The sequence below is a fragment of the Spirulina sp. LEGE 11439 genome (assembly GCF_059821285.1).
Window position 1 is genome coordinate 74,966 of sequence record NZ_JCAMRX010000011.1, and the last position, 57,671, is coordinate 132,636.

Consider the following 57,671-nt stretch of genomic DNA (forward strand, 5'->3'; position numbering starts at 1 on the left):
CGAGGAGTTTTTGCCACAGTTCAAGAGCTTGTAAATAGAGAGGTTCTGCTTTTTCATATCTCCCTTGAAAACCGTAAAGTAATGCCAAATTATTGAGAGAAGTGGCGACAGAGGGATGTTCTTCTCCGAGGAGTTTTTGCCACAGTTCAAGAGCTTGTAAATAGAGAGGTTCTGCTTTTTCGTATCTCCCTTGAGATGCGTAGAGTCCAGCCAAATTATTGAGAGAAGTCGCAACATTGGGATGTTCTTCTCCGAGGAGTTTTTGCCTCAGTTCAAGAGTTTGTAAAAAGAGGAGTTCGGCTTTTTCATATCTCCCTTGAGAACCGTAGAGTAATGCCAAATTATTGAGAGAAGTGGCGACATCGGGATGTTCTTCTCCGAGGAGTTTTTTCGTCAGTTCAAGAGCTTGTAAAGAGAGAGGTTCGGCTTTTTCATATTTCCCTTGGGAACGGTAGAGTAATGCCAAATTATTGAGAGAAGTCGCAACATTGGGATGTTCTTCTCCGAGGAGTTTTTTCGTCAGTTCAAGAGCTTGTAAAGAGAGAGGTTCGGCTTTTTCATATTTCCCTTGAAAACCGTAGAGTGCAGCCAAATTATTGAGAGAAGTGGCGACAGAGGGATGTTCTTCTCCCAAACGATCGCGACTCACCAACAAACATTGCTGCAAATAAGGTTCAGCTTGAGAATAGAGTCCTTGTCCCTCGTAATAGAGTGCAATTCCTGAAAACGGCCAAATTAAATCCTCATCCTCGATCGCATTGCACAGATGTTGCGTAACTGCGTCCAAATGAGGAATAAATATCGCAAATCCTTCAACTTGTTCTAGTGTCGGTGTTTGAGGCATCTGTTTAGCGATGTTTACCATCATTCGGCAGTATTTCTGTTTCTCAGCTTCAGCCGCTTCAGATTCCTCTAACTTATCCCCCATGAATCTTTGTAGGAGAGGATGTAATTGAAACAAACCGACATCTAATCGTTCTAAAAGATTGCCTTTCACTAAAATGCGATCGCGCACATCTTCCAACTCTTCCCCATCCCCCTCAAAACAGGCTTGTACCAACCCCCAAAGAATAGGAGCAACCGCGAACAAACTCAACAAACAAGCCACTTCCCGCGCCTTTTCCGGCAAATCTTGCCAACTCAACTCAAAAGCAGCCTTAACCCCCCGTTGCGCCGTCGCTTCCGTGGTATATTCTTTCAGTGCCGTTTGTTCCAAGCGCTTTTTCTCTAAACGCCCTCTCATTTCTACCAGAGATAAGTCTTTCCGTTCATCTAAATACTGTCCCACCAACTCCAACCCCAACGGCAGATAACCCAACCACTCACACAACCCCTTAGCCGCGTCTAACTCTGCCTCGATGCGACTTTTGCCGATTAAAGATTGCAGCATTTCCACAGCCGCATCTTGGCTGAGAACTTCTAACGGTAGCCTCTCGAAAGCCTGATGCAGCTTTTGCGATCGCGTCGTAATAATCACCTTAAACCGCGAATTCTGAGGAGGCAAAAACGGCTTAACCCGCTTATACTCAACCACATCATCCAAAATCGCCAAAATATCCCCCGCGATCGGCCAGTGATTCCAGCAGTAACGCACCCGTTCCTCTAAAGGCATATCCTCCGGCGGTTTCAGCCCCAAATGCACCCGCGCAAAAGTCAGAACCCCCAAACCCACATCGACATCGCGAGACGGTAACCAACAGACCCCACCGGGATAGAATTCTGCATAGCGATCGCCATATTGCCAAGCGAGTTCGGTTTTGCCAATGCCTCCCATTCCCGTCACCGCAGTAATAGCAATGCGTTGTCTTTCCTGCAAGCGATCGTGCAACCTGACGAGATCCTCATCCCGTCCCACAAATAGAGTTACCCCACTGAGAGGAAGATTGTGCGGATGTTGTTTAACCGGCTCCGATGCCGGCGGCTGCGGTCAAAAGTTGAGATTATAATCCCCCTTAATGTTGTATACCGTGTCTCTTTGGGCAAAATTCGCCACCTTCTCGATATCGATGCGAGAAGCGATCGCATTACTTTTTAAGGATTCCGCAATCTCTTGCAAAACTTCCGTTAATTGAGGAATAGTTTTGGTATCAGCCTCAGCAATTAACGCCTCCATTGCCGCTTTAACCCCCGGATCGCGGCTGGCGGCGGCTTCCACCTCTAAAATCGCCTCACCGTAATCTAAAGGCTGTTCTGGGGCTTTTTCGATCGCCGTTACCGTGTCAGGAGACTGCTTTTTCAGAGCCGCGATAAATGCTTGCGATCGCGTCCAAACCGCATCAGTCACATTTTCCGTGGTTTTTTCCAGTGTTTTCGTCGCCACAATACCCAGTGCGATCGCGGCAATTGTTAAAGGATCCATCTTTCTCACTCGAAGGTGATTTTCTTTCTCAGTTTAACCCCTATTTTTCGGAAGCGATCGCGGTGCTATTTTCTCAAAAGTCAGAAAGATTAAGGGCAACAGCCAAAAATAATTGAATTTTGTCGATCGCGATCGCTAAACTATTAGAATAGAGCAAACACTTATTCTCAGGAGTCAGATTGTGTTGCGAGATTTTATGAACCAGTTTTTTAGAGTTTCCGATGATACCGCGATCGATTCTCTGATTGAAAAGTGTAGTTATGCGGCGGCAGCTTTAACCATTATTCCCATTCCGGGCAGTGAAATTGTAGCGGTGATGCCCCTTCACGTCGGCATGGTGATTGGGATCGCCCAAGCCAAAGGGGTTGATATTACCCGAGAATCAGCCGTCAATCTAGTGTTACAAATTTCAGCAACAGTCGGACTTTCTCTAGTCGGAAGTCGTCTCGCCACCACTGCCGCTAAAATTATTCTCCCCGGTTTTGGCGGCATTATTTCCGCACCTTTTATGTTTGCCTCTACCCTTGCCCTCGGAAATGTTGCGAAGGTCTATTTCGAGAAAGAAGGAAATATCGATAAAGGCACCATGAAAGATATCTACAAAAACATGGTTAAAAGAGGGAAACAAAAGTTCAATCCCGATCGCATGAAAGATGATGAAATTCAAGATATGGCCAAAGCTGCCGCCCAAGAAGAAGAGGAAAAAGAGCCAGAAGGAACACCCGCAGAACGTTTGGGCAAACTTAAAGAACTTCTCGATCTCGGACTCATTTCTCAGGAAGAATTTGACGAAACCAAACGCAAAATCCTCTCTGAAATTTAAGAATAAATTCGCTGCGATCGCCGATTTAATTTAGAGATTTAATGACTTCAACTCCCGAACTCGCGATCGCAATCCCCAGCAAGAGCGATCGCGTAAAATAAAAACTATAGCGTTGTTCAAATTGCCAATGGAAGCCCTAACAATCCCAAAATTAGATGATTGGATGACCTCACGCTTGCAGAAACGTGCAGCAGATCGCGGTCACTCCGTCGAAGAAGAAGTTCTCGAAATTCTGCGTACTGCCTTAGCAGAACCTGAAACAACGGTAAATTTTGCCGACAAGATTGCACAAAGATTTGCACCTTTTGGAGGAGTTGAGTTACCCGAGTTTCCCCGAGAGCCAATTCGCGAACCCCCCAATTTTGAGTAATGATTATTCTTGATACAAATGTTTTATCAGAACTCATGAAACCTACGAGTTCTGAAAGCTTCCGCAATTGGTTTGCCCGACAAACCGAAGCGAATCTTTTTACAACAGCAATTAATCAGGCAGAAATTTTGTACGGTATTGCTGCACTTCCAGAAGGAAAAAGGCGAGAAGGTCTCCGACAAACTGCCCGAGAGATGTTTGCCGAAGATTATGCAGGGCGAATCCTCCCTTTTGATTCGGATGCAGCGATCGCCTTTGCTTCAATTGCAGCCCAAAGGAAACGTCTCGGAAGACCAATATCCGAAGCGGATGCTCGTATTGCCGCAATTTGCTATGCTCGAAAAGCAGCGATCGCAACTCGTAATGTTGTTGACTTTGAAAATTGCGAAATTCCAATTATTAATCCTTGGAAAGAACCGCGATCGCAAGAATTTCAGTAGAGACAAGAAATATCTTGTCTCTAAAAGTTGCAGGTGTTTACCAAAGTCCGGGGATAGGCTGATTAGAAAGGCGACGCACGGCAATAACGGCAGGTTTGGGCGGATCGTTCGCTGTTTTACCCGGCCAATTCGACCCGATCGGCACATCACGAGTTTGCACAAATTCCTCGCCATCTGTCGTTTTCATCGCATACTTGCGCGTTTCCGACTTCATTCCCTGACGAATACCATTACGTTCTCCGGGGTGCTGGACTGCGAGAAATAACGTTTCCTCATCTTCCGTAAAAAACGGCCCCGTACACTCGCATTCGCTGGGTCCGATACCAAAAGGATAAGCCTCTCCCGCACCAGATCCAGATGTGGGTAAAAACCAGATGGAATTATTACCAAAAATCCCCAATAACTCTTTCTGAGAAATAGGTTGACCCTGTTTGAGATTATCTTTCGTGCGACTGGGAACGGGTTTATTGTGAGTGCTGGTGGACATATCCGTCACGACCCAAAGATTGCCCGTATTATCGATTTCGATGTTATCCGGGTTGGAAAAACCCATACCTCCCGCAGCCGGTTCCCCACCCATCGCAAAAGACTGCCAACGGAAGGTCATTGCACCGGGATCTAAAGCATCTTCCTTCAAACTGACGATCCAGCCGAATTCATAAGGAATTTCGCCGCGAGGTCCCTTAAAGATACTCGTATCGGGTCCTCCATCTCCCCCCGGAGTGCCAGAGGTGAAGGCAATATACAGAGTGCCATCTTGTGCCACGATGGTATCTTCCGGACGGGCTGTGGTGGTGATTCCTGCGGCATTGCCGGCATAGTGGGCATCGATGAGGATAGCCCCCTGTTTCTCTGCTTCCGTGCCTTCATAGAGGTCGCCAAGGGTGCGGAATTGAGATTTCATGGCGGCTGCTTCTGCATCGCTAGTCACTTTAACGACACCTCCCGCAGTGCGATCGGGGTTGGGGAATTTCACCATCCCTCCCCCAACAGTACTGGGCATAATGGGATCGATCGCAGTACCCGGAGATAAGGGAACCCAACGTCCGGTGCCATCGGGGTTGAATTTTGCCCCATATAGCATTCCATTTTCGAGGAGGCGAGAATTGGCTTTATCGGTAACATTGCGGACAGTACCATTAGAAACGAACTTGTAGAGGTGTCCTCCACGGCGATCGCATCCCGAATAAACTGCTAATTTTTTCCCCGGACGCACTAAAAAGCCGACAGCTTCGTGACGGTAGCGACCCAGCCAAGTATGTTTAGTGCCGTAGTCGTTGGGGTTAGCGGGATCCAATTCTACCATCCACCCATATTTATTACCTGCTAAACCAAAAGGATTGCCTTGGCCTTCAATCCCGGCGATACCAAAGGGTTTCGCAGACGGAGGCAGGGAAGAACCATCCGCCATCACAGGTTCGGGAACGAGATCTTGATAGTTTTCTTCGGCACTAAATACAGTTCCCCAAGGTGTTGTTCCGCCAGCACAGTTGCCAAAAGTACCGATAATTTTATCACCTAAACCATCGTCATAGCCTTTTTTATTGGACTTATTGAAAATCGCCACCGAGGGGCCAGTGGATTTGAGATAGCGTCCGTCTTCTAGACCGGAAATTCCCGTAACGCGGCGATCGCGATTAGAGTAAGTTCTTTCCCATTTTCCATTGGCATTACGACGCAGGGAAATAACCCCCATACCAATATCGATCATTGCTTCTTTGGCGATCGCTTGAATCTGACCTTTTAAGGCATTATTCGACAGTCCAAAGGCATTAATTTCTCCTTCACTTCCAAGGGCATTAGCAACGGTAGTAAAGGGCAGAGATTTGCCGATAACTTGGGGATAGGTTGCCATCCAAGTCTTACCGCTAATATACTCAAAATTAATGGTTAAATAGCCTTCATTGGGGGCGGTTTCTACAAAAGAGAGATAATCGTTGTTATACCCGAAGCGAGAATCCCCGACGCGATCGCCCCAAGCGGCAATTACGTCGTAAGTAAAGCCTTCCGGTAAAACTACATCATCTTGTACTTGATAAGTGCTGTAAGACTCGATTTGCTTGGTTTGAGTCAGAGCGTTAATTTCTAAAGGAATGGGAAGTTTAACGGGTGCAAAACTTAAGCCATTTTGTAATAGGGAAGACCCCGATCGAGAAAATGGCATTGCAGAACCTTGACGCGGAGAGGCAACAGAACCGAGGGCAACACTCCCGGCACTTGCTCCCATAAATAACAAAAAGTGACGACGTTTAATGCCCATTGTATCTCTAGTTTGAAGAGTGTTTTTTCTCTTGTTTTTAAGAATTTGAGGCTGTCTGAGTTCAGCGCACAACACCCAAGGCTAGATCGGTTTGTTTAAAATTTCGTAAAACTTGAGTAATATCAAGGTTAACAATTGCTTTTCAATGAGTTATGAGCAATACATCAGATTCCGTCATTCTCTTCAGGGACATCGGAAAGTAATTGGTTAATTAATTGGGCGACATCAAAATCAAGTTGCGTGAGTCCTCCTGCATCGTGAGTTGTCAGAGTAAGAGTAACTTTATTATAAGAAATAATAATATCGGGATGGTGTCCGGCATCATCTGCGGGTTCAACTAAACTTTGCACAAAAGCGATCGCCTCGCGAAAATCCCCAAAAACAAATTCTCGGCGTAGCGATCCATCCTCTCGCATCCATTCCGGTACAGTGCTTAATTGCGAGATAATCTCGGTTTCTTTGAGTCGAACAGGTAAGGAGAATGCAGGAAAGCAGGTTCCTACACTTAAAATTAATAAGATTCCTAAAATAAATTGCTTCATGATTTTTTTGTTGAGGAAAAATGTTAATGTAACAACGAAAATAATCGGGATTTCATTGATGAAAGACTATCCAAAGTATAATATTGGTTTTCTGGCTTTTGAAGGATTTCAACTCCTCGATCTCATGGGACCGTTGGAGGTATTTGGAGATGTTAAATTATTGGTAGAGCCTCAAGAGTCCAAACCTACGCTTTATATTATCGGAAAAGATAATGGTTGTAAAGTCAAAGATGCCTTTACGGGATGTGCAATTGAGACGAATGCAAGTTACCAAGATAACGATCTCGATCTGGATATTTTAATTGTTCCGGGAGGAAAATTTTCTCCGGTCATTAATGCCAATTTGCAATATCCAGACGGTGCAGAACCTCAAGCTGAATCTTGGTGCATTCCTTTTATTCAAAAACAAGCAGCTAAAGTTAAATATCTTATGAGTGTGTGTACGGGAGCATTTTTACTAGCCGCAGCCGGTATTCTAAAAGGTCATCAAGTGACAACGCATTGGGCTTCTTTGCCTTTACTTAATTTATTTCCCGATGTACTTGTTTCAGGAGGATATTCTCGTTATGAAATCGGGGCGCAAAGACAAGAAAAAGATAATGGTATTCTGATTACAGCAGGAGGAGTAACATCAGGAATTGATGCCTCTCTTGCCTTGGCTGCGATCGCTTATGATGAAGAAATTGCCCGTCAAACACAATTATTTTTACAATACAATCCTAGCCCTCCTTTTCAATCGGGAGTTCCCGATACAGCAAATCCGCAAACCGTTGCATCGGTTTTAAAGAAGTTTGAAGGGACTCTAGCTACTCGCTATGACATTCTCAAACAAGCGATCGAACAATTCTCTTAGATTGATAAAATAAGCAGTAAAAATACGCGATCGCATTTTAGCAATATTTTCCATAAGGCGATCGCTATCTTGAAGATAATTTTTAAGCCAGTGTGAACTCTCCTTTTTCGTCGGGTTCAAATGTAAGAACCTGTATCACTGCATCGAGATTTAATTCCCCGTAAATATGAGGAAAACAGCCATGTAAAGGGACTTTTTCTTCTCTGATTTCAGCATTGACGAGAGAAGATGATATCTCTAGCAAAACTAACCCTTTCTCTCCTCGAAAAAAACGATTAGCTGTTGCAACAACTTGTTCGCGATAGGAACAATGGATAAATCCTTCCGTCTCCAAAGATTCGCAATGATAAACTCCCATTTTTTGAGCCTGTAACCATTCTTCTCGGCTTGTAATGTGTAGAATAGGATTCATGTCGCCCTCTCTATTTTTGGTTTTCCTTTCACTTATAACCCGCTTATGTGTCGCTTGCTTGGCTATCTCGGTGTCCCGCTTCAACTCGATCGCATTCTCTATAAGCCTGAACATTCTTTAATTGTACAAAGTTACCAACCTAAAGAAATGCACGTCGCTTTACTGAATGCTGACGGTTTTGGCGTGGGTTGGTATCATCCTCAACGAGAAGAAACCCCTTATACTTATAAAAATATCCTGCCGATTTGGAATGATATTAATCTACCTCAACTCAGTCGCTATGTCGAATCTAATAGCATTTTAAGCTACGTTCGCAGTGCGACCCCCGGACTACCAGTAGATATCGGCAATTGTCAGCCTTTTGTCCGCGATCGCTTGACATTCGTACACAATGGTTATATCGAACATTTTCGCCACAAATTACGCCGCAGGATTCGCAATTTACTCAGCCATGAAACAGAAGTTTGGATTAAAGGCAATACCGATTCAGAATATCTTTGTGCTTTAATTTTAACAGCGTTACAAGCCGATCCCAACCTAACCATAGAAAGTGCAATGGCAAAAGTTATCAACGAGGTTGGCAAGTTGAGCAAAGCTGAAAATCTTAAATTTATTACTGCGATGATAATGGGGACAGGGAATCGTCTTATTGCTTGTCGTTATTCGACCTTTGAAGACGTGCCGACTCTTTATTGGTTGCGAGACGATCCGCGTTATCCCAATGCCGTTATACTTGCCTCAGAACCTCTATTTGAGGGAGACTGGAAACCTTGTCCGGAACATCATATTCTAACTGTTGAGAAAGACCTTGAAGTTAACATCTCTCCTTTCTAAACGCGAAGCCATTCGCCAAGATTTAATTGCCTGTCGCGATCGCACTTTGGAATTATTTACCGACTGCGATCGCGAGGAGTTTTGCCAACAAGTACATCCTGATTTTAGCCCGGTTGGATGGCATTTGGGTCATATTGCCTTGACGGAAGCACTGTGGATTTTAGAACATTGCCAAGGAGAATCGCCTCTGCTCCCTGAATATCGCCAACTTTTAACGGCTGATGGTTTACCGAAAGAAAAACGGCAGAAACTCCCTGAATTTGCCGTTATTCAAAACTATCTAGAAACGGTACGAACTGGCGTTTTTAACTATTTAGAAACTGCACCGATCGCGCAGCAGAAACGATTATGGTATTGGCTGATTCAACATGAAAGCCAACATAACGAAACAATTGTCTTTCTCCTGCAATTATTGCGCTGGCAAAAGCAGTCAAAAACAAAATCTTTGCAATTGCGCGATCGCGTTTCTTCTTTTAATGATTTTACCCCTTCTATGGCGACCATTCCTGCCGGAGAATTTATCATGGGGAATAATAATATTGAAGCGCAAGATAATGAACGTCCGGCTCATTTAATATATCTCGATACTTATCAGATCGATCGCTTTCCCGTCACCTGCCAGCAGTATCAAGAATTTATGACAGCAGGAGGCTATCAAAAATCAGGATTTTGGTCCGAAATAGGTTGGCAATGGTTGCAAAATAATCCTGTTATACAACCTCTATATTGGTGCGATCCTGACGACTGGGAAGAACATCCCGTTTGCGGTATTAGTTATTATGAAGCCGAAGCTTATGCTAAATTTATCGGTAAGCGTTTACCTACAGAAGCCGAATGGGAAAAAGCAGCCAGTTGGAATGCTCAAACACAAGAAAAATCACAATATCCTTGGGGTAATAATACTTCTAAATCTCAATATTGCAACTATAATACATTAGTTGGTCATACCACGCCTATTCATGCTTATCCTGAAGGAAAAAGCCCTTGGGGATGTTGGGATATGATGGGTAATGTCTGGGAATGGACGAGTTCTTATTTTTCTGGTTATAATGGGTTTGAGTCTTATCCCTATCGAGGTTATTCCCAAGTCTATTTTGATAACGAACATCGTGTATTAAAAGGAGGAAGTTGGGCAACTCGTCCTTGGGGTTTAAGAGCAAGTTTTCGTAATTGGTATCATCCTTGGGTGCGGCAAATTTTAGTCGGTTTTCGCTGTGCGGTTTAACAGTTATCAGTTATCAGTTATCGGTGATAGAATAGATATCTCCTATTGTTAACTGTTGGCTATTAGGAAAATGAAAAATTTAGTTTTTGTTGGTGTTTTATTAACTGCTTTATTTCCAGTAGAAAATAGTTCAATCTCAAAAGGGAGCAATTTTGTTGGCATTCGCGATCGTATGACTCCTATTCTCTCTCAAGCCATTGAAGACGAGTTTAACTCATTACTGGAAGCAGGATTCAAATTAATGGAACGAGAATCCTTGGGAGGATGGTTAAAATTAGGGCTTTCAGAACAAGAAATTTTAGCTCAATTGGGTGAACCTTCCCAGAAAGGAGAAGATGTATTTTGGGGTGCGATCGGGACCTATGTTCAGAAATGGGAATATCGCGATCGCGGTATTACTTTACAAATGGAATCGGAAAAACTCGGACAACCCAAAAAAGTTCTATCTCTAACTATTTCTGCACCTTGCTTCTTAAAAACTAACACAGGAATAGGCATCGGAAGTAGTCAAGAAGAGGTCATTCAAGCCTATCATCATTATCAAGATAATAGTTATGGTGGCGATGATTCTTTTATTGCTGGGACTGTATATGGCGGTCTAATTTTTTCCTTTGCCAATGAGAAAGTATCTCAGATTTTTATCGGTGCTGCGGCAGAATGATATCAATTATCGCCGATTCAAAAATGAAGTAACGCCAAATCCCAAAGCATGGTGAGGTGAAGATAATTCTCTTGCCAGTTTTAAAACTGCTGTTCTCCCGATTTCTGTTTCAAAAACCGAGGAAAAAACAGGCTCGATCGCAGATTCTTGACAAATTTTTCTGAGACGCTGAGGTGAACCTGCGATCGCTGCTTTGATAACATAGATTCCTCGCCATCCTAGCCGATAACATTGTTCTAATTGTGTTAAATTTGCAATGGATTCATCTAAAGCGAGATTAGTCGCATAGTCTCTTTCTAATTGTATCATTTCAGATAAGTTTTGTGGTGGTAACGGCTGCTCGATAAATTCAATCTTTCTGGCTCGATCTGCCACTTTTAACCAATATTTTGCGCTGTTCAAAGTTAATCCACCATTCGCATCTAAACGGAGTTTAATATCATTAGGTAAGACGCGAGTTAATTCCTGAAATATCTTTAATTCTTCTTCTAGGGAAAACACGCATATTTTCCACTTAAATGTTCTTCCTCCTCGATTATAAGAATCTTGCCATTGTTTTAATGCCAAGTTCCCCGCAGGAAGAAGATAAGAGAATGAAGGAGAATAATGTTCTAGAGTTTTTGTATTTTCGATCTCTTCCAAAGCAGATTCAAATGCAAACTGACAAGCTGGAAAGCGATCGGGAATAGTAAAAATATCCTCTCGTCTAATTTGAGTTCCCAATTGTTGCAAAAATTGTAAGGCTGCTGCTAATGTTTCCGATCCAAACCACGGGAGAGGGGCGATTTCTCCTCTCCCTATATTTCCTTGTTCGTCTACTAAATCTATGATAATCCCTTCTCGTATCTTCCAAGTTCCATGATGAGTTCTTACAGGCTGTTTAAAGGGATATCGATAAACATCAAACCCAAATTTGTAAATCATATTGTCAGAAGGGAGATTTTCACCACAGAGACACAGAGAACTCAGAGAAAGTTAGATGAGATTAGGGAGAATAAAACCGAGAGAGAATAATAGACCGCTCCAAAAATGAAATTTTACAGCAATAAATTTACAGATCTTGACTCGATCGGGAATATCGTGATTTTGCCAAACAAAGCGAACCAAATGATATGCAGAAGGTAGGCTGAAAAAGATTGCTAAAGTCCAGATGGGAAAATAGCCCAACATGATAAATAAAGGGGTTAAAATAAAAATGCTTCCCGTTGCTCCAGCCAACACTTTTGCACCTAATTTAGTTCCTAAGCGAACGATCGGCGATCGCTTTCCCGCAGCGAGATCGTCTTCAACTTGATGAAAATGAGAACAAAAGAGGATGATCGAAGTAGTAATCCCAATCAAAATTGAAGCAGCAAAGACCTCAGAAGAAAAACTTTGAATTTGAGAGTAATAAGCTGCCGCGATCGCGAGAGGTCCAAAGGTAAAAAAGCAGATAAATTCGCCTAATCCTTGATAGCCGAAGCGAAAAGGCGGTCCTTGATAGCTATATCCCAAGGCACAAGACAAGAAAATCAATTCTAAAACCAACCAATCTTGCTGTTGCCAAGAAATAGAAATAATACCCAAAATCCCCAAAAGTAAAAATAAATTACTCAACCAGAAAACCAGAAACTTATTGCCTGTTAAATTGACAACTGAATGGAGTTTATTGCGATCGATGCCTGTTTCCGAATCAAAGAAATCGTTGCTGAGGTTCAACCATGCTATGATGGCGATTGCAGCGCCTAAAAAGGTGAGAAAAATAATCCAATCGAGGCGATCGCTTTGGTTGTACGCAACTGCCGTCCCGACAGTAATGGGAATAACCGCTACCGTATACATCGGCCATTTGATGGCAGCGTACCAAAGTTTGCGGCGATCGGTTTGAATTAAAGGTGTTGCAGTCATATCAGTAAACAGTGAACAGTAAACAGTGAACAGTAAACAGTGAACAGCAAACAGCCGTTAACTTTGCATTACATAAGAGAATAATGTTTAGAAATAGCATTTAGATTGATGCAATGGAAAAACGAACGCAGAAAATGTAATGTTTCTTAACTATTTTTAAGAATGGAAAATTATGCGTTCTTATGATTTTAACTATTACAGCCTCGGAGATCGTCACAATTCTCCTATCCTCTTTTTGCATGGATTTATGGGCAACAAAGAGGATTTTTATGATATAATCTCTCAAGTTTCTCGCGATTTTTATTGTTTGGCGATCGATTTACCCGGACATGGTAAAACGAAAATAAACGGGACAGATGAGTGTTATCGGATGGAAAATACAGGGAAAGCGATCTCAGATTTTCTCGATAACCTGAATATTTCTCAATGCAATTTAATCGGTTATTCAATGGGAGGAAGATTAGCTCTCTATCTCACCTTAAATTTTTCCCATAAATTCCCAAAAATCATTCTAGAATCAACATCTCCCGGACTCAAGACAGCACTCGAACGAGAAGAACGAAAACAGAAAGATGAGAAATTAGCAAGAGAATTAGAAACAATATCCTTAGCAAAATTCCTCAAAATTTGGTATAAAAATCCGCTTTTTTCTTCCTTACAAAATCAACCTAAATTTGAGATAATGATGCAGAGAAGATTGCAAAACAACCCTATATTATTAGCAAAATCTCTGCGGTATTTAGGGACAGGACAACAACCTTCTTTGTGGGACGAGATCGAAAACTTATACAATCCTCTATTACTCCTTGTTGGAGAATTAGATACAAAATTCAGAGCGATCGCAACCCAAATGCAAGAAAATTCTCCAAAAATACAATTGCAAGTCATTAAAAATTGCGGACATAATATCCATTTAGAAAACCCCGAACAATTTATTAAAAAAGTTACAGAGTGGTTTCAATAAATCAAAAATAGATTATAGGGTTAAAAACACAATACAATTTAATACTGTTCACTGATAACTGATAACTGATAACTGTTCACTGAAATGCCCCTTGATTTTCGTAACATTAATACCCTCTGTAGTTCTATTCTTGTCGAAACCCTTTCTCGCCTCGGTTTGACGACAGCAATTCTCTGTCCGGGATCTCGTTCGACTCCTCTCACGATCGCTTTTGCCCAACACGATCGCATTGAAGCCATTCCCATTTTAGACGAACGTTCCGCCAGCTTTTTTGCCCTCGGAATTGCCAAAAAATCCCGCTTGCCTGTCATCCTCGTCTGTACCTCCGGCACCGCCGCGGCCAACTTTTACCCTGCCATTATTGAAGCGAGTTTGAGTAGAGTCTCTTTACTGGTTTTAACCGCCGATCGCCCCCCAGAATTGCAGCATTGTCGTGCCTCACAAACCATCGACCAACTAAAACTCTACGGGCATTATCCCAACTGGCAGGCACAATTTCCTCCGCCAGAAAATCGCTTAGAAACCCTGCACTACTGGCGACAAAATACGATGCAAGCATGGACGCGATCGCGCTTCCCTCACCCCGGAGTCGTGCATTTAAACTTTCCGTTTCGCAAACCCCTTGCCCCTATCGAACAACCAGAAACCAGAGCCTTAGAAGCACAAATTCATGAAGAAAATTTTTTCAATCATATTTCTTCATCACCCCCTTTTGCAATGAGCAATGAACAATTATCACTGAACAATGAAGGACAAACCCAAAAAGGAATTATTATTGCGGGAATCGATTGTCCGCAAAAGCCAAATGCTTACTGTCAAGCGATCGCCAAACTTTCCCAAACCCTACAATTTCCCGTTTTCGCGGAAGGACTTTCCCCCGTCCGCAACTATGCCGATCTCAACCCCAATCTCATTTCCACCTACGATCTGCTTCTTCGCAACCCCCAACTCGCCCGAGAATTAGCCCCAGAATTGGTCATTCAGATTGGCGAAATGCCCACCAGTAAAACCTTGCGATCGTGGTTGCAGGAAGTGCAGCCCCAAAGATGGATCGTCGATCCCAGAGAAGAAAATCTCGACCCTCTCCACGGCAAAACCAAGCATTTAAAAACCGAGATCGAACAATTAATGTTTCCCGATCCTTCCTCGCGATCGCCCTCCCCTTATTTGGCACAATGGCAAGACAGCGAAATGCGAATGAGAGAAGCGATCGATCGCGATCTTGCCCAAACCAAAGAACTTTTTGAAGGCAAAGCCCCTTGGTTGCTGTCTCAAATTCTGCCCTCCGGCACCCCTTTATTTATCGCCAACAGTATGCCCGTTCGAGACGTAGAAACCTTTTGGCGACCCAATCATCATCGCATTCAACCCTACTTCAATCGAGGAGCCAATGGCATTGACGGCACCCTTTCCACCGCCCTTGGTATCGCCCATCGCAACCGTAGCAGCGTCCTTTTAACCGGAGACCTCGCCCTTCTCCACGACATCAACGGTTTTTTACAATACAACAAATTTTGGGGGCATCTCACTATCATTTTGATTAATAATAATGGCGGCGGCATTTTTGAAAACCTACCCATTGCCCAATTCAATCCCCCCTTTGAAGAATTTTTTGCCACCCCCCAAGCGATCGACTTTGCTGAACTCTGCACCGCTTACCGCATCGAATATCACTGCATCACCGCTTGGAAACACTTAGAAACCCTCTTAAACCCCCTGCCCGAGGAGGGAATCCGAGCGATCGCCATTCCCACCCATCGAGGCGCAGATGCCCAATGGCGCAAAGAAAAATTCCAACAATGGGCAAACCAAATCACCGACGATTGATAACTGGTGTAGGGACGTTGCCGGCAACGTCCCTACTGATAACTGATAACTGATAACTGATAACTGTTCAGATGTCCCCTCCCGTCCTACACTTGTTTTGGAGAAATCATCACTGGCAGTTAGAGGTTTTCGTGAAAAGAGTATTAGGGATCATTCTTGGTGGAGGTGCCGGCACCCGTCTTTACCCATTAACAAAATTACGGGCAAAGCCTGCAGTTCCCTTAGCGGGTAAATATCGTTTAATCGATATTCCCGTTAGCAATTGTATCAATTCAGAAATTAATAAAATTTACGTTCTTACCCAATTTAATTCAGCTTCTCTTAACCGTCACTTAACCCGCGCTTATAATTTTGGCGGTTTGAGTGATGGGTTTGTAGAAGTTCTCGCCGCCCAACAAACCCGCGATCGCCCAGACTGGTTTCAAGGAACTGCCGACGCGGTTCGCCAATATTTATGGCTGTTGGCGGAATGGGATGTGGATGAATTTATCATTCTCTCGGGAGACCATCTCTATCGCATGGACTATGGTTTATTCATCGATCGCCACCGGGAAACCAACGCTGATATTACCCTGTCGGTGATTCCGATCGACGAACGACGCGCCTCGAGTTTTGGGTTGATGAAGATCGATAATAAGGGCCGGGTTGTTGATTTTAGCGAAAAACCTAAAGGTGATGCCCTCACAAAAATGCAGGTCGATACGACGGCTTTAGGGCTAACATCCGCAGAGGCAAAAAACAAACCTTATATTGCCTCAATGGGGATTTACGTTTTTAAGAAAGATGCTTTAATCGAACTCCTGAAAAAAAATTCAGAACAAACGGATTTTGGTAAGGAAATCATTCCGAGTGCGGCCAAGGATTATAATATTCAGGCTTATCTTTTTGATGATTACTGGGAAGATATCGGGACGATTGAAGCCTTCTTTGATGCTAATTTGGCGCTGACCATGCAGCCCAAACCCGCTTTCAGTTTTTATGATGAGAAAGCACCGATTTACACCCGCGCCCGCTATCTTCCACCGACCAAATTGTTAAATTGTACGGTGAGCGAATCAATTATCGGCGAAGGCTGTATTATCAAAAATTGCGAAATTGGTCATTCGGTTTTAGGGATTCGCACTCGCATTGAATCCGATTGTAAAATTGAAGATACCTTGGTGATGGGGGCAGATTATTACGAACCTTTTGCCGAACGTCAATCAGGCATTCAAAATGGTAAAGTTCCTATTGGTATTGGCGAAGGTTCGACCATTCGCCGGGCAATTGTGGACAAAAACGCTCGCATTGGCAAGAAAGTTTTAATTCTCAATAAAGATCGGGTTGAAGAAGCGAATCGCGAGGATGAAGGCTTCTATATTCGTAGTGGGGTTGTAGTGGTGTTGAAAAACGCCGTGATTGCCGATAATACGGTGATTTAATCCTTTTTAAGCGGAGAAATTAAATTGCGATCGCACGAGATAATATTCTCGATTTCTGCGATCGCTTTTTTGCTCAGAGTCATTGTCAATTGATATCAAATACTATCGGTAACACTGCTAAAATTAAAGGCTTTAACCCGCACCCCCGGAACGACAATTGACCCGCAACGCCGCACAGTTGTTAAGCTATCAATATCGCGCAACATAGCGGGCAAACATTGGTTAAAACGCAAATTTTTGATCGGATGAGAAATCTTGCCATTTTCAATCCAAAATGTGCCATCCCTCGTCATTCCCGTAACTTCCAAAGTGCGAGGATTAACATAACGGACATACCAAGAACGATTGACAAAAATTCCTCGTTCCGTTGTACCGATTAAATCCGCTAAACTGCGATCGCTGCCTGCCATAACAAAAGGAAACAAACTTCCTGTCGGAGATTGCTGTTTTTCTTGCGCCCAATAGCGACTATAAGAAAGAGTTGTAGGGATTCCTCGATCGATAATATCTAAAAGAGAATTTGGCAAGCCATTATTAAAAAAAGTACTGGTTTGTAGGAGAGGGTGCGATGGATCGCGTCTAACTTTTAAAAGGGGACTAAAAAGAGGTTCACCGACGCGATTCCCGATCGCTTGCCCGGTTTCATCCGTGCGAGACATAAACGATCGCCCCTCATCGGCTGCCCTTGCATCCATATTCCAGATCGTCCAAGCCAATAACTCGGCAAAGGCAGAAGGGGCAAAGATTACGGGATAAACACCGGGAGAAATGTCGCGAGGATTTTGCGCTTTTTTAGCGCGTTCGATCGTTGCTTCTGTGGTCGCAATGAGAGGGATATCTGCGATCGCCAAGGCGGTATCATTGCCCCAACTCGAGCCATTTTCCCCTCGGGCAGTCAAACTAAAATCGGCTTCGGTGGTGCGATCGCTTCCCCGCAGTCCCGCAGAATTCCCAATCGCCGCGATCGCAACTTCCGTACTTAAACTCCCGGATCCTTCCATTTGGGCATTGCGAGAAAGGGTGCAAGCGCGATCGACCAATTCTCCTCGTTCTCGAGGGGATAAAGTTGCCGTCCTTTCGTCAAAAGCTGGAGTTCTCCCATCGTAAATTTGAGGAGAAAGCAGAGGCACCCATTCGGGATCTTCCGGGGCAAAACGGGCTAATTCTTCGGAACGGTGCAGGGTTTCTCGCAAGGCTTCGGGACTGGATTCTGTGGTAGAAGAAGAGGCAGTACGCTTACCAAAATAACTGGTAATGTTTAGCTTAAAGTGGTTTTTCGTCACATTTTGCCCGATCTGATTTTCCGAAAAGCGACTGAGTGCAGATTCTCCGGCTTTCAGGCTGACGAAAACGCCGTCGGATTGGGATTGGGCGACGATCGACTCAATCAGAGACATTGCGCGTTCTTCGCTGAATAGGGTAGGAGATAGAGTTACACTCATACGGATTTATGATTGGGGCTTTGAAAAGAATTTTAGCAGGGCGATCGCGCCCTGCTAAACTCCACCACAATAAATAACTATATTGAGCGCAATCAAACCAAGTCAGTGTAAAAATAAGATAGAGGATCGCGATCGCTTCCGCTTTATAGAAAGGCGATCGCCAAGCATTGAAACAATAACAGCCAAATAAAGCAAAATAGCTAAAAAATCCGATAATTCCTAAAGATTGCCAAGTATCCAAGATTAAATTATGAGCCTTGTAGGTGGGAATGGGACGACGGCGAATTTCTCCGGTGGCGAATTCCCCCACAAAACTGACTGCATCGATACTCAGCACTCGCAAGGGTGGCGTTGTCCAGCGATCGCTATAAGGACTTGCTACCCCATGTCCATCATATCCCCAGCCCCACACAGGACGCATTTGAATGCCTCGAATCGCCTGTTCCCACATTCCGACTCGTCCCGACGCAGCTTGATTCATCAGAGAAAGATTATCAATTTGTCGCCATGTCGTCCAACTTCCCATCGCGATCGCACCGATTAAAATCAAAGGAAGCAATTTTTTAATTTTGTCTCCTAATAGGTAAACACTCGACCCCAAGAACGCTAAAATTCCCATGCGGGTTTGCGTAAGAAATAAGGCAATAGTTAGAGGCAATAGTAAAGCGATCGCTTGTCGTTTGGAGAAGGAATGCGATCGCCACAAAAGCAAAATTAAAGTGCTAATAACAGCAAGGACAAAAGCAGCATGACCGCGATGGGAATACAAGCCGATGGGTTGCTGATTGCGGAAAATCGTGCTGATGAGAACATTACTTTGTAATAATTGCCCGGAAGTCCTAGTGTAGTCAATGCGCCAATCAAGAATTTGCGGGAAAATACTGAAGGAAAGAAGTAAGCCGCCAAGAATCAGTCCTCGGCATTGAGCAAGAAAAAGATGAGGGTATACTTGCAAAAGCAAAGCATTACTGAGAGAAAATACCGCGAGAAGTAACCAATAAAGCCAACCGTCTCCCATTTGTTCTTGACCGAGGAAAGAATGCCAAGAAAAGGGACTTTTTAAAGTAGAAATGAGTCCGCAAGTAAGAAAAATGCCCCAAAGACAGAGTTTGATGTACCAAGTACGAGAAAGTCGAGGAGATTTTCCCAAAGTTAAACAAGATTCTAATAAGATAATCAGGTTCGAGAAAGTAATGAAAAGGAGCATTAAAACTTTAGGGAAAGTCCAAATTTCTCCTCGCATTTGACCCCAAGGATTAATCAGAATAATACTGAGCGCAAAGAGAACAGTGTAAAGAGATTTCATCGGTTTTGTTTAATGCCGAACCAACCAAGAATTGTGGAAGCAAATAAGCCTAAAATAATCGCAGGTTCGGGAACGGGTTTAGAGAAAGGACGCATTTTAAAACTGCCTCGATTACTATCAAAAGCGAGTCGAATCGGAAAGGCGGTTTCGGGGGTTGAACCGAAGAGAGAATCAATCCCTGTAATTGTAAAATTGTCAACCCCTTTTCCTAATAAATCGACAAAATTGAGATTGTCACCGGGGCTAAATTCACCCAGAATTGTCCCTTCTACTGCAACAGTGAAGAAGTCATCAGCACCGATGGGAAAATCGACAATTTCGGTGAAAAGAGTATCGTCAAGTACTTGAAATTCAAAACCATAGGGAGTAGGAGGATCGTACCAGCGACAACTAGGAACATTGCGAAAGATTTGCCAGTCGCCGTCGGTTTCGTTGGCGAGGAGGGGGTTATTTTGAGTACGACCGATAGGCGATCGCTTTACAGGATTGCGAATCACTCCACCCCCTCCACTTGTTCCCAATGTCACAATTTCAGGATCGGGAATTTCGCCGGGATCGTAAACTTTGACATAGAGATCGTAATTGCCTCCGTCTTCTCCACGTCCGCCATTAGCAGAAACTTCTAGATCGATCGTTCCATCTGAGGAAACATCACCAATAAATGCAGAAGCAAGACCATCACCTAAAAAGCTACTATCTTCATCCTCGTTGTAGTTATTAAGATCCAATAAATTGGTGTTGGGATTACAGCTATTTTCAGGGCGATCGTTGTCGATCCACGCGAGATATTTTGAGCCAACTCGGAGATTATTGAGTTTGAAAGTATCGGTTTCACCAGCTTCTAGACTGTCAGAGAATTTTTGAGTCGCTCGAGGGAAAACTCTATTTTTCCAGCCCCAAGAAATGCCATCAAAAATTGTTACTGCTTTGGGAATTTGCGGATTGCCAAGATATTCTTCAGTCCATGTTCCTTCTGCTACTTGTAATGCAACTAAATAAAGTTCGGCAGACCAGTCGTGAGATTCATACGGATCGATTCGTAACGGAATATCTTGAAAAAATTGCCCACCCTTTCCAAAAGTTGAAAGACCAGGAATCAGATCGTAAAAAGGATTATTTTGAGTAGTAGGAACATCAATAAGATCTTCAAGGTCTCCATGCTTTTGTGTAACTCTACTATGATTACTTTGTACTCTTTGAACCCAATGAAATATACTTGGATCGGCTAAAGTACCATTAGGCAAAGTATAATTGAATTCGATACGTCCACCTACTCCAATAGTATGCTCAAAGCCCAAGTTAGGATTTATTTCTTTTACGAGACGAGGTTCACATTGAGATATTTCAAAGTGACCTCTCCAAGAATCTGTATAATTTTGGAAATACCACCCTTGACTTTCAGGAAAACTTTGACGTAAAACATCTAAAAAATCAGGGCTTCCTCCAACACTAAGAGTTTGTATTGGGTCAATTTTAACATATCCTTGAACTGGTTGATTGTTATTATTAGCATCGAGTGCTAAATAAGAAGATTGATTAAAATTAGTGGGCGAGCAAGTATTAGTAAAGCTAAATGAACTTGCCAAACTCTTTTGTTTTGTCAAGGGCAATGTAAGAGTTATGATAACGAGAATGTAGAAAATCTTGACTGGTTTCATAATAATCTTCTGCTGATTCAATTAGAAATGATTTGAATGAGTGTAGGTTTTGGATAAACGCTTCCAACCCAGAGATCGTAAGCTAATATCAAGGTGTCGGTTTCTGGGTCGTAGAATTCATAGAGACTGGAATCAAAACGATGAGGAAGATGGGAATAACCTAAGCTGATTTGATAGCGATCGGGCTTAAGATTAGAGTAACTAAACATTCCGCCAAAACCTTCTTCGGCTCGAAGTTTAAGATCCTCATACCACCACATCAATTTAAAATCGATAGAAAAGATAATACTTTCTCCGGGATTGACTGATAGTAAATCAGACAAGGATGGCCCCGTTGAATAATTACGAATTACACCACCCGATATTGTTTTTCCGGCTGAGTTTATCATGTTTAAATGCAGATTATCAAAGCGAGTAAATCGTTGTAGTGTCGAGGAATTGTTAGTGATTTTTAGACTAATCTTGACTAGAGTATAATCATCAGAACCTTCATCAGGAATGGGAAAAATACGCCCTTCGATAATATTCTCAAAGCGAATTCCATCTACTTCTACAGCATTACTTTCCTCTGCTTCTACAATGAGAAAACTAGCTTTTTCATTGGTTCTTGCAAGAGTCAGTAAATCTGAACTGTGAGCAAAATGGCTGAAAATTATGACTCCAGAAAACCCGATCGCTAAAGCTAAGATAATTGACCAAAACTGACGCATTTGTAGAATTCCTTGATGAATGAAATCACCGCCATTGTATTGCGTAGAGATGCCAGAGGGAATATTCCCACTAACAACACAGCACTATATGCGAGACTCCTTCAGAAGAAAGTCTCAATTACTCGATTGTAAAACTCAATTAAAGTAGATGCTTTGCTTCTCGCACGCCAGTTATCTTATTGCCAACCCCGATCGAAGATGAGCGAGAAGAGGTTGTACTCTGAGTACAACCTCTTCTTGAATGCTGGAATCCGTAGATCTGCTGAAAAATATCTCGATCGCTTCAGAAAAATCGCAATCTACCCAATTATGGTGATTGGGTAAGTTAACAAATCCGATCTTGTCAGAATGAGATCGCTTTAATAGGGACAAATCCGCCGATAATAGAAAAGAATGCCCATCTTTCATCGCCCCATGATTTGCCCAGACTTTTCCCAATTTTGCGAACTTGCCAAACAAGGTAACTTTGTCCCCGTCTACCAAGAATGGGTTGCCGACCTCGAAACCCCAGTTTCCGCGTGGTACAAAATCTGTGCAGGACAACCCTATAATATTTTGCTCGAGTCCGTAGAAGGCGGGGAAAATTTGGGACGTTATAGCTGGTTGGGTAGCGATCCGGCATGGATATTGGAAACGAGAGGCGATCGCACCACCCAAACTCACAGAGATGGCACGATTGAGACCTTGATAGGCAATCCCTTCAATATTTTGGCAGAATGTCTCGCTCCCTATCAACCCGTCAATTTACCCCAACTGCCTCCCGGAATCGGCGGTTTATTTGGCTTTTGGGGCTACGAACTCATTCACTGGATCGAACCGCGCGTTCCCATTTACCCCCTACAAGAAAGGGATCTCCCCGATGGGATCTGGCTGCACTTCGATAGTTTAATCGCCTTCGATCAAGTCAAGCGGAAAATTTGGGCGATCGCCTATGCCGATATTCGCGACCCCAACACCGACCTCAGACAGGCCTATCAAGAAGCTTGCGATCGCGTCACTTCCCTTGTTCTCAAACTGAAACTTCCCCTTCCCATCGAAGCAACCCAATTAGAATGGCATCCCCATAGCCACAATAGCGATCCCCTCTACGAAAGCAATACCAGCAAAGAACAATATTGCACCAGTGTCGAAAAAGCGAAAGAATATATTCGGGCGGGAGATATCTTTCAAGTCGTCATTTCCCAACGCCTTTCTTCTGTCTATACGGGGTCTCCCTTCAGTCTTTATCGTTCCTTGCGTCTGGTGAACCCTTCCCCTTATATGGCCTACTTTAACTTTGAGGATTGGCAAATTATCGGTTCGAGTCCCGAAGTGATGGTGAAAGCCGAAAAACTTCCCGATGGGAAAAATCGCGCCACCGTCAGACCGATCGCGGGAACGCGTAAACGAGGAAAAACCTTCGCCGAAGATAAAGCCCTAGAAGAAGATCTCCTCAAAGATCCCAAAGAACGTGCCGAACATGTCATGCTTGTCGATCTCGGGCGCAACGATCTCGGGCGCGTCTGCAAAAACGGTAGCGTTACCGTAGACGAACTGATGATCGTCGAACGCTATTCTCACGTCATGCACATCGTCAGTAATGCGATCGGCGAATTGCGGGACGATAAAACCGTTTGGGACTTACTGCAAGCCACCTTTCCTGCCGGAACCGTCAGTGGTGCCCCCAAAATTCGCGCCATGGAAATCGTCAACGAACTCGAACCGGAACGACGGGGGGTTTATTCGGGGGTTTATGGTTACTATGACTTTACCGGACAACTTAATAGCGCGATCGCCATTCGCACCATGATCGTGCGTCCTCAAGGTAGCGATCGCCATCTCGTTTCCGTCCAAGCTGGGGCGGGTTTAGTCGCCGACTCTGTACCAGAAAACGAATACGAAGAAACCCTCAATAAAGCACGGGGTTTACTCGAAGCCATTCGCTCTTTAGGGTAATCAGGAATGGGTTCGGCGATCGCGCGCGCGATCGCCGACAATCCCCAAATTACAATTCCGTCATAATCACCGCCCGATAAGGAACGACCCCCGAATCTTTACTCTGCAAACAGCGAGCAACCCCGCGAGAAAGATCGAGAGTCCGGGGATGAATATAGGGTCCGCGATCGTTAATGCGGATAATCATGGTTTCTTGATTTTCTAAATTCGTTACCTTCAAATAAGTATTGAACGGTAAAGACGGATGGGCGGCGGTAAAGGCTTCTTGGTCATAGGTTTCGCCATTCGCAGTGAGGCGACCGTGAAAATAAGGACCGTACCAAGAAGCCAGACCGTGAAATTCTCGTGGGGTTTCGGCAACGCGGTACATTTGCTGCTGGGCTTCCACCAATGGCAAAGGTTCTGCATCTAAGGCTTGGCGAATGGCATTGACCCAGTTAATGAGAACCAGTTCTATGTTTTCGTCCTCCTCGAGGAAAAACGAGTCATCCGCCACAAATAATAAGCGATCGCCCATCATCGCAGCAGGATATTCCCCTAAAATTGCGGGTTTAATCAGGTCGGGATCGAAATCGCGATCGGCGAGAACCCCTTCCAACCGCGAGGCAATTAATCTGACCTGTTGCGAGTTGGATAAGGCGATCGTAACTTGTCCGTTAATGAGAATGCGATACTCTTCTCCTGCGAGAGATAAGTCCTCGGGGAGTTGTGGCGTAGGAGAGTACCAAACATTAACCAAATGAGAATGCGAGCGCGGAGATAAGCGTTGAGGAGACATCGGTGGATCGATTTCGACCACGGGAAAAGAACGACTGCGAGCAACTTCGGAGTTCGGCCAGTCAAAAAAACTTTGGATGACCTTGGCCAGTCGTCCCCGCAAATGCAAATTAAAAAACTGAGATTTGGGGCGATCCACATCCGGAACTTCCGGTAATTGCGACCATTGTTCCGTTTTGTTGGACGAGGAGGGACAAAATGCGCGTTCCGAGGCCGGTTCCCAAGCAATTTTTTTACTCGCTAACCGCCAAGGTACTGCGTTTGCCGTCGATTGGTCTCTATTATTTCCAGAACGATATTCTAAGGCACGTCCGAGTACAACTCCTGAAGCTAAAGATGTTTCGGCGCTGGCGATCGCGCTATTTGTCTGGCCGACAATGGCGAAAGCGCGATCGCTTCTGCGGTTGAAAGTAAAGCCAGGCGTTGAGACGAGGACAATCCCCAAAAAGGAGGCGACCCAAGAAGTTTTGAAAGAGAACATGAGCGGTGACTCCTGGTGTTAAGCACTCGGATTCTGAAAGCGACTCTTAGTATACAAAAATTTCGGGATCGGTGCGGAATTAACCGGGGATCCTTACCCCTCATTGTCAAGTTTCCCTAGATGATAAGCCAATTTACTTAGGAAAATGATAAGTTGTAGTGACTTAAATGATTAGAATTTATTAACTCAAAAGCATGTCCGAGGGAATTTTTTACATTGTCGATGTCTTTGCCATCGATCGCTATACGGGGAATCCATTGGCTGTCTTTACCCATGCTGAAGGATTGAGCGATCGCGAGATGCAGGCTCTGGCCAAAGAAATGAATTATTCGGAAACGACATTTATTGTCGGGGAGAAGCAAAACAATAAGGGTTACACCACGCGCATCTTTACCCCCAGTAAGGAACTCCCTTTCGCCGGACATCCGACCCTTGGCACGGCTTATGTTATCCATCAATATTTGAGAGAAGCAACGCGATCGCCGATTAATCTCGATCTCAAAGTCGGGCAAATTCCCGTGACTGTACAGAAAGGAGAAGATGGCGAAGAATTATTTTGGATGCAACAAAATACACCGACATTTCAGCAAGAATTAACCTTGGCGGCCTTAGCAGAAGTGCTTTCCTTAAACTCTGAAGAAATCGATAGTAATTTCCCCATCCGAGAAGTTTCTACAGGATTACCTTTTATTATCGTCCCCTTGAAAAAACATCTTTCTCTCAAACGAGTTAAAGTACAGCGAGAGAAGTATTTTTCCTTAATCGAAAACACGGAAGCCAAGGCAATTTTAGTATTTTGTCCGGAAACAAACTTGCCCGATAACCAATTAAGCGTCCGGGTTTTTGGGGAAGCGTTAGGTATTCCTGAAGATCCGGCAACGGGTAGCGCTAACGGATGTTTGGCGGCATATTTGGCACGATATGATTATTTTGGTACGGGTTCTATCGATATTCGTGTCGAGCAGGGTTATGAAATCAATCGCCCTTCTTTATTATTTTTAAAAGCAACAAAAAAAGATACGGAAATTGAAGTATTAGTAGGAGGAAAAGTGATTGAAATTGCCCGAGGACAGTTAACCTAAACACGAGATTTATTTTGATACTCGATTCATAAACTTGTGCCGCTTTTGAGATTGTCCGGGCAACTTTCTCATCATTGCGCCCGTCTTGAAACAGAGAGCAGAGCCAGCAAAAAGTTTCCGGATCGGGACTGGAATATTGTGAAAGTAATGAATATTTCTCCCAAGCACCGATCGCGAGCTTCGATCGCGCTTTGTCTCAAATTTTTCTCATTGCGATAATCTAGAATATCCCATGAAATCCAATTGGTTTTTCTGGGGAGCGATCGCGGCGGGTACAACGTTAAATTGTGCCTCGGCTGCGGATGCTGCCCAACTTATTTCGTGGCAGTTTGATGCCCGAGAAAACCGCTTAATTTTTAATACCGATGCCGGGGTTCAACCTCGTGCCAAATTCATCGCCAATCCCGATCGCTTGGTTATCGATTTGCCGGGGACGCGGTTGGGACGGGGAACGGTGAATCGCAAGCTGGATGGCGCGATCGCCAGTATTCGGGCGGGACAATTCCAAGCTCATACGGCGCGGTTAGTGGTGGAGTTTGCCGAAGGATACACCATCGATCCCCAGCAGGTGAAGTTTGTGGCGAGAACCCCTCATCAATGGATCGCACAACTTCCCGATCCCATTGCGCGATCGCGTTGGCGTAGCCTTCGCTTTGCGAATAGCGTGTCTTCAGACGTATCGCCTCAAACTATCCGCGAAACGCCAGCCAAGGTGCAGATTACCCGCAATGGGTTATTTCTGCCGCTAAACGGCCAAACGCCCAAAGTTAGGGTCGATCGCAGCCGCGATCGCCGTCAGGTTTACATTCATCTCGATGGGGCAAAACTGCCCTCCTCTCCCACTCAACCCGTGAATCGCTATGGCGTGAGAGATTTAGCGATCGCGCAGGTTACACCAACTATCGTGCGCCTCACTTTAAATGTTTCTCCCGATAGTCCCGATTGGACGGCGGCAGCAAGTTCGACAGGATTAGCGATCGTTCCCGAAGACGGAATGCAGTCGTTACGAGAGGATAGCCCCACCCCGGAAAATAGCTATCCCGTAGTCAGCCAGCCCCTACCCCGCCCCGATGTGAATATTTCTGTTCCCAAACCCCCTTCTACGACCCGTCCTCCTGCGACTCCCGCACCGACCCCCACGCGGAGAACCCCGAATACGCGGGTTTTAGTCACCCTCGATCCCGGCCATGGCGGGCGCGATCCCGGCGCGATCGGGGTGGGGGGACTGCAAGAGAAAAATGTGATTTTGCCTATTTCCAAGGAAGTCGCGCAAATTCTAGAAAAGCACGGCGTTGCAGTGATGCTAACCCGGCGAGACGATCGCTTTATTTCCTTATCGGGACGGGCGGAAATGGCCAACCGAGCGGGTTCTGATATTTTTGTGAGTATCCATGCCAATTCCGCCGGACGTTCTCGGACTCAAGTGAATGGGGCGGAAACTTTTTACTATTCTAGCGGTCGTTCCTTGGCGCAAAATATTCAAAGTCGCATCATTCGGGATACAGGCATGAAAAATCGTGGAGTGAAACAGGCGCGGTTTTACGTCCTTCGCAATACGGCCATGCCCGCCGCACTGGTAGAAGTGGGTTTTGTGACCGGGTATTCCGATGCAGCAAAATTATCGAATCCGCAGTTTCGCAGTCAAATGGCAGAAGCGATCGCCAATGGCATTCTCGACTATATCGGACGGTGAAGCTACATTGAAAATAAGCCGAATAAAAAATTTTCCGAGAGATGAAAAAATATCTGAAAAAATGGCGATTGGGCTTAACCTTCGTCTTGTTAGGCTTATTCTTGACCATGACTTTAACGGGATTGCTGGCCAAAGTTTCTTCCGCCATTCGAGCGCGATCGCACTCCTCTCAAACTCATTCCCATCACGATAAAGCTGTCAATATCAAAATTGTAGGAAACTACCGCATTCTCGAATCGGATGGCATTCCTAACCACACAACCGGTCAATTTCCCAATCCGGGCAATCCGAATGCCATTTCCGCCCAAAATTACACCTTTCGCATTCCTCTCAATCCCGCTCGCAGCGATCGCACGATTTCCGGAAGAGGGATGTTTTTTGGGGTTGCGGTTAATGGCATTCCTTTTGAACCCGGTACGGCTGAATATTGGACCGCTTCAGGACGCAGAACCGGCGGAAGAGAAGCGAGAAATGCAGTCTGGAATTATGAGGCACTCTCGGGCAAAATTAACCTCGGGCTGGATCGCAATAATGCTCATGTTCAACCCGGCGGCGTTTATCATTATCACGGTTCGCCTCAAGGTCTGATTGATAGTTTGGGTAATCGCCAGAAAATTCAGCTTATCGGTTATGCGGCAGATGGATTTCCGATTTATGGTGCTGAGGGTTATCAAAATACTCGAGAGCCTCGAAGCGGGATCGGGAAAATGCGATCGAGTTACCGTTTAAAATCGGGAACGCGATCGGGAGGTCCGGGAGGTACTTACGATGGAACTTTTACCCAAGATTACGAATATATTGCAGGATTGGGGGATTTAGATGAATGTAACGGACGATTTGGCATAACACCCGAGTATCGGGAGGGAATTTATCACTATCACATCACTGAAGAATTTCCTTTTATTTCTCGCTGTTTTCGCGGGATTCCCGATAATAGTTTCCGGAAAGGACCTCCCGGAAGGCGCGGGAATGGCGATCGGCAACGACCCGATCGCCCTTTTCCTCGCAGAAGGCCGGGTTCTCCACCCCCTCGATAATCATTTCCGGTGGCGATCGCGGTAATAAGAGTGTTTAAGGATAATTTATCCTCGCTCTCCTTCTTCCTCTCCCTGCACGAGGTATTTGACCATGAGCAAACAATTGCGCCCATCGTCCGAGCGTTTGGAGATGGCTAAATCCATACCCTGATAGATAATAATCAAACCTCGTCCGCCCCCCGCAAGGCCGTCTCCATCCTCAATCCTCTGCAAAGCCGCACGGAGGCGAGCTTCAAAATCGAAAGGGATGCCAAAATCCCAGATTCTTAACTCCAACCGATGGGGAGAAAGCGTCACCTCCAAATCAATCGGGGTATCATGGGGAAATCCCTGATGAGCATGGCGCACGACATTCGTAAATGCTTCGATTAAGGCGAGTTTGCATCGAATCCGCTCGGTTTCAAGAACAGAAGCACAACTATGGTCAAACCAGGCTTGAACTTGGTGGGATTCCTTTAAATCGGTAGGAACTCGGAGAGAAAATTTTTGTTTGTCCAACAGCTTATCGTCCTCTGCGATCGCACTCAACACCCTTGAGAATCAATATAAATGATGAGAATTTTGCTAAAATTATTGAGAGTTCTTTATTTCTGTTGCCAATAGAAAAAGAAAAGTCAGAAATTCCCACAAAATTTTAACGTCTGGAGTATCAATTCTCCAATATTATAGAATTTGTTGATTAGGTTAGCCTACAGATCAGACTGAATTTTGACTTGGCTCGATGAATTGTTAACACTCCTACAATCGGGAGAACGATTCATTCAAGTTGTTTTTAGTTAATACGACCCGATATCCGCACGATCGCACCCGCTATGGCTCTAATTTTAATCGTTGACGACGACCCTGCGATTCAACTGTTGCTCAAGCGTACTTTGACTCATCGAGGTTATGAGGTGTTAGTAGCCAGTGATGGTATGGAAGGATTGATGATGGCGAAAGATCTCGCTCCAGCATTGGTGATTTGCGATTGGGTCATGCCGCGCATGAATGGGATTGAGGTTTGCGCGCACATCAAAGCGACGCCAGAACTTTCGACAACGTTTTTTATTTTGCTCACCTCCAAAGGCTCGGTAGAAGATCGCGTCGAGGGTTTGGATGCGGGAGCCGATGATTTTTTGTGCAAGCCGATTGAGATGTTCGAGTTACAGGCAAGGGTGCGATCGGGTTTGCGATTGCATCAACTCAGTAGTGATTTACAAAAGCAAAAACAAATCTTGGAAACAGAATTGACGGAAGCGGCTGAATATGTCTGTTCTATTTTACCCGAACCTCTCAAGGACTCGAAAATCGCGATCGATGTACGTTTTATCCCTTCGAGTCAGCTAGGAGGTGATAGTTTTGATTTTTATTGGCTGGATGACGAACATTTGGTGATGTATTTACTAGATGTGTCCGGTCATGGTTTGCGAGCGGCTTTGCCTTCAGTTTCGGTGATTAATTTATTGCGCTCCAAAAGACTATTGCAAGTGGATTATTGCCAGCCCAGCGATGTTCTCCGAGGGTTAAATGACACGTTTCAAATGACTCAGCGCAATGATAAATATTTTACGATTTGGTATGGTGTCTATAATAAAAAAACACGACAATTAGTGTATTCCAGTGCCGGACATCCTCCTGCTATTTTACTGTCTCCTGATTTGAATGGCAATGGGCAAATGCAGGTTGAATCGTTAAAAGCTCCCGGTTTTCCCATTGGAATGTTTCCCGATGCAGATTATGAAGAACACAGTTGCAAGATTGATACGGCTGCTAATTTATATTTGTTTAGCGATGGAATTTACGAACTCGATCTTCCCAATGGAGGCATGTGGGGATTAGATGAGTTTATTGAAGAATTGAAGCAATATTCTCAAAAGAGCGATCGCCATCTGGATCGGATTATCGAGCGGGTGAAAGAAATTAATATTAGCGATCGCTTTGATGACGATCTCTCTCTGGTTGAGGTGCGCTTTGATTAAAAATATTGTCGGTTTTTAATTCTGCGATCGCTCTCAAAAAAATTGCTTAATATGAGGGTGAAATTATACCAGAGATAACAGCGTTTGAAAATCCTCAAGGATTTCCGCTTCATTGTCTCGCGTTAAAATGGGAACGTGGACGAATAAACAATGACTAGAAGATTGCGATCGCTGCAAATAATGGAGAATCTCAAAATACAATCCTTCGCAAACAAATTGTCCGGCATCGTGACTAATTTCTGTCGTTTTAAGTTGAGAGACTAACGGAGGCAAAGCGATCGCGGTTTTGAAGCATTCTTTACCGCGACGGGCATTGGATTCTAGGGTAAGATTGGTGCGAGATTCTGCCATGCCGCAACAAATAACGCGATCGCAAGGAACTTTTTCTAAGCAGGCGATCGCTTCTCGACTCGCTTTTTCTATCTCGACAGGTAAATCTCGCAGGAAAAATAACTCTAAATTGGCAAAAATTTCCCCTTGAATTCTGGCCAGTAATTCGTCAGAAGAATTAGACTTTTGATGGGGCATCCATGTTTGAAATGAAGTTAAAAGAATCTTTTTCATTCTGAAGCCTAGATTACTGTTTGTTGAAATTACAAATCGGGAAAAACTTCACGCACGGCAGGATAAACAAGCTGATGATGTTTAATATTCACCCCCAAAGCAAGGGCTGAGTCCATTGATACGGCTTCTAAACCATGATTCGCCAATTTAATTGTATAGGGCAGCGTACTATTATTTAAGGCTTGAGTTGCCGTCCAAGGCACTGCACCGGGCATATTAGGAATGCCGACATGAACGACTCCTTCCTCAATATAAGTGGGATTGCTGTGAGAAGTTGGGCGCAGGGTTTCGATACACCCTCCTTGATCGACCGCCACATCAACGATAACCGACCCCGATCGCATCTGAGCCACTAAAGCGCGAGAAACCAAGGTTGGTGGGCGTTTTCCTACCACCAACACCGCCCCGATGAGCAAATCCGCATCTTTGACGGCGGCTTCAATTTGCGCGGGACTGCTGTAAAGTAACTCCACTCGCGAACCGAACAAAGTCTCTAGCTCATTTAAGCGTTCAACATTAATATCGATAATCCGGACTTGCGCCCCCAAACCCACGGCCATTTTTGCGGCTTCCGTCCCCACGACCCCGCCACCGAGAATCGTCACTCGCCCCGATCGCACTCCCGGAATGCCCCCTAAAAGAACCCCTCGCCCCCCTTGTTGTTTCTCGAGGTAGCGGGAGCCAAATTGTGTTGCCAACCGCCCGGCAATGACGCTCATGGGGGCAAGGAGGGGCAATTTACCATCGGGCAGTTCTACGGTTTCGTAAGCAATGCCGACAACTCCCGATTTCATTAAAGCTTCTGTGAGTTGGCGATCGGCGGCTAAATGGAGATAAGTAAATAAAATTTGGTCTTTTTGTAAGAACTGATATTCTGAAGGGAGGGGTTCTTTCACTTTAACCACCATTGCTTGATTCCATGCTTCCTCTGCTGTGAAAACGATCGCCGCGCCGGCATTTTCGTAATCGCGATCGCTAAAACCCGAGCCTTGTCCTGCTTGGGTTTCCACAAAAACCCGGTGATTTTGTCCGCATAAAACCCCCACGCTACTCGGACTCAACCCAACGCGGAATTCTTGGTCTTTAATTTCTTTGGGAATCCCAATATCCATAATTCTGCTCCGGCTCTGTCCTGATGGTTGACAAATGCACCCATAATGGGAAAGTGACTGTCCTTTATATTATTCCCCGGAATAGCAAATGAATTGAAGAGAATCTTGCGGAATCTCTCAGTCATCATTGATAATTGATAATTGATAATTGATAATTGATCGTGGAAATGAGCGATACAGCTTTGCAGCGCTTACCCGAACGCTCCCTTCAACTCTTCCTGATAGACGACGATCCAATCTTTTCCTTGGGTCTCGCGACTGCTTTGGCTGTATTTGAGGATTTTCAGATTTGCGATCGCGTTGATACCGCGAGGGCTTTGGCTGCATTAGCGACCTTAAACGAACGAGAAAATTTAATCGCGATCGCCGATATTCCCGCTCCGGATCGAGAAATCGATCCTTTACAATTTTTTCAGCAACTTAAAGAAAATTATCCCGATCTTCGCGTTTTTCTCTTAAGTGCAGTTGTTGAACCGCGTCTCTTAAAATCCTTACAAGCTCTCGGGATTGCAGGGTATCGACCCAAAGGAACGAGTCGCGAAGAATTAGCGCCCATTTTGCGACAAATTGTCACCGGGAATACAGCTTGGCCGACACAAACTACCAAGATTTTACAACCTCTCAATTTACAATTATCCGTTCCCGAATCTCCCCCGCAATGGCTTTTTAATTTACGGCGATCGGGACTCTCTCAAATTGAAGTCAGTTTGGCTAAAATCAAGCAACAATTAGAACAGAAAAATTTACCGACCTTTGATTGGTTTTATTGGCAAGGTCGTCAACGAGAACTCAAAGTTGCGCGATCGCTTGTAGATCGCCTGCTTCCCGTAGAGGTGGTTATTGTCCCTCCCATCGAGAAAGAACCTACTCAAAATCCCCCTTCTATTCCGCCGACCTCGAGTGAATTGGTAGCTCTTCCTTCTCCGATCGAGGCACTTTTAGGAAAGATTCGCTTAGGGGTTAGCAACAAAACAAAACTAACCTTAGAATTAGATATATTACAACTAGATAAACGACAGGAATTACTTTATATCACTGTTCGACAATTACAAGACGTATTAGAAGAGTTACGCTTTCTGAAAGTGACTCGCGAGGAACTCTCCTCGAGAATCGATCTCTTTTTGCGAGAAATATGGCAAAAAACAACGATTGAATTTTTGCATAAATATTATTCAGAAACCAAAGAAAATCTCTCTCTTGTAGATTTGGTGGGGCAAAATTCTGCCGCGATCGCAGAAAACCAACTGCAACAGATTCCCTTTATTTTTGAACTTTTAGATTACTTCCTTTACGAAGGAGCGATCGCGATCGATAATGTCACCTATCGTCACGAGTCCCCGGAAGCAAAAGCGAGAATTACTGACTTGTTAGATAATCTGGCAATTTACATTGCTAGAAGTACAATGCAATTCCTCTTAAATCAATTTGCCGAAGATGAGACCATTAAATATAATCTCTACGATCGCAATTTCATCTCCTCGCGAGAAATTGCCCGCTTGCGAAACGAACTCTCTTGGCAATTTCGTCAGAATCGCTATTTTCTCGAACCGAAAGCCATTTTTGAGAGTCGCTATCGCTTATTTGTTCTCACAGGCAGTCAAATTCAAATTAAATCTATTTCTGCCCCGCGTTTGACAGATTTAGAAGCCTTGCGAGGGATTCCTTTTCTCGTTACCCTCGCCCTAGAAACTCGAGATGCTTTTGCCCCTAGAGTTCGGGCAGTTGTTGCCTTTTTAGGAAGAGGTGTTGTCTATGTTTTAACACAAGTGATTGGGAAAGCGATCGGTTTAATCGGTCAAGGAATTATTCAAGGTCTCGGTAATGTCATGCAAGAAACTCGTTACCGAAAGAAGTAAACTACATTGAAGATAGACAATTTTATATCTATGAAAATTGTATTTATGCAAGCAAACTTTATACCTTTTATGAAAAAGCAAATCGCGATCGTGTTATTATCGATTTTTATTGCCAGTATTTTGAGCAATAGTACATCGGCACAACCCAATGGAACTCGAAAAGTTTTGTCGGTTATAAACTGAAGCGATCGCTCCTTCCCTAAGATACAGATTTATTGCCATAATAGCGATCGTCTTACCTCTAAAATAAAAGATGCAGCGATCGCGTCGGGAAGCGATCGTTTTGACCTACACCCCCAATAAACCATCATGCGCTTGAGTCGGCTTTGGAAAATAGGATTATTTGTTATTGTTACAGTTGTTGCGATCGCTTTATTCGGTCGTAGCGTTTTAATCCGCAACAGCAATGCGAAAACTGTTTCACAATTGGTTTTCGTCAGCCCTAGCAATCCTTCTACATTTAATTACCCTCTCAATCAATCTGCCTTCAATATTTTTGGCTTGATTAACGAAGGCTTGCTAACGCAAAATGGCATAACAACAGAATTAGAACCGGCTTTAGCAGAATCTTGGCAAATTTCCGAAGATAAACGCAAAATTATTTTTACCTTGCGAGAAGGACTACGATGGTCGGATGGTGTTCCTCTCACCGCCGATGATGTAGTATTTTCTTACCAAGATATTTATTTAAACCCAAAAGTCCCGACAGGAATTCGAGATATTCTTAGAGTTGGCGACGGCTACCCTTCCGTTCATAAAATTGACGATCTTCATGTTGAATTTACCGTTCCCAAACCTTTTGCCCCTTTTTTGCGTTATGCTGGCGGTATTTATATTCTCCCCAAGCATGCTTTAGAAAAAGCAGTAGAAGAGACCGACGAAAAAGGCGATTTAGTTTTGTTAACTACATGGGGAACCGACACAGATCCTCGGGAAATTGTTGGGGCTGGCCATTATCGCATGATTGATTATATCCCCGGTCAGCGCATTATTTTTGAGCGCAATCCGTATTATTGGCGCAAAGATAAAAGCGGGATTTCTCAACCTTATGTGGAAAAAATTGTCTGGCAAATTATTGAATCTGATGAAACTCAATCAATTGCCTTTCGTTCGGGAGAATTAGATAGTTTGGATGTCAAACCCGAGGTATTTAGCTTACTTAAAAAAGAAGAAAAGAAAGGTAAATATACAATTTATAATGGTGGTCCGGCTTCAGAAAGTCGCTTCTTTAGTTTGAATTTATCCAAGGCCAAAAATTCAAAAGGAGAACCTTTTGTCGATCCCATTAAATCTAAATGGTTCACCGATCTACGCTTTCGTCAAGCAATGGCCTATGGGATCGATCGCGATCGCATGAAAAATAATATTTATCGAGGATTAGGAGTGGTTCAACACTCTCCGATTAGCGTATCGAGTCCTTACTATTTCTCTCCAGAAAAAGGATTGAAAACCTATGATTACGATCCTCAAAAAGCCAAAGAATTACTCCAAGAAGCAGGATTTCAATACGATCGGGAAGGACAATTACTTGATGCTGACGATAATCCCGTCAGCTTTAACTTATTAGTCAAATCAGAAGAAAAGACCCGTGTTGATGCTGCCGTCCAAATTCAACAAGATTTAAAAGCGATCGGCATCCAAGCCGATTTACAAGTTCTCAATTTTAATACAGTTTTAAAACATTTGAGAAGTCGAGATTGGGAGGCTTATGTCGGTGGTTTTGGTGGCGGCGGCATTGAACCTAATAGCAGTTTTAATATTTGGTATAGTGGCGGCACTTTACATCAATTCAATCAAGGTCAATATCCCGGAGAAGAGCCAATTCAAGATTGGGAAGCTACAGAGTGGGAAAAAGAGATCGATCGCCTCTTTGAAGCAGGTGCAGGAGAGTTAGATGAAGAAAAGCGGAAAGAGATTTACGGCCAATTTCAAAAAGTGGTTGCAAAAAAAGTTCCCTTTTTATACTTGGTGAATGCTCTCTCCTTAGAAGCCGTCCGCGATCGTATTCAAAATATCAAGTTTACTGCCTTTGGGGGCGCATTTTGGAATCTATATGAACTTCAAGTTGAAGAAGACTAAATATCTTACTGACAAACATCATTCTGGAAATTCCTTTCGATAATCTGTAAAAAATGGAAACATTGCAAACAATATTAGAAGCAGTTTCAGCCGGATATATCACCCCAGAAATTGCCCGCCAAAAAATCCAAGAAACGGGTTATCAATCCGTTGCAGAATATGCGAAAGTAGACCATCAGCGTCAAGATCGAACGGGATTTCCAGAAGTCATCTGGGGACAAGATAAAACCGCCGAACAAATTGCTCGTATTATAGAAGCGATGAGCAAGCATCAATCGGTTATTATGGCAACTCGTATTGAGGCGGAAATTTATGCAGAAATCAAACCTATTATTCCCGATCTCCGCTATTATCCCATTGCCAAAATTTGTGCTTTAGGAAAGCCAAAACCGCAAGAAATCTTTGGAGAAATAACCATTTTAACAGCAGGAACATCGGATTTACCAGTTGCAGAAGAAGCTGCAATCACTGGTGAATTGATGGGGTTTCCCGTGCAACGTCTTTGGGATGTAGGTGTATCGGGAGTTCATCGTCTTTTAAACAACCGTCATATGATTGATGAGGCTGATGTTTTAATTGTCGTTGCGGGAATGGAAGGTGCATTACCCAGTGTTGTAGGAGGTTTGGCAAATTGTCCCGTAATTGGCGTTCCCACCAGTATTGGTTATGGTGCTAGTTTCGGCGGTCTTTCTGCTTTATTAGCCATGTTAAACTCTTGTGCGGCAGGTTTGGGGGTTATGAATATTGATAATGGGTTTGGTGCCGCTATTTTAGCCGGACAAATTTTACGGACGGCGGCCAAAATCGCAGCAAAATCTAAGTTATAATCAAAAGGCTGACCTAGATTGAATAAGACCCGTGCAAAATTCTGAAAATGTCTTACAGTGAATTTACTTTTCTAGAATTAGAAGAAAAATTTGAGCTTTCTATTGGTGAAAGTGAGATTCTGTTTGAATCTATAGAAATTGTAGAACCCAGTAATTTACTCAGAGAAATTTTATTAGAGAATATTCCTCTCGCCCTTGAAATCAGTACAGAAAAAGCACGATCGGAATTAATTATTGCTCCGATTTTAGTCGAAGTTCGTAAGTTATTCGATCGCGAGGCGATCGCTAAATATTTTTCAATTTCTTTCTCAAGTTTCTTCCTCAATGTCCCATTATCTTTTAGAATGATTTAAGATTTCAGAAAGGAGTTCTATGATAGAAACTGTAAGAAGCATTTTGCTTCCTTATTTAAAGTCGATCGCAACATGGTTTAGTCCCTTTAACTTACCCGAACCAATTATCCATTGGGGACACCCATTAATGATGGGAATTGTAATTTTTGTATTAGGCAGTTTTACCGCTTGGGTAGGTTGGCAAGGACGCATTTCCCAAGATACAGAAACCTCTATCAAAAATCGGCGATCGCACCGCAAACTTGCTCCGTGGTTATTCCTATTTATTTCCTTGGGTTACACAGGAGGCGTGCTATCTTTGGTTATGCAAGAACAATCCATTTTTGAGAGTCCCCACTTCTGGACGGGTTCTACTGTTGTCTTTTTATTGGCATTAAATGGGTTTATTTCTGCAACTAAATTTGGCGGTAACAAAGAAGCATTAAAAACTACTCATGCGTACTTGGGAAGTTTTGCATTATTACTCATGTTTATTCATGCCTTCCTCGGCCTGAATTTGGGTCTTTCAATTTAATTCTTGAGGTGGGCATTGCCTACCCTACGAGATAAAATAAGCAAGCTAAATTTATGAACCGTCAGGGCTGGGTAATTCTTTGTATTGCCTATATTTTGGGTTTATCATCTACAGGAATATTAGGTTCTCCTTGGAAAGGAGTGACCTTTATACAAGGGTGGGGATTGGCGATCGCCTGGATTGTTTTTGGTGGAATTGTGGGCGCGATCGCCCGTCGTTTTTGGCGTAGAGTTCCCCGAATTCCTATTTGGATCGCCGCCGGAATTGTGGCTGCATTGGCGATCGTCCATTTCCAATTGCGCCTGCCTCAACCTGCTGATAATGATATTAGTTTATTGCTGGCCAATACGCGAGGAGAAATTACCGTAACGGGACAAATTCGCGATCGCCCCCGCTTCAACCGCGCTCAAAAATTACGCTTTATTTTAGCCGTCCAAAAAGTTAATGAAAATACCGATATTAGCGGTAAATTATACGCCACAATTCCTCCACAGCAAAACTTAGAATTAGTTCCCCAACAAACCATTACGATTAAAGGCAGATTATACGAACCCCAAAAAGCAAAGAATCCCGGTGGCTTTGATTTTAAAGCATATCTTGCCCCCCAAGGAGTCTTTGCGGGATTGTCGGGAGAATTAGTGGCTGTTTCTCCAGAATCATCTTGGGGATGGTGGAAACTGAGAAAACGTATTATTCGCATTCATAGTCAAGGATTATCAGAACCCTTTGGATCCCTTGTAAGTTCAATGGTTATGGGACGCAGGGCGATCGATTTACCCTTTGATATTCAAGATTTGTTTATTCAAGCCGGATTAGCGCATATTTTAGCGGCTTCAGGGTTTCATGTTTCCTTATTATTGGGGGGAGTTTTAGCACTGACGCGAACATTAGAAGACAAGTATCGCCTTGCGATCGGAGTTGTAATTCTCTTTGCATATATGGGATTGACTGGACTGCAACCTTCTATTTTACGGGCTGTTTTAATGGGAATTGCCGTCTTGTTTGCCATGACAATAGAAAGTAAAGTTAAACCTTTAGGGGTATTACTTTTAGTCGCAACAGTTCTTCTCTTATTTAATCCGCTTTGGATCTGGAATTTGAGCTTTCAACTCAGTTTTGTTGCGACTCTAGGATTAGTGGTTAGCGTACCGGTAATCACACAACATTTGGATTATTTACCACCTACGATCGCGACAATTATTGCCATACCTGTTGCAGCGACAATTTGGACATTGCCCATTGCTTCCTACTATTTTAGTTTTCTAGCAACTTATGGCATTTTAGTCAATATTCTCACGATTCATCTCGGTTCTCTGATTATTTTAGGCGGGATGGTGAGTGCGGGAGTCGGATTAATTTTTCCCTTGGGAGGAAGTGCGATCGCATCACTACTATTCTACCCAACTTTATTTCTAGTTAATATCGTCCGTTTTTTCGTCAATTTACCTTACAGTTCCCAAGCAGCAGGAAATTTTAACATCCTACAAATTTTAGCAATCTATGCAATTATTTTAAGTGTTTCTTGGTGGAAACCTTTACAGCAAAAGAAAAGATGGTTGGGAATGGGATTCCTTGCGATTTTAATCGCGATCGCACCTCTTTTATACGCCAATGCAACTTTAATGCGCGTAACCGTCCTTTCCACCGGACAAGAACAGGTTATCGTCATTCAAGATCGCGGTAAAATTACCCTCATTGATGCCGGAGATACTGATACGGCAAACTATACCGTTTTACCCTTTTTAGCACGCGAAGGAATCAATCGCATCGACTTGGCAGTATCGCTGAAAAATTACCGAGAACCGGGCTGGAAATCCATTTTTGACAATTTAGTTGTCAAAACCTTTTTACATGCCATCCCGACCTTTGAAGCAGGAAATGAGGAAGTGTTAGCAAGGCGCTTATATCCTTTTGAAGTCGGGCAGAAAGCAACAGTAGGTCGCGCCAAAATTGTCAGATTGCATGATGCGATCGCGCAGTTACAATTTGGCGATCGCAATTGGTTGTTATTGTATGCCCCTGATGAGAACATTTTACCCACGGATTTATCGGCGCAAGTGTTATTATTTGCAGGCAATTCAGTTCATGAAAATGTATTGAGGGCATTTGGGGGAGATGTGGCGATCGCGTCTACTTCTTATGTCTCAAAAGAAACCTTTCAAACATTGCGGCAAAAACAAGTTTATATTTACATCACAGGACGACATGGGGCGGTACAATGGACTCAGAAGCAAGGATTTACGACAATGTTAGACTTTGAATGAATGCGATCGAGAATCGAGAAGTTGACGTTAGAATTACCAGCCAATTTTATAGTGAATAATCTCTAAATCTCCATGATATTTTGTGCCAATTAAAGTTTTTACATTAGCATCAGGAGACGCTACCATTTTTGCAATGCTAATTATAGTACCATTTTGATATTGAATCGTGACTGGAACACAACCCCCATTTTTGATTGCCTTTTTATAAGTTATCTGATGTACTTTTTTTCCGATCGCCGGATTATCCAACCATTTTAACGCTTGTTTTAATGCAGGATCTGCAAAGGCAGCTTTTTTAACATTAAAAGCGATTTGATGGAAGGGATCGACATCAAGATAAACATATTGTTTTTCATTAATTGGGTTGCCCGTCGCACCTGTTAACTTTTTAGGAGGCATACTCTCTACCTTTCGTCAGCATATCGAAATTCTAAACAATAATAATCTAACAATAGTAGCTCTGTCTATCAATCTATATAAAGGGATGTAATCTTATTTCGTTAAGCTAACAGCAATCTGAAGTTAAGTCACTGCAAATTCTAAAATCATGTAACATGGGATTTGATAGATCGAGTTAAGCGTACTGTATTTCCCATAAGGCTCTAGAATAGAAGAAACGGGAAATTTCCCCCTTATATGAACGAGCCAGCTAGTCAAATTACTATTCCAACACCCTCTCTCAATTTAGAGCAACTTTTTCCCTTTCCACTCGATCGCTTCCAAAAACAGGCGATCGCAGCCCTCGACTCGGGAAAATCCGTCGTCGTTTGCGTTCCTACGGGATCGGGAAAAACTCTCATCGGCGAATATGCCATCTATCGCGCCCTCAGCCGGAAGAAGCGAGTTTTTTATACCACCCCCCTCAAAGCCCTCTCCAATCAAAAATTCCGCGATTTTCGCCATCAATTCGGCGAAGAAAATGTCGGTTTGCTAACCGGAGATGCTTCCTATAACCGGGATGCTAGCGTGTTAGTCATGACGACCGAGATTTTTCGCAATATGCTGTATGGGACACCCATTGGACAAGTGGGCACATCTCTCATAGATGTCGAAACCGTAGTTCTCGATGAATGCCACTACATGAACGACTCTCAGCGAGGCACAGTTTGGGAAGAATCCATTATTTATTGTCCGCCAAAAGTGCAACTCGCCGCCCTTTCCGCTACCGTTGCCAATGCCGACCAACTTACCGACTGGATCGGACGAGTTCACGGTGAAACCATTCTCATTCAATCCAATTATCGTCCCGTCCCTCTCGAATTTAATTTCAGCGGCCTCAAAGGTCTTTTTCCTCTCCTCAACGAAAAAAAAGCAGGTGTAAATTCTCGCTTATTCCCCAAAGGACGGCGTAACCCCAAACAGCGCTTGCGAAAAGAAGATTGTCCCCCCATTATCCAAGTGGTGAAACAACTGGAAATGAAGGAAATGTTACCCGCTATTTACTTTATTTTCAGTCGTCGGGGGTGCGATAATGCCGTCAACCAATTGCCCGGATTTCATCTGGTTAACCCGGGGGAAGCGAGAGAACTAAAACGACGGATCGAAGAGTTTTTAGCGTGGAATCCCAGTGCAGCCCGTAGCGGACAAGTGGAACCCCTCCATCGCGGTATTGCTGCCCATCACGCCGGCATTTTACCTGCTTGGAAAGGCTTTGTCGAAGAATTATTTCAGGACGGACTTATTAAAGTTGTCTTTGCCACAGAAACCCTCGCTGCCGGGATTAATATGCCCGCCCGCACTACAGTGATTTCCGCCATCTCCAAACGCAGCGATCGCGGCCACCGCCTTCTTACCCCCTCAGAATTTCTGCAAATGGCGGGACGTGCGGGGCGACGAGGCATGGACGAACAGGGGTATGTGGTAACGGTACAAACCCGCTTTGAAGGTCCCAAAGATGCGGCCAATCTCGCCTTAAAATCCGCCGATCCTTTAGTGAGTCAATTCACTCCCACTTACGGTATGGTTTTGAACTTGCTGCAAACTCACAGAATAGAGGAAGTCAAAGAACTCCTCGAACGCAGCTTTGCTCAATATATTGCCACTCTCGCCCTCGAACCTCAAAAAGAAGCGATCGCCTCTCTCACTACCGACCTTGCCAAATTAGATGTCGAACTATCCCTCGTTAATGAAAAGCAATTCTCTCATTATGAGAAATTAAAAGAACGCCAGCGAGAAGAACGCCGCTTATTAAAAACACTACAAGAACAAGCCGAACAAAGCCATCATAAGGAAATTGCTCGCGCCTTAAACGAAGTATCGAGCGGGCGAGTCATCTATCTTAAAGGCAGACATATTAAAGTTGCCACCCCTATCCCCGCCATCGTTTTTGCCCAAACCCCCGGAAGTGGCAAAGCTCCTTATTTCATCTGTTTGGGAGCGGATAATCACTGGTACGTTGTCGCAACTGCAGATATTATCGCCATTGATGTGGCTTCTTTATCTCTCTCTCTTCTCGATACTTTAATTCCTCCTGATACTTTAACGATAAAATTAGGAAATTCCATTAAAGGAGAGGAAATTAGTGCTGAAGTTGCCCGCTTGATTCCCGATAATGCCCTCGAAACTCTCGAAACCCCCGAAGTTTACGAACAGCGCCAACGCCTCGAAGCCGTGGGGGAACAATTACAAAATCATCCCCTTGTACAATGGGGAAAACCGGGGAAACTGCTCAAACGCCACAAACATCGCTTGGATTTGCGATCGCAATTGCGCGATCGGCAGGACAAATATAAGGAATATCAAACCCATCACTGGCGAGAGTTTTTAAACCTCGTCAAAGTGCTGCGAGAATTTGACGCATTACACGAATACGATCCCACCGATATCGGTAAAGCGGCGGCAGCACTGCGAGGAGATAATGAGTTGTGGTTGGGTTTAGTTCTCATCTCCGGTCATTTAGATCGATTGACTCCTCAAGAACTCGCAGCAGCAGCTTATGCGTTGATTTCCGATCCGCCTCGCCCCGATACCGGAACGGTTTATCTGCCCCCAGAAAACACTTTAATTGCCCTCAGACAACTAACTCCTTTACGGCGAGAGTTAATTAAGTGTCAGTATCGTCATAAAGTGAGCTTTCCAGTTTGGTTAGAAGAAGAGATATTAGATCTCATCGGTATTGTCGAACAATGGGTATTGGGTGTTGAGTGGGATGAATTATGCTATAACACCAATTTAGATGAAGGTGATTTAGTGAGGATTTTACGACGGACGATGGATTTCCTCTCCCAGATTCCCCACGTTCCCGGATTGTCGGTAGAATTACAACAGAATGCACGAGAGGCATTACAATTAATGCGGCGTTTTCCAGTAGAAGAAACAGTATTTTAAACGATATTAACTTAATATGAAACAACTTTCTTTATTTGAGCCGATCGCAGCCGAAGATCGTGATATTTATCAATACATTGAAGGGGATATTCCTATCGATCTCTCAGAAAATACATTTATTTCCCTCGATCGCAAAACTCCCTTAAAAATCTATTCTCTTGGTTTTCAACCTGCAAAATCTATTCCAGAGATTCCGCGTTGGTTCTTACAAAAATATGGTTCTGAAGATTTTACTGTACTCGAACCTTTTGCGGGTTCGGGAACTACAATTCTGGAAAGTTTGCGCTATGGTGCATCGATTTATTGGCTAGATTATAATCCATACAGTCAGTTGATTTGTCAAGTAAAAACAACAAAATTTAATCTGGTTGAAGCGAGAGAAATCGGTCTACAAATTCTTGAAAAGGTTGGCGATCGCAAGACTGCTCCAGAAACTGTACAATTTTCCAATCGAGATTTTTGGTTTCAACAACCCGTTCGAGAAGGACTGGAAATTCTCAAAGAATATATTAATTTAGTATCTCAAGATATTCAACCTCTTCTCTGGCTCGTTTTTGCCTCTACTGTTAGAAAAACATCCGATATGAATGATGGTATGATTTTGGCTGCAAAACGTTCTCATATTAAAGATATTCCTCAAAGATCTCGTGAAGATACATTTAAATATTTTAAATTTTATTTGGATAAAACATTAGAAGCTCTTGGAGAGTGGCAATATTTTTTTGATCGTTCTTGCGATCGTTCTATTCAATTACCTCTAGAAGATGCCAAGAAAATTGATGGGAATTTTCAAGTTGAAGCAATTATCACTTCTCCACCTTATATTAATGCGATCGATTATATTTGGGCGTGTAAATTTGAGTTGCATTGGTTGGGTTTAGTCACAACAAATAAAGAACGATTGGATTTATATTCTCGTGAAATTGGCACGGAAAGAATTCCTAAAAAAGAATATCAAGAATTAGGATATACAGGTTTTCTTCCTCTCGATCGCTTAATCGAAGAAATTTATACAGGACAAAAGTATAAAGCGAGTAAGGGGCAAAATCAGCTTAGAGCCAGAGTTGTCTATAAATATTTTCTAGAGATGAAAGAACACTTTCAACGTTGTTTTACTCATCTTAAGAATGGTGGTTATTATTGTTTTGCGATCGGTAACAAGAGCAAAATTTGTGGGGTCGAAATTCCCGTAGCCGATCTCTTGACAGATTTAGCAGTAGAGATTGGATTTAGGAAAGACTTTTCTTTTCATTTATTATTGAAAAACCGTCGCCTCAATCTTCCCAGAAATGTTGATTGGGCAAGTACGATTAAATACGATACAATTGTTGTATTACAGAAATAAAATTGATGAACTCAAATGAAATAGATAGCTCTTTAGAAACTATTTTGACAAAATATAGCGAATCATTTTCAGCAAAAGTTTTTAACGAACAATCTTCAGAAGAAGACGCTCTGATGCGCGTTTTTGGTTTAACTCAAGAAATGAAAAACACTAACCGCCAGTATTGGGGGAGAGAATTAGGCGCGTGTTGGGAACGCTTGGTTAAAGAATTATGTCGATTAACTTGCGATCGCTTTCAAGAACCTCATAATACCAGTTACGATCTTGCGATCGCTAATGATGCTATCGATACAAAATATCGCTTGGGTTCGGGAGATGCCAAAACATTAAGAGGATTCAAAAAAACACGATCGCTTTACTCTCTAAAACAATGCCAAATTCTTCTCAATTCCCTACAACTAAAATGGTATTTTGTCCGCCAAAACCAAAACTAAAACAAAGGGTATTTTGAATATTCGCCGATCGCACTTCGCGAACAAAATTCAAGTCAAATTCCGGCTCTTGCAACCCCGTACAAGGGGGTAAAACTTGATGTTTGAGTGCCAATAAACAAAAAGCAACCCCGATCGCGCCGGATGCCCCTAAAGTATGTCCTGTTGCCCCTTTTGTCGAACTGACGGGAACGTTTTTGGAGAATAAATGACGAATCAATTTCGCTTCATTGCTGTCGTTTAAGCGAGTGCTAGTTCCGTGAGCGTGGATGTAATCAATATTTTCTGGTTTGAGATGACTGCGATCGAGGGCATTTTTAATTGCGATCGCAGCACTTTTCCCCTCAATTTCCGGCGCACTGACGTGATAACCATCCGCCGTCGCGCCAAATCCCAAAATCCTACCGTAACACTTCGCCTGACGGCGTTGCGCGAGTTCCTGAGATTCTAAAACTAAAACCGCCCCACCTTCCCCCAAAACCAAGCCCTTGCGACGCTTATCAAAGGGATAACACCCGGTTTTTGCCAAGGCACCCATTTTCGCAAATCCCGCCAGAGTTAAAGGCGTAATCGGTGCTTCTACCGCCCCTGCAAGGACGCGATCGCACTCCCCCGAGCGAATCAGTTCGACTCCCCGAGCGAGCGCCCAAAGTCCCGTCGCACAAGCCGCCATCGGCGCAAGTACAGGCGCTCTCGTCGCGATCGCCCTCGCTGCTAATACCGCCCCTCGATTGGGCAAAGTATCGAGCCAAGGGTAATGGGATAACTGGTGACTGGCAACTGGTGTAGGGACGTTGCATGCAACGTCCCTACTGGTGACTGGTGACTGGTGACTGGTGACTGATTCCCACATTCCCTGACAGCCGCGACTCGAGCCGATCGCGACACCGCAATTGGGTAAAGGAGGAGATAAACCCGCATCGGCCAAGGCTGCGAGAACTACCTTTTCGGCGATCGCTGTTAATTGTTGCGGTTGGCTGTCAATCAACCCCAAAGGATAAGGGGGAAGTTCGAGAAACGGCTGATGCCACTGGATTCCCACTTCCCCCTCAATTAAACTTTGCCAACTGGAATTTAAAGATCCCAGTGCCGAGATTAAACCAATCCCGGTCACAACAACTTCCACTCGTTTGATTAAGATTTCTTAAGGTTTTCTAATCCTTCAATCACTGTTGCCGACTCAATGCGATCGCCTTGATTAATCGCTTCAACAGCTTCCATGCTTTCCGGGGTGACATAGCCAAAAACAGCATAATCGCCATCTAAAAAGCCTAACTCCGCCAACGTAAAATAGAACTGAGAGGAAGCCGAGTCCGGCATCTGAGACCGAGCCATAGCGATCGCTCCCTTGGTATGGCGTAAAGCCGGAGGAGCAGAAACTCGCGCTTGTTTGAGAGTTTTGCTGTAAACCGGAGCATCTGCTCCTTCTGGCGTAATTTCTAAAGGAATATAGCGCGGGCGATCGGTATCCGGATCGATAAAACTTCCCGACCCCAAACGAGCAACCGGAAAACCGGGATCTTTACTTTGCGGATCTCCCCCTTGAGCCACAAAAGGTTCGGGTTCTTTAATCACGCGGTGAAAAACTAACCCATCATAAGCCCCTCGTGCGACCAAATCGACAAAATTTCCCCCAGTAATCGGAGCCTTGTCGCCATCAATTGTAATGCGGATCGGCGAACCATTCACCTTCATTTCCACAATCGCCGTCCCTTCTAACTTTGGTAATTCACTCATTTGCAGACTGCTGGCTCCTGTTGTAATAGTATTGGCTTCGGCGGTATTTGCGGTCGAGCTTGCTTGGGGTTCGCTACACCCGACCAAGATAAAAGAAATGGCTGCGATCGCTAAAAGAGAAGTTTTCAACCACATCCGTGCTTTATTTTTCATGTTTTCTGAATCACAGTAAAGGTAAAGAAGTAAAGATGAGGCAATTTTATAACCCTTCTAAAGGCACTTGTAAAAATCGCGCCAATTCTGCACCTTGATTTTCCAATTCCGAGAGAGAGAGGGGCTCTCCCGCCCGAGAGAGAGGAATATCGCGCTGTTTTTTCACTCGCAGGTAAAGCGATCGCTTGGGATTCAGTCCTTCGCGAACCTCAGCCCGTACCGATTGAATATCATCCAGAGGATATTTAATCTCAATGCGGCGATCTTTACCCGGAAATCCCCAGCGAAAAATAATCATTTTTCCAGTTTCTTTGTTGAATTCGTTGTAACCGCCGCCAACATCCAACAAAATGACAACCGTTAAATATACTGCGACGAGACTTCCCACAGAGCCGTAAAACAACAGCGCAACCCCTTGAGGAAAAAACATTAATTGACTCGTATCGCTCACCAACAGAAAATTTTTCTGGAAATAGCTTGAAAGTCCTGCTAAAAAGAAGCCGACCCCTCCCATCGCTGAAATAATCGCCCAAAAATAATTGCTGAAGCGACGAGAGCCAATAATTTCTTGGCGCAGGATAAGATTGTCTTGCCGTGTCGTCGGTGCTGTCATGGAGTCAATGCTGCTCTGTTTGTTCAACAATCTCCCATTGTAAAGGAAGAGGGAGCGAGAAGCAGTGGCCAGTCAATTTGCCTTTCCCAAGTCAGATTTCTGAGGAAAAATGTGTCATTTTGTAAAATTTTCGGTAATAATATCTTAAGCGCGCAAACTAAGCGTCTGAAAACTTGAGATAACCCTAGGGAAGATGGGGTTCTGCCTGTGGACGCTGAGTAAGACCAAGAGAAACTCGTTTCTGGAGGCCTCGGCGGTGGAAGCAGGAAGCTGGGATTTGATATCGTCAGCACTTCATGCGGGTCAAATGCTGATTTCTATATGGTCTCAGTTAAAACCAAGACTGACAGCAAATAGATTTTGGTAATTTCCGACCCTGATGTAATGTTAATAAACATAAAGTTGACCGTTTCGGCATCGCAATCCGAGCGGGAAGAGATCTAAAAAAGTCCCTGAAATCTCTGGTCTAACGGCTCGAAGATTTCAATCACTGTAAAATAGTCTCTTTTAATAAATCTTGCCCCAATTGATTAAGCAAGAGGTTTTTTGATTATGACCGTAGCAATGGGACGCGCTCGCGCCCAGAGAGGATGGTTTGATGTCCTCGACGACTGGCTCAAACGCGATCGCTTCGTCTTCGTCGGTTGGTCGGGTTTACTCCTGTTCCCCTGTGCCTATCTCGCCCTCGGGGGCTGGCTCACCGGCACAACCTTCGTCACATCTTGGTATACCCACGGTTTGGCATCTTCCTACTTGGAAGGTTGTAACTTCCTCACCGTTGCCGTTTCTTCTCCTCCCAACAGTCTCGGACATTCCCTGATTTTCCTCTGGGGACCCGAGGCGCAATGGAACTTTACCCATTGGTGTCAGTTGGGAGGACTCTGGACCTTCGTCGCCCTTCACGGCGCATTCGGGCTGATCGGCTTCATGCTGCGTCAGTTTGAAATTGCCCGTTTGGTGGGAATTCGTCCTTATAACGCGATCGCCTTCTCCGCCCCTATCTCGGTATTCGTCAGTGTTTTTCTGATGTATCCCTTGGGACAGTCGGGTTGGTTCTTCGCCCCCAGCTTTGGGGTAGCGGGTATTTTCCGCTTCATCTTGTTCTTGCAAGGCTTCCACAACTGGACCCTCAATCCCTTCCACATGATGGGAGTCGCGGGTATCCTTGGCGGGGCATTACTCTGTGCCATCCACGGAGCCACCGTAGAGAACACCCTCTTTGAAGATGGAGAATCCTCCACCACTTTCCGAGCCTTTAATCCCACCCAAGCCGAAGAAACCTACTCAATGGTGACGGCAAACCGTTTCTGGAGTCAGATTTTCGGGATTGCCTTTTCCAACAAGCGTTGGTTGCACTTCTTCATGCTTTTTGTCCCCGTAACGGGATTGTGGATGAGTTCGGTAGGCATTGTCGGTTTAGCCTTAAACCTGCGAGCCTATGATTTTGTCTCTCAGGAGATTCGGGCAGCAGAAGACCCCGAATTCGAGACATTCTACACCAAGAATATCCTGTTAAATGAAGGTCTGCGAGCTTGGTTAGCTCCCCAAGACCAACCCCATCAAAACTTTAAATTCCCTGAGGAGGTATTGCCGCGTGGTAACGCTCTCTAATACATCTTTCGCTGGCGCAGGTCGCGATCTTGAATCGTCCGGTTTTGCTTGGTGGGCGGGCAATGCTCGTCTCATCGAACTTTCCGGTAAACTTCTCGGCGCTCATGTCGCCCATGCTGGACTAATCGTGTTTTGGGCTGGGGCAATGACCCTATTTGAAGTTGCCCACTTCAACATTGATAAGCCCATGTACGAACAGGGCTGTATTTTGCTTCCCCACCTCGCTACTTTAGGCTGGGGTGTCGGACCCGGTGGCGAAGTCATCAATACATTCCCTTATTTCGTTGTTGGCGTACTGCATATCATTTCCTCAGCCGTCCTCGGATTGGGTGGAATCTACCACGCCATCCGCGGCCCTGAAGTTTTAGAAGAATATTCCGATTTCTTCGGTTACGACTGGGCTGATAAAAACCAAATGACCAACATTATCGGCTATCACCTCGTCCTTTTAGGTTGCGGTGCATTGCTATTAGTGTTTAAAGCCATGTTCTTTGGCGGCGTTTACGATAGTTGGGCACCCGGTGGCGGTGATGTCCGAATTATCAGTAATCCCACCTTAAACCCTGCCGTTATTTTCGGGTATTTAACGAAAGCGCCTTTTGGCGGCGAAGGTTGGATTATCAGCGTCGATAACATGGAAGACGTTATTGGCGGTCATGTTTGGATCGGACTCATTTGTATCGGTGGCGGAATTTGGCACATTCTCACCAAACCTTTTGCTTGGGCGCGTCGCGCTCTGGTTTGGACGGGAGAAGCCTATCTCTCTTACAGCTTGGCGGCTGTATCCCTGATGGCTTTTATCGCCTCGTTCTACGTCTGGTTTAACAATACAGCGTATCCCAGCGAATTCTACGGACCTACCAATGCGGAAGCTTCTCAAGCTCAAGCGATGGTGTTCCTCGCTCGCGACCAAAGCCTCGGTGCAAATATCGGTTCGGCTCAAGGACCGACAGGCTTAGGTAAGTACCTGATGCGCTCTCCCACTGGAGAAATTATCTTTGGTGGTGAAACGATGCGTTTCTGGGACTTCCGGGGACCTTGGCTCGAGCCTTTACGCGGGCCGAATGGTTTGGATTTGGATAAGCTCAGAAATGATATTCAGCCTTGGCAATTACGTCGTGCTGCTGAATACATGACTCATGCTCCTAATGGATCTCTCAATTCTGTCGGCGGCATTATTACCGAGCCGAACTCGTTTAATTACGTTAATCCTCGTGCTTGGTTGGGAACTTCTCACTTCGTTTTAGGGTTCTTTTTCTTGATCGGACACTGGTGGCACGCCGGACGCGCTCGTGCGGCTTCTGCTGGTTTTGAGAAAGGAATCGAACGTGAAACCGAACCCGTTCTCTCGATGCCCGATCTCGACTAGAATTTTGCGCTTGGCATTATTCTCAATTGAGTTAAAACTCCTGCCTTCGGGCGGGAGTTTTTGCGATCGCATTGATTTTCTTTCTAAGGTAGGGCTTGCTGAAAAGAGTGGGAAGGGTTGCAATCGAAGGCTGAGAGAAGCCAAAAAATGGATAAAATGTAAGAAAAAGCTGTAAAATCGAGGAAATCTCTTGCACCAGCCCGAAGAAAATGTACCGAAAAGTAGAGAAAGCAGAAAGTAGCGAAGAGAAATTCCCTCTCCTTTTTGAAGGGAGATTATGTGAAGAAAATCGCTGGGTAATAATGTCCAAGCTAGTTCCTTGGTCAGAATTTGAAGAGGAATATCAAGAAAATTTTTCATCAGAAATGGGAGCGCCAGCAAAACCATTTAGGATGGCATTATAGAAACTTATTAGTAGGATCAGAAATCTTTCGTCAACAAAAATGGATGTATGAAAATAAGAAAGAGAGAATTGATAATAGAATTGTAAGTTTAAGTCAACCGCATATTCGTCCAATGGTAAGAGGAAAAGCGGGAGCTAATGTAGAGTTTGGAGCAAAATTATCAGCAAGTTGTTTTGAAGAATATGTATTTTTAGACCGTGTCAGTTGGGATAGTTATAATGAAAGTGGAGATTTAAAAGCACAAGTTGAGGCCTATAGAGAATTGACAGGATATTATCCAGAATCTGTTCATGTGGATAAAATTTATCGGACGAAGGAAAATCGCGCTTGGTGTAAAGAAAGAGGAATAAGAATGAGTGGACCTCCTTTAGGAAGACCCATTTAGTCTTGAATCTTGTCACCCCGTAAATCATTATCTCTCGTTATAGAGGGGGGGGATTATTGACAACCTAAAGTTATGATTTCTCACATCTAAAACTGGATTGCCCTCTACCCCCATTTTTTCTAACTTTTTCAGCAAGCCCTATTTTAACAAGGTTTGGAAGGTTCTTCTGTTAGAAAGTCACTCCAAAGATGGCGCTGGATAATTTCAAATTCTCCAAGGCGATCGCGACATTCCACAACATCTAAAATCAATGCTCCTATCCGTAAGCGAACTAACCCAGCAATTGTCTCAATTACCGATTTATACTTTTCAACTTTTAAACGAAATCTTTCTTGAGCCACTCGAAAAATTTTTAAAACACCAATGATATGTTCTACAAAAATTCTCAAAGATGAAATTTGCCGATTTTTTTCTTTTTATTCAGAAGAAAGCTCTCCATTTTTGGGCTTTTTCTGCGGAGTTCTAATGGCTTCCTCTCCCACATAACCTTTATCTCCCGAAAATTTTTGCTTAGGGTTAAATTCTTGGTGTCGTAAACGCCAGAGATTTATATCACTGAAAGGTCCTTTTTTTCCAGCTATCATATCAACAATATCTCCTCCCCTTGGTAAGACAATTAATTGATTTTTAAAACAATGTTTCATTCGCTGTTGTTTCACTTACTTGAAACAGTAATCCTAACACCTGAAATGTTAAACCTTGACGCAAATAAATCAGGGTCAACACAATTTGGTCTTCCACAGATAATTTATTTTTTGTTCCTCCACCTCTACGAATCAGTCTTATCTTTTTTGCTTCCTTCTCTTTTTGCTTTTCCTCATGCAATCTTTTCCCTAGTTTGATTATTAAATTCAATTGTTCTTCCCGGATTCCTACTAAGCGCGTTGCTTCTTTCGGATGTTTTTGTAAGTATTCCCATGTATAACTCATACTTTTCCTCAGATTTTTACTTTATCAGACTATAATATCCCAATTGAGGTATTTTGGAGAGGTCTATTGCTGGAGCATATAATTGAGGAAAGATCCCAAAAGATCAACTTTGGACAGGGTAGTCCTAAACAGATAAGGATGAGTTGTAGTAATGAATAAAGAGCCAAATAGCACCAATATGATTTTCCAGCTTTTTAGAAAAAGAGAGAGTTTTTCTCACCAAACGAGAAATGCGTTGTCGCATCGTACAATTGAAACGTTCAATAGCATTTTTCTTGGTTGGTTGGATAAGGCGAGGAAACCTCGCCATCCCCCAACCGCAGTTTTTCCAGTTTCTTTACCAACCGCTTTATAGCGTTTACTGGGGAATACGAGGGCATAGGCGTTCCAAAAATCCGTGTAAGCGATCGCACATTGGCGATAAATTCCGGGTAGCGATCGCCAATGTGCGATCGCGCTCTTTTCAGAGCGATCGCCAACATAAACCCCAACAATCTCACGAGTATTGACATCAATAGCCAGCCAAATCCATTGATTGATTTCAACATCTTAATCTTCTCTTTTTTATTCTATCATTACTTCTTCAGGAGTACCTCGCGACGTTATCTTGTCCCCTCAATCTTTGCCGTTGCGCTTCATAGAGAAGAAGTGCGGCAGCCACGGCAACATTGAGAGATTCTACCCCGATAGAGACAGGAATAGAGACTTGCAGATCGGCTAATGCGATCGCTGCTTCCGACAGTCCCGCACTTTCATTGCCCAAAAGAATAAGACTGGGTTGCTGCCAATCCACATCCCAATAAGTGAGAGAGGCTCGCGGGGTAGTCGCTACGATCTGTACGCCGCGATCGCGATAGGTGTTCAACGTTTGCCCTAAATCCGCACTGACCTCGATGGGCAGGCGAAACCAAGCGCCGGTAGATGCTCTCAAGGTTTTAGGATTGTCGGCTTCAACGCTATCGGCACTCAACCACAACCCCTCAGCCTTTGCCGCGACTGCAGCCCTTACAATTGTCCCGAGATTTCCGGGATCTTGCAATCGCTCCAGAAACAAACCTAAAGTGAGGTTTTTCGGCAAAACTGAATGAATGCGCTGGCGAGGGATAGCGGCAACGATGCCATCGGGGTTCACCGTTGTCGCGATCGCTTCTAAAACCTCTGGCGCAACGATTTCCGCTCTTTCCGCCCGTTGATAGATATTCTCCCATAAATGAAGATAACGCGCTTGCCAAGCCAAAGTACAGCAGGCGATCGCGATCGGGCTATGGGTTTCGCAAGCCGCTTCTAGTAAATTCGTTCCTTCTAACAAGCACAAATTTTGCTCTCTTCTGGCTTTGAGATAGCGCAATTTCTTTAATTTTTTTACCAATGGGTTCTGCAAGCTGGTAATCATTGGATGATGAATATATGGGTGAGAAAATCAGCGATCGCCTCTCGCCTTCCACCTCAATTCAATCATCCTACGACCGCTCTCGCTATTTTCTAAGAATATTTTCTAAATTTAAACAAATTCAAAATTTCTCGTCTTGCTTGTTCGTAAAGGGGAATTTTTCGAGGTGATTTAATCGTCGCATAAACTTTGGCACCGGGTTGTAATGTACCTTCAGTGGAATTAATCAGAGCGGTGACTTGGAGCGTAGACTTTTGCAATTGTTCGTTACGTTCCAAAACCGTGATAATTTCCTCAATGGTGGTCGTAAAACTGGGCAAACCGGGTTCTAAGGGTTTAAATTTCACCTCCGAGCCGGCTCTCACTAAATCGCGATCTTCTTGGCGCACCTCAATAATGGCAACCAGTTGAGCCGGATCTGCAATTTCCATTACCACTTCACCGGGTTGTAGGGTTTTTCCTTGCAACGCAAAGAGATTTTGCGTCACAATAGTTCCCTCGATCGCCGTGCGAATGACGTGACTTTCCTGTTTTTGCTGGGTGCGTTTGTCTAGTTCTTGCTGAATTTGTGCTTGAATGGGCTGGCGACTGTTGACTTGTGCCTGAGCCGAAATGTATTCTTGTTGGGCGACGGTGACGGTGGTTTGCAAGCGATTGAGTTCATCAGTTCTGACTTTTAACTCATCTTGTAATTGGCGTTTGGCAGTTTCGAGAGCCGAACGATTTTGACCGATTTGCGCCGCGATCGCCAGTTTGCGCCGTTGGACTTCCGCCAATTGCTCTCGAGAAATGGCACCTTCTTTAACCAAAGTTTGCAAGCGTTGGAAAGAATCATTTAAGCTGGTTTCAGTGGCTTGTAAGTTGGCAATCTGTATTTGGTAGCCTTGAATGTGAGCAGGAGGAGAGCCGGCATTCATGCGATCGATCTCTCCTTGTAGTTGAGCAACGCGATCGCGGGCATAGTTATATTGTTGTTGGCTCTGGTTTAAGCGAGCCTGTGCGGAAAACATCTGTTGTTTGGCAGATTCTGTCGTCGCGAGATTTTCTTGCAAGCGTAACGTCCAATTGCCGATTTCTGCCTCAATTTGTTCGCTTTCGACAATGGCGAGAGGTTGATTGATTTGTACGGGTTGGTTGGGGACGACTAAAACCTCTTTAATCAGTCCGGGAATTTCCATGTGAACCATTTGACGCGCCTCGGGATCGGGTTCTAACCATGCTTCCGCACGGATAGAAGGTTGCACGCGGATTTGACTGATAATTCCCACACTTAGCAGGATACTCCCTGCAATCCACCAACCCAAGTAAGATTTTTTCTGGCTTTCGGTTGGACTGGGAGCGACTAAATTAGACGGTTTGGGAGCAGTTGCGAGATTGGCTGCAGAAGTCTGGCTCTTTTGTTCGGTAGGTTGAGGCAGATCTCGTACTTTAGTGTCCGCCGTATTGTTTTTTTCTGGCGGTATTTTGGGTTGCAAGGTTTGGAAATGACGGATTTTGTTATTCATTGTTATTGGCTTGCCTTGAGCGAAGTCGCAGGATGATTGGTTACTTTTTATTCATTACTCGTTATCAATCTGGTCTGGGAAAAAAGAAGTAAATTAACCATGCAAGGATGAGAAATAAAGCAGTGATGGGAAGATAATCTAATGTCCAATAAATAACTAAGCGCAGAATGCTGCCGAAAACAAAGAGGAGATATAAGAGACTTAAGGGAGCATAGATCGCTAAAATGCCGCAATCTTGAGGGTGTTCTTCGATCGCTTTACCTTGAAATAAAGTGGCGTAGAATTTGAAAGAGCGATCGCGCAGATTATTAATGCCGGTAACGGCGACGGCGAGGTGATAGCCGTCAAATTTGGCCATGGGGTTGAGGTTGAGGGTGAGGGTAAAGAGGGCAGTAACCATGAGCAAATAACTGGTGGGTTTGAGCCAGCTATTATCGACGGAGAAGTGCCACAACCAAAAGGCGATCGCACCGATGGCGAGTTGGCACAACACCCCCGCCCCCACCACAAAAACGCGCTGTCGGCGTTTCACCAAGCAATAGGAGTCGCTGGTATTGGTATAAGCGGCGGGCATCAAGAGCATAAATAATAAGCCGATTTCTGGGACGATGCCGCCGTAATGCTTGAGGGTGAGGGCGTGGGCAAATTCGTGAATGGTGACCACCAGCATGGCAAGGAGACCGAAAGGGATAATTAAAAGCGCCCCTTGGGTTTCCCAGAGCAATCCTCCTTCATAGAGAATTTGCGATCGCAGATTTAAACCGTAAATCAGGGATGTCGTCAGAACGCCCAAAAGCAAGAAGAAAAAGGGTTTACTCCAAATCCAGCGCAGGACTCGAGCCGGGGAATGCAGCCAGCGATCGGGGTTAAAAAGAGGAAGCTTAAAATAGAGCAGTTGCAGGGGGGTAAATTTCTTTTTGGGGGGTTGAGGGGGATGAGTTCCCACAAGCATTCCCGTCGCCGCGAGGAGTTGCAGAATATAGTTCAGTTGAGCAGAAGGGATATGGTAGAGTTGCGCGATCGCTTCTATTGGCATTTTTCCCAATTGCGCGATCGCCATTCCTGTATCGCGATCGATTTGCAAATAAGTAACATCTTCAGGGTTGCGAAGAATCCAATACCCTTCCGGATGTTCGATCCACTGCACGCAAGACTTAAAAGCAGGCGAAGAAGCAGAATTTTCTCCCCTTGCTTCCCTAATTGGTGACTGGTGGCTGGTGACTGGTGATGGTTCTCCTATCTCTTCGATCGCCTTCAAACTCACTAAACGATCCAATAACTGCACCACAAAATCCGAAGGGATGTCCGCAAATTGCTGCTGGCAATAGTGCTGAATTTGTCGCGTGGTAAATTCTCCAGTAAAGTATTTCAGCGCATAACCTTCGAGAGGATTAACAGGATAGCGGAGCGTTCCGTTTTTATTAGTGAGAATCTTTTGTTCTGAGTTCCGCAGTTTGGCAACTCGCCAGTAAGCGGTAATATCGGGACAAAGATAATCGGGAATAGAGTTAGATGTTTTGCGAGCGGTAGATGTCACGGTTCTTTGGGAGCGAGAAACTCTTAATTACATTAGTCTATTTTTGCTATAAAAGTAAGAAAGAAACCCGGCCATTTAGCTGGGTTATCACAATAAGGTGTAGGTTTTGGACATCAACAAAAAGAATCTGAGATGCCGTTAATGAATTCTCTGGAGAGTCTGGAAAGATTTATGCAGTTTTTTACTGTATTTACAATTTGTTACGAAAAATCGGCGATCGCACCTCAAATTCAGAAATTATTGGCGAAAATCAACGGACGTGAAAGCGATCGCGATGAATAAAAATAGTGGAGATATTCTTTCTCTGTATCTCCTTTTCATTTACTTAGGTGTCTATACCCATACTTCAATACCACCCAAATGGCAATCGCTATCCAGCAATAGTACAGAAATAATATGGATAATGAT

51 protein-coding genes and 3 pseudogenes are annotated in these 57,671 nt (G+C 44.1%); 29 read left to right on the forward strand and 25 right to left on the reverse strand.

What is annotated here, in order from left to right:
* Both AC6RV6_RS10260 and AC6RV6_RS10265 read right to left on the reverse strand, forming a co-directional pair.
* The coding region (locus AC6RV6_RS10260) for a tetratricopeptide repeat protein (protein ID WP_500240806.1) at positions 1-1,774 on the reverse strand (1,774 nt) is incomplete at its 3' end.
* Positions 1,775-1,927: 153 nt separating this feature from the next.
* The gene (locus AC6RV6_RS10265; protein WP_500240747.1) at positions 1,928-2,359 is read right to left on the reverse strand and encodes a hypothetical protein; all 432 of its coding nucleotides are present in this window, start codon (positions 2,357-2,359) and stop codon (positions 1,928-1,930) included.
* 196 nt (positions 2,360-2,555) lie between these two features.
* Between AC6RV6_RS10265 and AC6RV6_RS10270 the strand changes: the two genes are divergently transcribed.
* The 3 genes from AC6RV6_RS10270 to AC6RV6_RS10280 all read left to right on the forward strand — a co-directional run bounded on the left by AC6RV6_RS10270 (position 2,556) and on the right by AC6RV6_RS10280 (position 3,992).
* Entirely contained in the window at positions 2,556-3,182 is a 627-nt protein-coding gene (locus tag AC6RV6_RS10270) for an SHOCT domain-containing protein (RefSeq protein ID WP_500240748.1), read from the forward strand.
* 127 nt (positions 3,183-3,309) lie between these two features.
* Positions 3,310-3,552, forward strand: coding sequence for a FitA-like ribbon-helix-helix domain-containing protein (locus AC6RV6_RS10275; protein WP_500240749.1), 243 nt, complete (start codon positions 3,310-3,312; stop codon positions 3,550-3,552).
* Entirely contained in the window at positions 3,552-3,992 is a 441-nt protein-coding gene (locus tag AC6RV6_RS10280; RefSeq protein WP_500240750.1) for a type II toxin-antitoxin system VapC family toxin, read from the forward strand. The genes AC6RV6_RS10275 and AC6RV6_RS10280 overlap by 1 nt, the downstream gene beginning before the upstream one ends.
* A gap of 37 nt (positions 3,993-4,029) precedes the next feature.
* On the opposite strand, the gene AC6RV6_RS10285 is transcribed toward AC6RV6_RS10280, so the two are convergent.
* Together AC6RV6_RS10285 and AC6RV6_RS10290 are read right to left on the reverse strand one after the other, a co-directional pair.
* Positions 4,030-6,252 carry a PhoX family protein gene (locus tag AC6RV6_RS10285; RefSeq protein WP_500240751.1) on the reverse strand — a complete coding sequence of 741 codons (2,223 nt, stop codon included), beginning with the start codon at positions 6,250-6,252 and terminating at the stop codon, positions 4,030-4,032.
* A 164-nt stretch (positions 6,253-6,416) separates the two neighbouring features.
* Entirely contained in the window at positions 6,417-6,797 is a 381-nt protein-coding gene (locus tag AC6RV6_RS10290) for a 4a-hydroxytetrahydrobiopterin dehydratase (protein ID WP_500240807.1), read from the reverse strand.
* Positions 6,798-6,852: 55 nt separating this feature from the next.
* Between AC6RV6_RS10290 and AC6RV6_RS10295 the strand changes: the two genes are divergently transcribed.
* Complete coding sequence (locus AC6RV6_RS10295) at positions 6,853-7,647, forward strand: DJ-1/PfpI family protein (protein WP_500240752.1); 795 nt, start codon at positions 6,853-6,855, stop codon at positions 7,645-7,647.
* Positions 7,648-7,729: 82 nt separating this feature from the next.
* Here AC6RV6_RS10295 and AC6RV6_RS10300 read toward each other — a convergent pair whose 3' ends face one another.
* Positions 7,730-8,059, reverse strand: a complete 330-nt coding sequence (locus AC6RV6_RS10300; RefSeq protein WP_500240753.1) for a DUF952 domain-containing protein — start codon at positions 8,057-8,059, stop codon at positions 7,730-7,732.
* A gap of 45 nt (positions 8,060-8,104) precedes the next feature.
* Between AC6RV6_RS10300 and egtC the strand changes: the two genes are divergently transcribed.
* The 3 genes from egtC to AC6RV6_RS10315 all read left to right on the forward strand — a co-directional run bounded on the left by egtC (position 8,105) and on the right by AC6RV6_RS10315 (position 10,779).
* Positions 8,105-8,893, forward strand: coding sequence for an ergothioneine biosynthesis protein EgtC (egtC, locus tag AC6RV6_RS10305; protein ID WP_500240754.1), 789 nt, complete (start codon positions 8,105-8,107; stop codon positions 8,891-8,893).
* Positions 8,868-10,118, forward strand: a complete 1,251-nt coding sequence (locus AC6RV6_RS10310) for an SUMF1/EgtB/PvdO family nonheme iron enzyme (protein ID WP_500240755.1) — start codon at positions 8,868-8,870, stop codon at positions 10,116-10,118. The genes egtC and AC6RV6_RS10310 overlap by 26 nt, the downstream gene beginning before the upstream one ends.
* Positions 10,119-10,188: 70 nt before the next feature.
* Complete coding sequence (locus tag AC6RV6_RS10315) at positions 10,189-10,779, forward strand: hypothetical protein (protein WP_500240756.1); 591 nt, start codon at positions 10,189-10,191, stop codon at positions 10,777-10,779.
* A 6-nt stretch (positions 10,780-10,785) separates the two neighbouring features.
* On the opposite strand, the gene AC6RV6_RS10320 is transcribed toward AC6RV6_RS10315, so the two are convergent.
* Both AC6RV6_RS10320 and menA read right to left on the reverse strand, forming a co-directional pair.
* Positions 10,786-11,703, reverse strand: a complete 918-nt coding sequence (locus AC6RV6_RS10320) for an o-succinylbenzoate synthase (protein WP_500240757.1) — start codon at positions 11,701-11,703, stop codon at positions 10,786-10,788.
* Positions 11,704-11,754: 51 nt separating this feature from the next.
* Positions 11,755-12,666 (reverse strand): 2-carboxy-1,4-naphthoquinone phytyltransferase, encoded by a 912-nt coding sequence (menA, locus tag AC6RV6_RS10325; RefSeq protein WP_500240758.1) that lies wholly within the window; start codon positions 12,664-12,666, stop codon positions 11,755-11,757.
* Positions 12,667-12,838: 172 nt separating this feature from the next.
* On the opposite strand from menA, the gene menH reads away from it, so the two are divergent.
* From menH to AC6RV6_RS10340, 3 genes are all read left to right on the forward strand, one after another.
* A complete protein-coding gene (menH, locus tag AC6RV6_RS10330) occupies positions 12,839-13,630 on the forward strand; it encodes a 2-succinyl-6-hydroxy-2,4-cyclohexadiene-1-carboxylate synthase (protein WP_500240759.1) in 792 nt (263 codons plus the stop codon).
* A gap of 84 nt (positions 13,631-13,714) precedes the next feature.
* On the forward strand, positions 13,715-15,457 hold the full coding sequence (gene menD, locus AC6RV6_RS10335) for a 2-succinyl-5-enolpyruvyl-6-hydroxy-3-cyclohexene-1-carboxylic-acid synthase (protein WP_500240760.1): 1,743 nt from the start codon (positions 13,715-13,717) through the stop codon (positions 15,455-15,457).
* Between the two features lie 131 nt (positions 15,458-15,588).
* Entirely contained in the window at positions 15,589-16,878 is a 1,290-nt protein-coding gene (locus AC6RV6_RS10340; RefSeq protein WP_500240808.1) for a glucose-1-phosphate adenylyltransferase, read from the forward strand.
* Positions 16,879-16,973: 95 nt separating this feature from the next.
* Here the strand turns inward: AC6RV6_RS10340 and AC6RV6_RS10345 are convergent, their stop codons facing one another.
* The 4 genes from AC6RV6_RS10345 to AC6RV6_RS10360 are packed head-to-tail and all read right to left on the reverse strand — an operon-like array spanning position 16,974 to position 21,994.
* Positions 16,974-18,320: a TldD/PmbA family protein gene (locus tag AC6RV6_RS10345; RefSeq protein WP_500240761.1), complete on the reverse strand. Its 1,347-nt coding sequence runs from the start codon at positions 18,318-18,320 to the stop codon at positions 16,974-16,976.
* Positions 18,262-19,626 (reverse strand): O-antigen ligase family protein, encoded by a 1,365-nt coding sequence (locus AC6RV6_RS10350; RefSeq protein WP_500240762.1) that lies wholly within the window; start codon positions 19,624-19,626, stop codon positions 18,262-18,264. The genes AC6RV6_RS10345 and AC6RV6_RS10350 overlap by 59 nt, the downstream gene beginning before the upstream one ends.
* Entirely contained in the window at positions 19,623-21,284 is a 1,662-nt protein-coding gene (locus AC6RV6_RS10355; protein ID WP_500240763.1) for a PEP-CTERM sorting domain-containing protein, read from the reverse strand. The genes AC6RV6_RS10350 and AC6RV6_RS10355 overlap by 4 nt, the downstream gene beginning before the upstream one ends.
* 17 nt (positions 21,285-21,301) lie before the next feature.
* Positions 21,302-21,994, reverse strand: coding sequence for a hypothetical protein (locus AC6RV6_RS10360; RefSeq protein ID WP_500240764.1), 693 nt, complete (start codon positions 21,992-21,994; stop codon positions 21,302-21,304).
* Between the two features lie 414 nt (positions 21,995-22,408).
* Between AC6RV6_RS10360 and trpE the strand changes: the two genes are divergently transcribed.
* Positions 22,409-23,929 carry an anthranilate synthase component I gene (gene trpE, locus AC6RV6_RS10365; protein ID WP_500240809.1) on the forward strand — a complete coding sequence of 507 codons (1,521 nt, stop codon included), beginning with the start codon at positions 22,409-22,411 and terminating at the stop codon, positions 23,927-23,929.
* A 49-nt stretch (positions 23,930-23,978) separates the two neighbouring features.
* Here the strand turns inward: trpE and AC6RV6_RS10370 are convergent, their stop codons facing one another.
* Positions 23,979-25,187 carry a septal ring lytic transglycosylase RlpA family protein gene (locus AC6RV6_RS10370; protein WP_500240765.1) on the reverse strand — a complete coding sequence of 403 codons (1,209 nt, stop codon included), beginning with the start codon at positions 25,185-25,187 and terminating at the stop codon, positions 23,979-23,981.
* Between the two features lie 194 nt (positions 25,188-25,381).
* On the opposite strand from AC6RV6_RS10370, the gene AC6RV6_RS10375 reads away from it, so the two are divergent.
* From AC6RV6_RS10375 to AC6RV6_RS10385, 3 genes are all read left to right on the forward strand, one after another.
* Positions 25,382-26,269 (forward strand): PhzF family phenazine biosynthesis protein, encoded by an 888-nt coding sequence (locus AC6RV6_RS10375; protein WP_500240766.1) that lies wholly within the window; start codon positions 25,382-25,384, stop codon positions 26,267-26,269.
* A 232-nt stretch (positions 26,270-26,501) separates the two neighbouring features.
* Positions 26,502-27,962, forward strand: a complete 1,461-nt coding sequence (locus AC6RV6_RS10380) for an N-acetylmuramoyl-L-alanine amidase (protein WP_500240767.1) — start codon at positions 26,502-26,504, stop codon at positions 27,960-27,962.
* Between the two features lie 41 nt (positions 27,963-28,003).
* On the forward strand, positions 28,004-28,999 hold the full coding sequence (locus tag AC6RV6_RS10385) for a YHYH protein (RefSeq protein ID WP_500240768.1): 996 nt from the start codon (positions 28,004-28,006) through the stop codon (positions 28,997-28,999).
* Positions 29,000-29,044: 45 nt separating this feature from the next.
* Here AC6RV6_RS10385 and AC6RV6_RS10390 read toward each other — a convergent pair whose 3' ends face one another.
* Positions 29,045-29,497: an ATP-binding protein gene (locus AC6RV6_RS10390; protein WP_500240769.1), complete on the reverse strand. Its 453-nt coding sequence runs from the start codon at positions 29,495-29,497 to the stop codon at positions 29,045-29,047.
* Between the two features lie 314 nt (positions 29,498-29,811).
* Here AC6RV6_RS10390 and AC6RV6_RS10395 point away from each other — a divergent pair, with 314 nt between their 5' ends.
* Complete coding sequence (locus AC6RV6_RS10395; protein WP_500240770.1) at positions 29,812-30,957, forward strand: PP2C family protein-serine/threonine phosphatase; 1,146 nt, start codon at positions 29,812-29,814, stop codon at positions 30,955-30,957.
* Positions 30,958-31,020: 63 nt separating this feature from the next.
* Here AC6RV6_RS10395 and AC6RV6_RS10400 read toward each other — a convergent pair whose 3' ends face one another.
* Both AC6RV6_RS10400 and ald read right to left on the reverse strand, forming a co-directional pair.
* On the reverse strand, positions 31,021-31,521 hold the full coding sequence (locus AC6RV6_RS10400; RefSeq protein ID WP_500240771.1) for a C15 family peptidase: 501 nt from the start codon (positions 31,519-31,521) through the stop codon (positions 31,021-31,023).
* A gap of 29 nt (positions 31,522-31,550) precedes the next feature.
* Positions 31,551-32,633 carry an alanine dehydrogenase gene (gene ald / locus AC6RV6_RS10405; RefSeq protein WP_500240772.1) on the reverse strand — a complete coding sequence of 361 codons (1,083 nt, stop codon included), beginning with the start codon at positions 32,631-32,633 and terminating at the stop codon, positions 31,551-31,553.
* A gap of 167 nt (positions 32,634-32,800) precedes the next feature.
* On the opposite strand from ald, the gene AC6RV6_RS10410 reads away from it, so the two are divergent.
* The 6 genes from AC6RV6_RS10410 (at position 32,801) to AC6RV6_RS10435 (ending at position 40,526) form a co-directional block, all read left to right on the forward strand.
* Entirely contained in the window at positions 32,801-34,489 is a 1,689-nt protein-coding gene (locus AC6RV6_RS10410) for a DUF3685 domain-containing protein (protein WP_500240773.1), read from the forward strand.
* Between the two features lie 309 nt (positions 34,490-34,798).
* Positions 34,799-36,568: an ABC transporter substrate-binding protein gene (locus tag AC6RV6_RS10415; protein ID WP_500240774.1), complete on the forward strand. Its 1,770-nt coding sequence runs from the start codon at positions 34,799-34,801 to the stop codon at positions 36,566-36,568.
* 53 nt (positions 36,569-36,621) lie between these two features.
* Entirely contained in the window at positions 36,622-37,395 is a 774-nt protein-coding gene (gene larB, locus AC6RV6_RS10420) for a nickel pincer cofactor biosynthesis protein LarB (protein ID WP_500240775.1), read from the forward strand.
* A 47-nt stretch (positions 37,396-37,442) separates the two neighbouring features.
* Positions 37,443-37,748 carry a hypothetical protein gene (locus AC6RV6_RS10425; protein ID WP_500240776.1) on the forward strand — a complete coding sequence of 102 codons (306 nt, stop codon included), beginning with the start codon at positions 37,443-37,445 and terminating at the stop codon, positions 37,746-37,748.
* Between the two features lie 19 nt (positions 37,749-37,767).
* The gene (locus AC6RV6_RS10430; protein WP_500240777.1) at positions 37,768-38,262 is read left to right on the forward strand and encodes a DUF4079 domain-containing protein; all 495 of its coding nucleotides are present in this window, start codon (positions 37,768-37,770) and stop codon (positions 38,260-38,262) included.
* 53 nt (positions 38,263-38,315) lie between these two features.
* The gene (locus AC6RV6_RS10435; protein WP_500240778.1) at positions 38,316-40,526 is read left to right on the forward strand and encodes a ComEC/Rec2 family competence protein; all 2,211 of its coding nucleotides are present in this window, start codon (positions 38,316-38,318) and stop codon (positions 40,524-40,526) included.
* A 33-nt stretch (positions 40,527-40,559) separates the two neighbouring features.
* Here the strand turns inward: AC6RV6_RS10435 and AC6RV6_RS10440 are convergent, their stop codons facing one another.
* The gene (locus tag AC6RV6_RS10440; RefSeq protein WP_500240779.1) at positions 40,560-40,925 is read right to left on the reverse strand and encodes a hypothetical protein; all 366 of its coding nucleotides are present in this window, start codon (positions 40,923-40,925) and stop codon (positions 40,560-40,562) included.
* Positions 40,926-41,162: 237 nt separating this feature from the next.
* On the opposite strand from AC6RV6_RS10440, the gene AC6RV6_RS10445 reads away from it, so the two are divergent.
* The 3 genes from AC6RV6_RS10445 to AC6RV6_RS10455 are packed head-to-tail and all read left to right on the forward strand — an operon-like array spanning position 41,163 to position 45,632.
* Positions 41,163-43,853, forward strand: coding sequence for a DEAD/DEAH box helicase (locus AC6RV6_RS10445; RefSeq protein WP_500240780.1), 2,691 nt, complete (start codon positions 41,163-41,165; stop codon positions 43,851-43,853).
* Positions 43,854-43,869: 16 nt separating this feature from the next.
* Positions 43,870-45,198: a DNA methylase gene (locus tag AC6RV6_RS10450; protein ID WP_500240781.1), complete on the forward strand. Its 1,329-nt coding sequence runs from the start codon at positions 43,870-43,872 to the stop codon at positions 45,196-45,198.
* Between the two features lie 5 nt (positions 45,199-45,203).
* Positions 45,204-45,632 (forward strand): hypothetical protein, encoded by a 429-nt coding sequence (locus tag AC6RV6_RS10455; RefSeq protein WP_500240782.1) that lies wholly within the window; start codon positions 45,204-45,206, stop codon positions 45,630-45,632.
* Here AC6RV6_RS10455 and AC6RV6_RS10460 read toward each other — a convergent pair.
* The 3 genes from AC6RV6_RS10460 to AC6RV6_RS10470 are packed head-to-tail and all read right to left on the reverse strand — an operon-like array spanning position 45,583 to position 48,132.
* On the reverse strand, positions 45,583-46,755 hold the full coding sequence (locus tag AC6RV6_RS10460; RefSeq protein ID WP_500240783.1) for a beta-ketoacyl-ACP synthase: 1,173 nt from the start codon (positions 46,753-46,755) through the stop codon (positions 45,583-45,585). The genes AC6RV6_RS10455 and AC6RV6_RS10460 overlap by 50 nt on opposite strands.
* An 8-nt stretch (positions 46,756-46,763) precedes the next feature.
* The gene (locus tag AC6RV6_RS10465) at positions 46,764-47,519 is read right to left on the reverse strand and encodes a peptidylprolyl isomerase (RefSeq protein WP_500240784.1); all 756 of its coding nucleotides are present in this window, start codon (positions 47,517-47,519) and stop codon (positions 46,764-46,766) included.
* A 46-nt stretch (positions 47,520-47,565) separates the two neighbouring features.
* On the reverse strand, positions 47,566-48,132 hold the full coding sequence (locus tag AC6RV6_RS10470) for a photosystem I assembly protein Ycf4 (protein WP_500240810.1): 567 nt from the start codon (positions 48,130-48,132) through the stop codon (positions 47,566-47,568).
* Between the two features lie 552 nt (positions 48,133-48,684).
* On the opposite strand from AC6RV6_RS10470, the gene psbD reads away from it, so the two are divergent.
* The 4 genes and pseudogenes from psbD to AC6RV6_RS10490 form a co-directional block, all read left to right on the forward strand.
* Complete coding sequence (gene psbD / locus AC6RV6_RS10475; RefSeq protein WP_500238499.1) at positions 48,685-49,743, forward strand: photosystem II D2 protein (photosystem q(a) protein); 1,059 nt, start codon at positions 48,685-48,687, stop codon at positions 49,741-49,743.
* Complete coding sequence (psbC, locus tag AC6RV6_RS10480; RefSeq protein ID WP_500240785.1) at positions 49,727-51,112, forward strand: photosystem II reaction center protein CP43; 1,386 nt, start codon at positions 49,727-49,729, stop codon at positions 51,110-51,112. Before psbD ends, psbC begins: the two co-directional genes overlap by 17 nt.
* Positions 51,113-51,321: 209 nt before the next feature.
* Positions 51,322-51,516 (forward strand): transposase, encoded by a 195-nt coding sequence (locus tag AC6RV6_RS10485; protein ID WP_500240812.1) that lies wholly within the window; start codon positions 51,322-51,324, stop codon positions 51,514-51,516.
* Positions 51,517-51,547: 31 nt separating this feature from the next.
* Positions 51,548-51,895, forward strand: a pseudogene (locus AC6RV6_RS10490) (transposase); the annotation flags it as partial.
* A 149-nt stretch (positions 51,896-52,044) separates the two neighbouring features.
* On the opposite strand, the pseudogene AC6RV6_RS10495 reads toward AC6RV6_RS10490, so the two are convergent.
* From AC6RV6_RS10495 to AC6RV6_RS10520, 6 genes and pseudogenes are all read right to left on the reverse strand, one after another.
* Positions 52,045-52,545: pseudogene (locus AC6RV6_RS10495) on the reverse strand (transposase family protein).
* The gene (locus tag AC6RV6_RS10500) at positions 52,529-52,831 is read right to left on the reverse strand and encodes a helix-turn-helix domain-containing protein (RefSeq protein ID WP_500240786.1); all 303 of its coding nucleotides are present in this window, start codon (positions 52,829-52,831) and stop codon (positions 52,529-52,531) included. The pseudogene AC6RV6_RS10495 and the gene AC6RV6_RS10500 overlap by 17 nt, the downstream one beginning before the upstream one ends.
* 124 nt (positions 52,832-52,955) lie before the next feature.
* Positions 52,956-53,365: pseudogene (locus AC6RV6_RS10505) on the reverse strand (IS1 family transposase); the annotation flags it as partial.
* Positions 53,366-53,414: 49 nt separating this feature from the next.
* Entirely contained in the window at positions 53,415-54,200 is a 786-nt protein-coding gene (locus tag AC6RV6_RS10510) for a TrmH family RNA methyltransferase (RefSeq protein ID WP_500240787.1), read from the reverse strand.
* A 113-nt stretch (positions 54,201-54,313) separates the two neighbouring features.
* Positions 54,314-55,726 (reverse strand): HlyD family secretion protein, encoded by a 1,413-nt coding sequence (locus AC6RV6_RS10515; RefSeq protein WP_500240788.1) that lies wholly within the window; start codon positions 55,724-55,726, stop codon positions 54,314-54,316.
* Positions 55,727-55,790: 64 nt separating this feature from the next.
* Positions 55,791-57,263: a M50 family metallopeptidase gene (locus AC6RV6_RS10520; RefSeq protein ID WP_500240789.1), complete on the reverse strand. Its 1,473-nt coding sequence runs from the start codon at positions 57,261-57,263 to the stop codon at positions 55,791-55,793.
* A 141-nt stretch (positions 57,264-57,404) separates the two neighbouring features.
* Here AC6RV6_RS10520 and AC6RV6_RS10525 point away from each other — a divergent pair, with 141 nt between their 5' ends.
* A complete protein-coding gene (locus AC6RV6_RS10525) occupies positions 57,405-57,545 on the forward strand; it encodes a hypothetical protein (RefSeq protein ID WP_500240790.1) in 141 nt (46 codons plus the stop codon).
* Positions 57,546-57,671: the final 126 nt, after the last annotated feature.

Excerpts from the sequence above, each read along its gene's own strand:
- AC6RV6_RS10265 (WP_500240747.1), bottom strand. The coding sequence starts at position 2,359 with ATGGATCCTTTAACAATTGCCGCGATCGCACTGGGTATTGTGGCGACG.
- AC6RV6_RS10270 (WP_500240748.1), top strand. The coding sequence starts at position 2,556 with ATGAACCAGTTTTTTAGAGTTTCCGATGATACCGCGATCGATTCTCTG.
- AC6RV6_RS10275 (WP_500240749.1), top strand. The coding sequence starts at position 3,310 with ATGGAAGCCCTAACAATCCCAAAATTAGATGATTGGATGACCTCACGC.
- AC6RV6_RS10280 (WP_500240750.1), top strand. The coding sequence starts at position 3,552 with ATGATTATTCTTGATACAAATGTTTTATCAGAACTCATGAAACCTACG.
- AC6RV6_RS10285 (WP_500240751.1), bottom strand. The coding sequence starts at position 6,252 with ATGGGCATTAAACGTCGTCACTTTTTGTTATTTATGGGAGCAAGTGCC.
- AC6RV6_RS10295 (WP_500240752.1), top strand. The coding sequence starts at position 6,853 with ATGAAAGACTATCCAAAGTATAATATTGGTTTTCTGGCTTTTGAAGGA.
- AC6RV6_RS10300 (WP_500240753.1), bottom strand. The coding sequence starts at position 8,059 with ATGAATCCTATTCTACACATTACAAGCCGAGAAGAATGGTTACAGGCT.
- egtC (WP_500240754.1), top strand. The coding sequence starts at position 8,105 with ATGTGTCGCTTGCTTGGCTATCTCGGTGTCCCGCTTCAACTCGATCGC.
- AC6RV6_RS10315 (WP_500240756.1), top strand. The coding sequence starts at position 10,189 with ATGAAAAATTTAGTTTTTGTTGGTGTTTTATTAACTGCTTTATTTCCA.
- AC6RV6_RS10320 (WP_500240757.1), bottom strand. The coding sequence starts at position 11,703 with ATGATTTACAAATTTGGGTTTGATGTTTATCGATATCCCTTTAAACAG.
- menA (WP_500240758.1), bottom strand. The coding sequence starts at position 12,666 with ATGACTGCAACACCTTTAATTCAAACCGATCGCCGCAAACTTTGGTAC.
- menH (WP_500240759.1), top strand. The coding sequence starts at position 12,839 with ATGCGTTCTTATGATTTTAACTATTACAGCCTCGGAGATCGTCACAAT.
- menD (WP_500240760.1), top strand. The coding sequence starts at position 13,715 with ATGCCCCTTGATTTTCGTAACATTAATACCCTCTGTAGTTCTATTCTT.
- AC6RV6_RS10345 (WP_500240761.1), bottom strand. The coding sequence starts at position 18,320 with ATGAGTGTAACTCTATCTCCTACCCTATTCAGCGAAGAACGCGCAATG.
- AC6RV6_RS10350 (WP_500240762.1), bottom strand. The coding sequence starts at position 19,626 with ATGAAATCTCTTTACACTGTTCTCTTTGCGCTCAGTATTATTCTGATT.
- AC6RV6_RS10355 (WP_500240763.1), bottom strand. The coding sequence starts at position 21,284 with ATGAAACCAGTCAAGATTTTCTACATTCTCGTTATCATAACTCTTACA.
- AC6RV6_RS10360 (WP_500240764.1), bottom strand. The coding sequence starts at position 21,994 with ATGCGTCAGTTTTGGTCAATTATCTTAGCTTTAGCGATCGGGTTTTCT.
- trpE (WP_500240809.1), top strand. The coding sequence starts at position 22,409 with ATGATTTGCCCAGACTTTTCCCAATTTTGCGAACTTGCCAAACAAGGT.
- AC6RV6_RS10370 (WP_500240765.1), bottom strand. The coding sequence starts at position 25,187 with ATGTTCTCTTTCAAAACTTCTTGGGTCGCCTCCTTTTTGGGGATTGTC.
- AC6RV6_RS10375 (WP_500240766.1), top strand. The coding sequence starts at position 25,382 with ATGTCCGAGGGAATTTTTTACATTGTCGATGTCTTTGCCATCGATCGC.
- AC6RV6_RS10380 (WP_500240767.1), top strand. The coding sequence starts at position 26,502 with ATGAAATCCAATTGGTTTTTCTGGGGAGCGATCGCGGCGGGTACAACG.
- AC6RV6_RS10385 (WP_500240768.1), top strand. The coding sequence starts at position 28,004 with ATGAAAAAATATCTGAAAAAATGGCGATTGGGCTTAACCTTCGTCTTG.
- AC6RV6_RS10395 (WP_500240770.1), top strand. The coding sequence starts at position 29,812 with ATGGCTCTAATTTTAATCGTTGACGACGACCCTGCGATTCAACTGTTG.
- AC6RV6_RS10400 (WP_500240771.1), bottom strand. The coding sequence starts at position 31,521 with ATGAAAAAGATTCTTTTAACTTCATTTCAAACATGGATGCCCCATCAA.
- ald (WP_500240772.1), bottom strand. The coding sequence starts at position 32,633 with ATGGATATTGGGATTCCCAAAGAAATTAAAGACCAAGAATTCCGCGTT.
- AC6RV6_RS10410 (WP_500240773.1), top strand. The coding sequence starts at position 32,801 with ATGAGCGATACAGCTTTGCAGCGCTTACCCGAACGCTCCCTTCAACTC.
- AC6RV6_RS10415 (WP_500240774.1), top strand. The coding sequence starts at position 34,799 with ATGCGCTTGAGTCGGCTTTGGAAAATAGGATTATTTGTTATTGTTACA.
- larB (WP_500240775.1), top strand. The coding sequence starts at position 36,622 with ATGGAAACATTGCAAACAATATTAGAAGCAGTTTCAGCCGGATATATC.
- AC6RV6_RS10425 (WP_500240776.1), top strand. The coding sequence starts at position 37,443 with ATGTCTTACAGTGAATTTACTTTTCTAGAATTAGAAGAAAAATTTGAG.
- AC6RV6_RS10430 (WP_500240777.1), top strand. The coding sequence starts at position 37,768 with ATGATAGAAACTGTAAGAAGCATTTTGCTTCCTTATTTAAAGTCGATC.
- AC6RV6_RS10435 (WP_500240778.1), top strand. The coding sequence starts at position 38,316 with ATGAACCGTCAGGGCTGGGTAATTCTTTGTATTGCCTATATTTTGGGT.
- AC6RV6_RS10440 (WP_500240779.1), bottom strand. The coding sequence starts at position 40,925 with ATGCCTCCTAAAAAGTTAACAGGTGCGACGGGCAACCCAATTAATGAA.
- AC6RV6_RS10445 (WP_500240780.1), top strand. The coding sequence starts at position 41,163 with ATGAACGAGCCAGCTAGTCAAATTACTATTCCAACACCCTCTCTCAAT.
- AC6RV6_RS10450 (WP_500240781.1), top strand. The coding sequence starts at position 43,870 with ATGAAACAACTTTCTTTATTTGAGCCGATCGCAGCCGAAGATCGTGAT.
- AC6RV6_RS10455 (WP_500240782.1), top strand. The coding sequence starts at position 45,204 with ATGAACTCAAATGAAATAGATAGCTCTTTAGAAACTATTTTGACAAAA.
- AC6RV6_RS10465 (WP_500240784.1), bottom strand. The coding sequence starts at position 47,519 with ATGAAAAATAAAGCACGGATGTGGTTGAAAACTTCTCTTTTAGCGATC.
- AC6RV6_RS10470 (WP_500240810.1), bottom strand. The coding sequence starts at position 48,132 with ATGACAGCACCGACGACACGGCAAGACAATCTTATCCTGCGCCAAGAA.
- psbD (WP_500238499.1), top strand. The coding sequence starts at position 48,685 with ATGACCGTAGCAATGGGACGCGCTCGCGCCCAGAGAGGATGGTTTGAT.
- AC6RV6_RS10485 (WP_500240812.1), top strand. The coding sequence starts at position 51,322 with ATGTACCGAAAAGTAGAGAAAGCAGAAAGTAGCGAAGAGAAATTCCCT.
- AC6RV6_RS10500 (WP_500240786.1), bottom strand. The coding sequence starts at position 52,831 with ATGAGTTATACATGGGAATACTTACAAAAACATCCGAAAGAAGCAACG.
- AC6RV6_RS10515 (WP_500240788.1), bottom strand. The coding sequence starts at position 55,726 with ATGAATAACAAAATCCGTCATTTCCAAACCTTGCAACCCAAAATACCG.
- AC6RV6_RS10525 (WP_500240790.1), top strand. The coding sequence starts at position 57,405 with ATGAATTCTCTGGAGAGTCTGGAAAGATTTATGCAGTTTTTTACTGTA.